52 protein-coding genes, 1 tRNA gene and 2 pseudogenes are annotated in these 53,337 nt (G+C 74.6%); 28 read left to right on the top strand and 27 right to left on the bottom strand.

Translation table 11 applies throughout. The features are described from left to right. Positions 1 to 210 precede the first annotated feature (210 nt). Complete coding sequence (locus tag AB0P35_RS31470; RefSeq protein ID WP_363517623.1) at positions 211 to 708, bottom strand: MarR family transcriptional regulator; 498 nt, start codon at positions 706 to 708, stop codon at positions 211 to 213. 45 nt (positions 709 to 753) lie between these two features. On the opposite strand from AB0P35_RS31470, the gene AB0P35_RS31465 reads away from it, so the two are divergent. Beyond that, positions 754 to 1,680 (top strand): EamA family transporter, encoded by a 927-nt coding sequence (locus AB0P35_RS31465; RefSeq protein ID WP_363517621.1) that lies wholly within the window; start codon positions 754 to 756, stop codon positions 1,678 to 1,680. Positions 1,681 to 1,699: 19 nt separating this feature from the next. Beyond that, positions 1,700 to 2,338 carry an NAD(P)H-binding protein gene (locus AB0P35_RS31460; protein WP_363517618.1) on the top strand — a complete coding sequence of 213 codons (639 nt, stop codon included), beginning with the start codon at positions 1,700 to 1,702 and terminating at the stop codon, positions 2,336 to 2,338. A gap of 61 nt (positions 2,339 to 2,399) precedes the next feature. Here AB0P35_RS31460 and AB0P35_RS31455 read toward each other — a convergent pair whose 3' ends face one another. Continuing rightward, positions 2,400 to 3,158, bottom strand: coding sequence for a dienelactone hydrolase family protein (locus AB0P35_RS31455; protein ID WP_363517616.1), 759 nt, complete (start codon positions 3,156 to 3,158; stop codon positions 2,400 to 2,402). Positions 3,159 to 3,218: 60 nt separating this feature from the next. Then, positions 3,219 to 3,647 carry a hypothetical protein gene (locus AB0P35_RS31450; RefSeq protein ID WP_363517613.1) on the bottom strand — a complete coding sequence of 143 codons (429 nt, stop codon included), beginning with the start codon at positions 3,645 to 3,647 and terminating at the stop codon, positions 3,219 to 3,221. A gap of 196 nt (positions 3,648 to 3,843) precedes the next feature. On the opposite strand from AB0P35_RS31450, the gene AB0P35_RS31445 reads away from it, so the two are divergent. Then, the gene (locus AB0P35_RS31445) at positions 3,844 to 4,335 is read left to right on the top strand and encodes a DUF1269 domain-containing protein (protein WP_095878461.1); all 492 of its coding nucleotides are present in this window, start codon (positions 3,844 to 3,846) and stop codon (positions 4,333 to 4,335) included. A 62-nt stretch (positions 4,336 to 4,397) separates the two neighbouring features. On the opposite strand, the gene AB0P35_RS31440 is transcribed toward AB0P35_RS31445, so the two are convergent. After that, the gene (locus tag AB0P35_RS31440; protein ID WP_363517608.1) at positions 4,398 to 5,771 is read right to left on the bottom strand and encodes a diaminopimelate decarboxylase; all 1,374 of its coding nucleotides are present in this window, start codon (positions 5,769 to 5,771) and stop codon (positions 4,398 to 4,400) included. Between the two features lie 339 nt (positions 5,772 to 6,110). Here AB0P35_RS31440 and AB0P35_RS31435 point away from each other — a divergent pair, with 339 nt between their 5' ends. After that, complete coding sequence (locus AB0P35_RS31435; RefSeq protein WP_363517605.1) at positions 6,111 to 6,923, top strand: class I SAM-dependent methyltransferase; 813 nt, start codon at positions 6,111 to 6,113, stop codon at positions 6,921 to 6,923. Between the two features lie 92 nt (positions 6,924 to 7,015). Further along, positions 7,016 to 7,528 (top strand): hypothetical protein, encoded by a 513-nt coding sequence (locus AB0P35_RS31430; protein WP_363517603.1) that lies wholly within the window; start codon positions 7,016 to 7,018, stop codon positions 7,526 to 7,528. Between the two features lie 41 nt (positions 7,529 to 7,569). Here AB0P35_RS31430 and AB0P35_RS31425 read toward each other — a convergent pair whose 3' ends face one another. Next, positions 7,570 to 7,974 (bottom strand): VOC family protein, encoded by a 405-nt coding sequence (locus AB0P35_RS31425; RefSeq protein ID WP_363517600.1) that lies wholly within the window; start codon positions 7,972 to 7,974, stop codon positions 7,570 to 7,572. Positions 7,975 to 8,358: 384 nt separating this feature from the next. Between AB0P35_RS31425 and AB0P35_RS31420 the strand changes: the two genes are divergently transcribed. Further along, positions 8,359 to 9,273 carry an SDR family oxidoreductase gene (locus AB0P35_RS31420; protein ID WP_363517597.1) on the top strand — a complete coding sequence of 305 codons (915 nt, stop codon included), beginning with the start codon at positions 8,359 to 8,361 and terminating at the stop codon, positions 9,271 to 9,273. A 346-nt stretch (positions 9,274 to 9,619) separates the two neighbouring features. Continuing rightward, the gene (locus AB0P35_RS31415) at positions 9,620 to 12,097 is read left to right on the top strand and encodes an RICIN domain-containing protein (protein ID WP_363517593.1); all 2,478 of its coding nucleotides are present in this window, start codon (positions 9,620 to 9,622) and stop codon (positions 12,095 to 12,097) included. Between the two features lie 91 nt (positions 12,098 to 12,188). Here AB0P35_RS31415 and AB0P35_RS31410 read toward each other — a convergent pair whose 3' ends face one another. After that, the gene (locus tag AB0P35_RS31410; RefSeq protein WP_363517590.1) at positions 12,189 to 12,815 is read right to left on the bottom strand and encodes a transcriptional regulator; all 627 of its coding nucleotides are present in this window, start codon (positions 12,813 to 12,815) and stop codon (positions 12,189 to 12,191) included. Positions 12,816 to 12,832: 17 nt separating this feature from the next. Here AB0P35_RS31410 and AB0P35_RS31405 point away from each other — a divergent pair, with 17 nt between their 5' ends. Continuing rightward, complete coding sequence (locus AB0P35_RS31405; protein ID WP_363517587.1) at positions 12,833 to 14,389, top strand: pyruvate, phosphate dikinase; 1,557 nt, start codon at positions 12,833 to 12,835, stop codon at positions 14,387 to 14,389. Between the two features lie 67 nt (positions 14,390 to 14,456). On the opposite strand, the pseudogene AB0P35_RS31400 reads toward AB0P35_RS31405, so the two are convergent. Beyond that, positions 14,457 to 15,185 (bottom strand): annotated as a pseudogene (locus AB0P35_RS31400) (putative Ig domain-containing protein); the annotation flags it as partial. Positions 15,186 to 15,386: 201 nt separating this feature from the next. After that, positions 15,387 to 15,824 (bottom strand): annotated as a pseudogene (locus AB0P35_RS31395) (serine protease); the annotation flags it as partial. 577 nt (positions 15,825 to 16,401) lie between these two features. On the opposite strand from AB0P35_RS31395, the gene AB0P35_RS31390 reads away from it, so the two are divergent. The 3 genes from AB0P35_RS31390 to AB0P35_RS31380 all read left to right on the top strand — a co-directional run bounded on the left by AB0P35_RS31390 (position 16,402) and on the right by AB0P35_RS31380 (position 18,556). Beyond that, complete coding sequence (locus AB0P35_RS31390) at positions 16,402 to 17,103, top strand: ribonuclease H (RefSeq protein ID WP_363517584.1); 702 nt, start codon at positions 16,402 to 16,404, stop codon at positions 17,101 to 17,103. A 100-nt stretch (positions 17,104 to 17,203) separates the two neighbouring features. After that, positions 17,204 to 17,395 carry a hypothetical protein gene (locus AB0P35_RS31385; RefSeq protein ID WP_095878200.1) on the top strand — a complete coding sequence of 64 codons (192 nt, stop codon included), beginning with the start codon at positions 17,204 to 17,206 and terminating at the stop codon, positions 17,393 to 17,395. 156 nt (positions 17,396 to 17,551) lie between these two features. Then, on the top strand, positions 17,552 to 18,556 hold the full coding sequence (locus AB0P35_RS31380; RefSeq protein ID WP_363517581.1) for a squalene/phytoene synthase family protein: 1,005 nt from the start codon (positions 17,552 to 17,554) through the stop codon (positions 18,554 to 18,556). An 87-nt stretch (positions 18,557 to 18,643) separates the two neighbouring features. Here AB0P35_RS31380 and AB0P35_RS31375 read toward each other — a convergent pair whose 3' ends face one another. After that, complete coding sequence (locus tag AB0P35_RS31375) at positions 18,644 to 20,059, bottom strand: geranylgeranyl reductase family protein (protein ID WP_363517578.1); 1,416 nt, start codon at positions 20,057 to 20,059, stop codon at positions 18,644 to 18,646. A 200-nt stretch (positions 20,060 to 20,259) separates the two neighbouring features. Here AB0P35_RS31375 and AB0P35_RS31370 point away from each other — a divergent pair, with 200 nt between their 5' ends. The 3 genes from AB0P35_RS31370 (at position 20,260) to AB0P35_RS31360 (ending at position 22,629) form a co-directional block, all read left to right on the top strand. Beyond that, a complete protein-coding gene (locus tag AB0P35_RS31370) occupies positions 20,260 to 21,096 on the top strand; it encodes an undecaprenyl-diphosphate phosphatase (protein WP_363517575.1) in 837 nt (278 codons plus the stop codon). 199 nt (positions 21,097 to 21,295) lie between these two features. Next, the gene (locus AB0P35_RS31365; RefSeq protein WP_095878196.1) at positions 21,296 to 21,682 is read left to right on the top strand and encodes a BlaI/MecI/CopY family transcriptional regulator; all 387 of its coding nucleotides are present in this window, start codon (positions 21,296 to 21,298) and stop codon (positions 21,680 to 21,682) included. Beyond that, positions 21,679 to 22,629 (top strand): M56 family metallopeptidase, encoded by a 951-nt coding sequence (locus AB0P35_RS31360; protein ID WP_363517572.1) that lies wholly within the window; start codon positions 21,679 to 21,681, stop codon positions 22,627 to 22,629. Before AB0P35_RS31365 ends, AB0P35_RS31360 begins: the two co-directional genes overlap by 4 nt. A 149-nt stretch (positions 22,630 to 22,778) precedes the next feature. Here the strand turns inward: AB0P35_RS31360 and AB0P35_RS31355 are convergent, their stop codons facing one another. The 4 genes from AB0P35_RS31355 to AB0P35_RS31340 form a co-directional block, all read right to left on the bottom strand. Then, the gene (locus AB0P35_RS31355; protein WP_363517569.1) at positions 22,779 to 23,201 is read right to left on the bottom strand and encodes a BrxA/BrxB family bacilliredoxin; all 423 of its coding nucleotides are present in this window, start codon (positions 23,199 to 23,201) and stop codon (positions 22,779 to 22,781) included. A gap of 69 nt (positions 23,202 to 23,270) precedes the next feature. After that, entirely contained in the window at positions 23,271 to 24,029 is a 759-nt protein-coding gene (locus tag AB0P35_RS31350) for a phosphatase PAP2 family protein (RefSeq protein WP_363517567.1), read from the bottom strand. Between the two features lie 5 nt (positions 24,030 to 24,034). Continuing rightward, positions 24,035 to 24,673 carry a DedA family protein gene (locus AB0P35_RS31345; protein WP_363517564.1) on the bottom strand — a complete coding sequence of 213 codons (639 nt, stop codon included), beginning with the start codon at positions 24,671 to 24,673 and terminating at the stop codon, positions 24,035 to 24,037. 106 nt (positions 24,674 to 24,779) lie between these two features. Continuing rightward, a complete protein-coding gene (locus AB0P35_RS31340; protein WP_363517561.1) occupies positions 24,780 to 26,843 on the bottom strand; it encodes a beta-galactosidase in 2,064 nt (687 codons plus the stop codon). A gap of 203 nt (positions 26,844 to 27,046) precedes the next feature. Here AB0P35_RS31340 and AB0P35_RS31335 point away from each other — a divergent pair, with 203 nt between their 5' ends. The 4 genes from AB0P35_RS31335 to AB0P35_RS31320 all read left to right on the top strand — a co-directional run bounded on the left by AB0P35_RS31335 (position 27,047) and on the right by AB0P35_RS31320 (position 31,511). Then, a complete protein-coding gene (locus tag AB0P35_RS31335; protein ID WP_363517558.1) occupies positions 27,047 to 28,360 on the top strand; it encodes an extracellular solute-binding protein in 1,314 nt (437 codons plus the stop codon). A 192-nt stretch (positions 28,361 to 28,552) separates the two neighbouring features. Next, a complete protein-coding gene (locus AB0P35_RS31330) occupies positions 28,553 to 29,470 on the top strand; it encodes a sugar ABC transporter permease (protein ID WP_363517555.1) in 918 nt (305 codons plus the stop codon). A gap of 1 nt (position 29,471) precedes the next feature. After that, complete coding sequence (locus tag AB0P35_RS31325; protein ID WP_363517552.1) at positions 29,472 to 30,380, top strand: carbohydrate ABC transporter permease; 909 nt, start codon at positions 29,472 to 29,474, stop codon at positions 30,378 to 30,380. Between the two features lie 84 nt (positions 30,381 to 30,464). Next, complete coding sequence (locus tag AB0P35_RS31320; protein ID WP_363517549.1) at positions 30,465 to 31,511, top strand: LacI family DNA-binding transcriptional regulator; 1,047 nt, start codon at positions 30,465 to 30,467, stop codon at positions 31,509 to 31,511. A 19-nt stretch (positions 31,512 to 31,530) separates the two neighbouring features. Here AB0P35_RS31320 and AB0P35_RS31315 read toward each other — a convergent pair whose 3' ends face one another. Continuing rightward, positions 31,531 to 31,905: a DoxX family protein gene (locus tag AB0P35_RS31315; RefSeq protein ID WP_363517546.1), complete on the bottom strand. Its 375-nt coding sequence runs from the start codon at positions 31,903 to 31,905 to the stop codon at positions 31,531 to 31,533. Between the two features lie 143 nt (positions 31,906 to 32,048). Here AB0P35_RS31315 and AB0P35_RS31310 point away from each other — a divergent pair, with 143 nt between their 5' ends. Together AB0P35_RS31310 and AB0P35_RS31305 are read left to right on the top strand one after the other, a co-directional pair. Then, entirely contained in the window at positions 32,049 to 32,540 is a 492-nt protein-coding gene (locus tag AB0P35_RS31310; RefSeq protein ID WP_363517543.1) for a MarR family transcriptional regulator, read from the top strand. A 59-nt stretch (positions 32,541 to 32,599) separates the two neighbouring features. After that, positions 32,600 to 33,325, top strand: coding sequence for a DUF2625 family protein (locus tag AB0P35_RS31305; RefSeq protein WP_363517540.1), 726 nt, complete (start codon positions 32,600 to 32,602; stop codon positions 33,323 to 33,325). A 24-nt stretch (positions 33,326 to 33,349) separates the two neighbouring features. Here the strand turns inward: AB0P35_RS31305 and AB0P35_RS31300 are convergent, their stop codons facing one another. After that, positions 33,350 to 34,243, bottom strand: coding sequence for a DUF1028 domain-containing protein (locus AB0P35_RS31300; protein ID WP_363517537.1), 894 nt, complete (start codon positions 34,241 to 34,243; stop codon positions 33,350 to 33,352). A 112-nt stretch (positions 34,244 to 34,355) separates the two neighbouring features. Between AB0P35_RS31300 and AB0P35_RS31295 the strand changes: the two genes are divergently transcribed. Further along, complete coding sequence (locus tag AB0P35_RS31295; RefSeq protein ID WP_363517534.1) at positions 34,356 to 34,934, top strand: MarR family transcriptional regulator; 579 nt, start codon at positions 34,356 to 34,358, stop codon at positions 34,932 to 34,934. A 5-nt stretch (positions 34,935 to 34,939) separates the two neighbouring features. On the opposite strand, the gene AB0P35_RS31290 is transcribed toward AB0P35_RS31295, so the two are convergent. From AB0P35_RS31290 to AB0P35_RS31280, 3 genes are all read right to left on the bottom strand, one after another. After that, a complete protein-coding gene (locus tag AB0P35_RS31290; protein WP_363517531.1) occupies positions 34,940 to 35,617 on the bottom strand; it encodes a formylglycine-generating enzyme family protein in 678 nt (225 codons plus the stop codon). Positions 35,618 to 35,698: 81 nt separating this feature from the next. Beyond that, positions 35,699 to 35,775 (bottom strand) — tRNA-Met (locus AB0P35_RS31285). A gap of 82 nt (positions 35,776 to 35,857) precedes the next feature. After that, positions 35,858 to 36,802, bottom strand: coding sequence for a beta-ketoacyl-ACP synthase III (locus AB0P35_RS31280; protein ID WP_363517528.1), 945 nt, complete (start codon positions 36,800 to 36,802; stop codon positions 35,858 to 35,860). A gap of 92 nt (positions 36,803 to 36,894) precedes the next feature. Here AB0P35_RS31280 and AB0P35_RS31275 point away from each other — a divergent pair, with 92 nt between their 5' ends. Together AB0P35_RS31275 and AB0P35_RS31270 are read left to right on the top strand one after the other, a co-directional pair. After that, positions 36,895 to 37,515, top strand: coding sequence for a TetR/AcrR family transcriptional regulator (locus tag AB0P35_RS31275; RefSeq protein WP_363517526.1), 621 nt, complete (start codon positions 36,895 to 36,897; stop codon positions 37,513 to 37,515). Between the two features lie 123 nt (positions 37,516 to 37,638). Then, positions 37,639 to 38,379, top strand: a complete 741-nt coding sequence (locus tag AB0P35_RS31270) for a helical backbone metal receptor (RefSeq protein WP_363517632.1) — start codon at positions 37,639 to 37,641, stop codon at positions 38,377 to 38,379. Positions 38,380 to 38,388: 9 nt separating this feature from the next. Here the strand turns inward: AB0P35_RS31270 and AB0P35_RS31265 are convergent, their stop codons facing one another. Continuing rightward, positions 38,389 to 39,051, bottom strand: a complete 663-nt coding sequence (locus tag AB0P35_RS31265) for a hypothetical protein (RefSeq protein ID WP_363517523.1) — start codon at positions 39,049 to 39,051, stop codon at positions 38,389 to 38,391. Next, entirely contained in the window at positions 39,048 to 39,821 is a 774-nt protein-coding gene (locus AB0P35_RS31260) for a (2Fe-2S)-binding protein (RefSeq protein ID WP_363517520.1), read from the bottom strand. Before AB0P35_RS31260 ends, AB0P35_RS31265 begins: the two co-directional genes overlap by 4 nt. Positions 39,822 to 39,984: 163 nt before the next feature. On the opposite strand from AB0P35_RS31260, the gene AB0P35_RS31255 reads away from it, so the two are divergent. Continuing rightward, complete coding sequence (locus tag AB0P35_RS31255) at positions 39,985 to 40,557, top strand: TetR/AcrR family transcriptional regulator (RefSeq protein WP_363517517.1); 573 nt, start codon at positions 39,985 to 39,987, stop codon at positions 40,555 to 40,557. A gap of 19 nt (positions 40,558 to 40,576) precedes the next feature. Here the strand turns inward: AB0P35_RS31255 and AB0P35_RS31250 are convergent, their stop codons facing one another. Further along, a complete protein-coding gene (locus tag AB0P35_RS31250; RefSeq protein ID WP_363517514.1) occupies positions 40,577 to 41,044 on the bottom strand; it encodes a nuclear transport factor 2 family protein in 468 nt (155 codons plus the stop codon). 291 nt (positions 41,045 to 41,335) lie between these two features. On the opposite strand from AB0P35_RS31250, the gene AB0P35_RS31245 reads away from it, so the two are divergent. Continuing rightward, positions 41,336 to 41,677: a carboxymuconolactone decarboxylase gene (locus AB0P35_RS31245; protein ID WP_363517511.1), complete on the top strand. Its 342-nt coding sequence runs from the start codon at positions 41,336 to 41,338 to the stop codon at positions 41,675 to 41,677. 99 nt (positions 41,678 to 41,776) lie between these two features. Here AB0P35_RS31245 and AB0P35_RS31240 read toward each other — a convergent pair whose 3' ends face one another. Continuing rightward, on the bottom strand, positions 41,777 to 42,967 hold the full coding sequence (locus AB0P35_RS31240; protein ID WP_363517508.1) for a UDP-N-acetylglucosamine--N-acetylmuramyl-(pentapeptide) pyrophosphoryl-undecaprenol N-acetylglucosamine transferase: 1,191 nt from the start codon (positions 42,965 to 42,967) through the stop codon (positions 41,777 to 41,779). Between the two features lie 244 nt (positions 42,968 to 43,211). Between AB0P35_RS31240 and AB0P35_RS31235 the strand changes: the two genes are divergently transcribed. Beyond that, a complete protein-coding gene (locus AB0P35_RS31235) occupies positions 43,212 to 44,180 on the top strand; it encodes an aldo/keto reductase (RefSeq protein WP_363517629.1) in 969 nt (322 codons plus the stop codon). A gap of 82 nt (positions 44,181 to 44,262) precedes the next feature. Here the strand turns inward: AB0P35_RS31235 and AB0P35_RS31230 are convergent, their stop codons facing one another. From AB0P35_RS31230 to AB0P35_RS31215, 4 genes are all read right to left on the bottom strand, one after another. Next, positions 44,263 to 45,666: an amidase gene (locus tag AB0P35_RS31230; RefSeq protein WP_363517505.1), complete on the bottom strand. Its 1,404-nt coding sequence runs from the start codon at positions 45,664 to 45,666 to the stop codon at positions 44,263 to 44,265. A gap of 143 nt (positions 45,667 to 45,809) precedes the next feature. Beyond that, positions 45,810 to 46,112: a hypothetical protein gene (locus tag AB0P35_RS31225; RefSeq protein WP_363517502.1), complete on the bottom strand. Its 303-nt coding sequence runs from the start codon at positions 46,110 to 46,112 to the stop codon at positions 45,810 to 45,812. Continuing rightward, complete coding sequence (locus AB0P35_RS31220) at positions 46,109 to 46,270, bottom strand: hypothetical protein (RefSeq protein WP_179419817.1); 162 nt, start codon at positions 46,268 to 46,270, stop codon at positions 46,109 to 46,111. The genes AB0P35_RS31225 and AB0P35_RS31220 overlap by 4 nt, the downstream gene beginning before the upstream one ends. A gap of 498 nt (positions 46,271 to 46,768) precedes the next feature. Beyond that, positions 46,769 to 48,406: a phosphonate degradation HD-domain oxygenase gene (locus tag AB0P35_RS31215; protein ID WP_363517499.1), complete on the bottom strand. Its 1,638-nt coding sequence runs from the start codon at positions 48,404 to 48,406 to the stop codon at positions 46,769 to 46,771. A gap of 296 nt (positions 48,407 to 48,702) precedes the next feature. Here AB0P35_RS31215 and pstS point away from each other — a divergent pair, with 296 nt between their 5' ends. Both pstS and AB0P35_RS31205 read left to right on the top strand, forming a co-directional pair. After that, positions 48,703 to 49,827 (top strand): phosphate ABC transporter substrate-binding protein PstS, encoded by a 1,125-nt coding sequence (gene pstS / locus AB0P35_RS31210; protein ID WP_363517496.1) that lies wholly within the window; start codon positions 48,703 to 48,705, stop codon positions 49,825 to 49,827. Positions 49,828 to 49,980: 153 nt separating this feature from the next. Next, the gene (locus AB0P35_RS31205) at positions 49,981 to 50,820 is read left to right on the top strand and encodes a patatin-like phospholipase family protein (protein ID WP_363517493.1); all 840 of its coding nucleotides are present in this window, start codon (positions 49,981 to 49,983) and stop codon (positions 50,818 to 50,820) included. A 32-nt stretch (positions 50,821 to 50,852) separates the two neighbouring features. On the opposite strand, the gene AB0P35_RS31200 is transcribed toward AB0P35_RS31205, so the two are convergent. After that, positions 50,853 to 52,892 carry a SpoIIE family protein phosphatase gene (locus AB0P35_RS31200; RefSeq protein WP_363517626.1) on the bottom strand — a complete coding sequence of 680 codons (2,040 nt, stop codon included), beginning with the start codon at positions 52,890 to 52,892 and terminating at the stop codon, positions 50,853 to 50,855. Positions 52,893 to 53,337 lie beyond the last annotated feature (445 nt).

The following is a 53,337-nucleotide window of genomic DNA, read 5'->3' as shown; positions in this document are numbered from 1 at the left end:
TTTTGGTTTTTTTTAGCCGGGTGGTGTGGGGGGGCCGGGGGCCGCAGGGGGGGGTGTCCCGGGTCGGCCCCCGGGGGGGGGCGCGGGGGGGGGTGGGGGCTGTACGCGCGGGGCCTGCCACAGCGCGGCCGCGACCGACGCGGCCGCGGCGGCGTCCACGAGGACGGGGGTGCTCTGCATGGCGGCCACTGTACGGACCCTGTCCGCCCGTCAGCGGTCGGGCTCCTCCAAGGTCTCCAGCAGCGTGCGCAGCACGGTGGCGAGGCCGTCCCGTTCGGCCGCGGAGAGGCCGCCGAGCAGGCGCTCCTCGGTGGCGAGGTGGTCGGGCAGGGCGCGTTCGACGAGGGCGAGGCCCTCCTCGGTGAGGGCGACCAGGACGACCCGGCCGTCGGTGGGGCTGGGGCTCCGGGTGACCAGGCCGTTGGCCTGCAGGCGGTCGAGGCGCTGGGTGATGGCGCCGGAGGTGACCATGGCGGAGCGCATGAGCTGGGCGGGGGTCAGCGGGTTGTCCGGGCCGTTGCGCCGCAGGGTGGCGAGGACGTCGAACGAGGCCGCGTCGAGCCCGTGGGCGGCGAAGGTGCGCCGCATCTCGGGTTCGAGGAGCAGGGCGACGCGCTTGAGCCGCCCGATCACGGCCATCGGTGAGACGTCCAGATCGGGGCGCTGCCGGGCCCACTGGGCGAGGACGGTGTCGACGTGGTCTGCCATGGGGACAGCCTAGCGAATCTCTTAGCACTGAGATACATTGTCTTAGTGCTAAGGAATCGACGCATCGCCGTCCTCGTGCTGACCGCGTTCGCCCCGGCCGTCTGGGGCTCCACCTACCTCGTGACCACCGAACTGCTGCCGCCCGGCCGGCCGCTCACCGCCGCCATGCTCCGCGCACTGCCCGCCGGCCTCCTGCTGGTGCTGCTCACCCGCCGTCTGCCGAGCGGCAGTTGGTGGTGGCGCTCGCTGGTGCTCGGCGCGCTCAACATCGGCGTCTTCCTCGCCCTGCTGTTCGTCGCCGCCTACCGGCTGCCCGGCGGACTCGCCGCCACCGTCGGCTCGGTGCAGCCGCTGCTGGTGCTGGGGCTCTCCGCCCTCCTGCTGGGTGAACGGCTCACCGCCCGGGCGGTGGCCGCCGCCTTCGGCGGCATCGCCGGCGTCACCCTCATGGTGCTGCGCGCCGAGGCCCGGCCGGACGCCGTCGGCATCGCCGCCGCCCTGGGCGGCGCCGCCGTCATGGCCACCGGCGTGGTGCTCAGCAAACGGTGGGCCCCGCCCGCCGGGCTGCTCGCCGTCACCGGCTGGCAGCTGGTCGCCGGCGGACTGCTGCTCCTCCCCGTATCGCTGCTCGTCGAGGGCCCGCCGCCCGCCGACCTCACCGCACGGAACCTCACCGGGTACGCCTACCTCGGGATCATCGGCGCCGCCGTCGCCTACGCCCTCTGGTTCCGCGGCATCCGTGCGCTCTCCCCCACCCACGTCACCTTCCTCGGCCTGCTCAGTCCGCTCGTCGCGACCGCGCTCGGCTGGCTGGTGCTCGGCCAGCGCCTCACCGTGCTCCAACTACTGGGCGCGGCACTCGCGATCGGCTCGGTCGTGCTCGCCCAGACCGGCCGGCGGCCCGCCTCCGCACCGGCCGCTCCCGCGCCCCGGGGCGCGGAACGCCCCCTCGTCCGCCCGTCCGTCGACTGACCCCCGGGAGCAACCCGCCATGCGCATCACCGTCCTCGGAGCCGCCGGAGCCACCGGCCGCCGCATCGTCGCCGAGGCCCTCGACCGCGGCCACCAGGTCACGGCCGTCGTCCGCCGCCCCGAGAGCCTGGCCGCCCTGCCGGCCGGCGCCCTGCCGCGGCTCGGCGACGCCCGCGACGCCGACACCGTCGCCGAGTTGAGCACCGGCCAGGACGTCCTGATCGGTGCCACCCGCCCCGCACCCGGCCGGGAGTCCGACCATGCCGTCACCACCGCCGCCCTGCTCGCCGGGCTCGCCCGCACCGGCGTCCGACTGCTGCTGGTCGGCGGCGCCGCCGGACTGCTGCTGCCCGACGGCAGCGGCCGCACCGTCCTCGACGACCCGCAGTTCCCGGCCGACTGGCGCCCCGTCGCCCTCGCCTGCAACGAACAACTCGCCCTCTGCCGCGCCGACTCCATCGTCGACTGGGCCTACCTCAGCCCGCCCGCCCTGCTCGTCCCCGGCCCGCGCACCGGCCGCTACCGCCTCGGCGCGGACGAACTGCTGGTCGACGCCGACGGCGTCTCCACCGTCTCCATGGAGGACCTCGCCGTGGCCCTCCTCGACGAGGCCGAACACCCCCGCCACCACCGCACCCGCTTCACCGTGGCACGCTGACGCCGGCCCCCGGCCGGGGGCAAGGGCCTCCGACCGGGTGACGCCGGCGGCGCGGGCCAGGCTAGCCGTGGCGGAGGTGGCGGGACAGGGCGGCGAGGGTGCGCTGCCAGGCGTCGGTGGCGGCCTTCTCGTCGTAGGTGTCGGGCCGCTCGTCGTTGAAGAAGCCGTGACCGACGCCCGGGTAGGTGACCTGCTCGTGCGGCACGCCCGCGGCGTGGAGGTGTTCGCCGACCCGGTGCCACTCGTCGAGGGACATCACGAAGTCGTCGGCACCGAAGAAGCCGAGCAGGAAGCCGGTGTGCGCGGCGATCGCCGAGCTGCGGGCGACCGGCGGCTCCGGGTCGGCCAGCGGGATACCGCCGTCGAGCAACCAGCCGCCGTAGTAGCTGACGACGAGGTCGAACGGGACGGCGGTGGCGCCGAGGACGGCGATGTGCCCGCCCAGGCTGAAGCCGAGGGCCGCGGTGCCGCCCCCGCCGCCGAACTCCCGGACCGCGGCGCGGGCCGAGGCGAGGTCGGCGAGGACCTCCTCGCGGCGCAGCGCGGTCATCTGCCGGCGCCCCGCGGCCCGGCCCTCCTCGTCGTACCCGAAGTCGCCGCGCGGTGCGTGGCGCCAGTAGAAGTCGGGCGCGAGCGCGGCGTAGCCCTCCGCGGCCAGCCGTTCGCAGATGCCCCGCAGGTGGGCGGTGACGCCGAAGAACTCACCGGCGACCACCACCGATCCGCGTGCGGTGCGCCCCTCGGGCAGGGCGAGGTACCCGTCCGGGCCCTCTCCCTCCCCCAGGCTGATCCACCGCGCCGAAGCCGTTCCGTCGGACATGGAGCCCCCTCTCGATGTGCCGTGCCGCGAGGAGTGTAACGCCGCACTCCTGAGGCACCGTCAGGCACCGCCCGGAGAGGCTCGGCCGGTGTGGTGGGGGACGGTGCAGATGCCCCAGATGACGACGCTGCAGGCGGCGATCACGACCAGGGACCACACCGGGTAGTACGGGACGGAGAGGAAGTTGGCGAGGATCAGCAGGGCGGCGACGACCACGCCGACGATCCGGGCCCAGAGGGCGAGACGGAAGAGGAAGACACCGGTGACGATCGAGAGCACGCCGAGCACGAGATCGATCCAGCCCCAGCTGGTCAGCGTGAACCGGAAGGTGTAGTGCGGGACGCCGACGAAGACGTCGTCCCCGGCGATGGACATGACCCCGCGCAGCAGGTTGAGCACGCCGGCGAGCAGCAGCAGGACGGCCGCGACGGCCACCACGCCGCTCGACGCCTTGCCGGTGTCGCGCCGGCCGTTCAGTGCGTTCGCCATCGTCGCCTCGATTCCGCCCGGTCGGACCTTCGTGCCGACCGGCCCCTGCCGATCCTCGCTCCGAGTCCTCCCCGGTTCACGGCCCCGACGTGCACCGACACGCCGACACTCACTCCTCCGGACGGTGTGTGTGGCGGCCGGGGCAGTCGGCGGCGACGATCGGGGCGAGGTGTGTCCGTCGAGATCGGAGCCGGTGATGGCAAGCCTGACCGTGTGGCGTTTCCCTACCGCGGAGGGGGCGCATGAGGCGCTGGAGACGCTGCAGGACCTGCAGCGCCAGGAGCTGATCACCGTACGGGACGGGGCGGTGGTGAGCTGGCCGGCGGGGGCGAAGAAGCCCAGGACCAAGCAGTTGAGCAACCTGACGGGCATGGGCGCGCTGGGCGGCACCTTCTGGGGCCTGCTGCTCGGCATGATCTTCTTCGTCCCCATCCTCGGCATGGCGATGGGTGCGGCGGCCGGTGCGGTCGCCGGGCACTTCACCCATGTCGGGATCGACGACGAGTTCATCGAGCAGGTGCGCGAGCGGGTCACGCCCGGCACCTCGGCGCTGTTCCTGCTGAGCTCGCACGCCGTGCTCGACAAGGTGGCGCCCGCGTTCGAGGGCCGGCACGCCGAGCTCATCCAGACGAACCTGTCCGCGGAGCAGGAGGCCGCGCTGCGGGAGACCTTCGCCGAGGACGAGTGACCGGGCCCGGCGGCCCGGGCGACGCAGCTCGGCGCCCGGGCGGATCCCGGTGCCGAGCGCGCTCACCGCTCGCCGCCCGGGCCGCCGCGGGCAAGTGAAGTCAGAGTGTCGGCGTGGGCGCCGCCCGCCTCGGCGGCGATCTCGGCGAGCGTCTGCTCGGTCCGGACGGTGGCGAACCGGACCTGGCCGCCGGCCGTAGTGAAGCCGTGCACGGCCGGCCTGGCGATGCTGTTGTAGGCCCAGGGGGCGGAGGTGTAGTAGCCGCCGGTGTCGTGCAGGACGACCAGGTCGCCGGGCTCGATCCGCGGCAGGGCGCGGCCGCGGGCGACCAGGTCGCCGGCGAAGCAGCACGGCCCGGCGACGTCCTGCACCTCCTCGGGGCCCCGGCGCGGTGTCCCGTCCGGGTGGTGCACGCCGACCCGCAGCGGCCAGGCGTCGGGCATGAACACCGTGCGGGTGGCGAGGTGGGCGCCGGCGTGGGTGAGGGCGATCCGGCGGCCGCCGACCTCCTTGGTGTACTCGACGCGGGCGGCGGTGAAGCCGTGCTTGGCGACGACGGACCGGCCGAACTCGGTGACCAGCGAGTAGTCGCCGCCGAACAGGCCGGGGACGGCGGCCCGCAGGTGTGCGGCGTACTCGGCGTGGGTCGGGCGGACCTCGTCGTCGTCGAAGTTGACGGGCAGTCCGCCGCCGAGGTCGACGGAGGTGACCTGACGGCGGCCCGCCCGGCGGTTGACCTCCTCGGCGAGCTCCCAGGTGGCGCGGACCCCGGCCGCGATCAGGTCGGGCCAGCAGCCCTGCGAACCGACGTGGACGTGCAGCCGGGTGAGCCACGGGTACCGGTCTAAGGCGTCCAGGACGCGCTCGCGGGCGCCCGGGTCGCGCAACGGCACACCGAACTTGGAGTGCTCGGAGGCGGTGCTCATCGCGCCGATCGTGCCCGCCCCCACCTGCGGGTTGACCCGCAGGCCCAGCACGGAGGCGCTGCGGCGGACGGCGAGCAGGGCAGCGGTCCGATCCAGCTCCTGGAGGTTGTCCGCGTTGACGGCCACGCCCAGGCCGAGCGCCTCGGCGAGTTCGGCGTCGGTCTTGGCCGGGGAGTCCAGGACGATCCGGTCGGCCGGGACGCCCGCGGCCCGGGCGAGCGCCAGTTCGCCGGGGCTCGCCACCTCGCAGCCCATCCCGGCGTCTGCGACCAGCCGCAGCACCGGCACAAGGGCGGCCGCCTTGACGGCGAAGGTGTGCAGCACCGGGACGTCCTGGCCGAAGGCGGCGTGCAGGTCGGCGACCGTCCGGCGTACCCCGTCGACGTCCAGGAAGCCCGCCGCCACGTGCCGCTCCCCCACCAGCCCGGCCGCTGCCGCCGCCCGGACGACGCGGTCGCGCCGATGGGCGTCGATCCGGCGAAGCCCTTCGTGCTCGTGTGCGCTCTCCACCGTGCCCGCTCCTCCCGGCCGAACGTGCCGAACCCTGTCGGGTCTGTCCCACCCTGTCGAGCCTGTCGCACCCTGTCCTGTCCAGCATCGGGAGCGGGCGGCCGGATGCCGTGGATCTGCCGGAGAACATCTCTGGGGTCGCCCGTGGCCGGCAGAACCACCGCTGCCGCACGTCAGAACGCGGGCGGTGCCGGCGCGATCGACCGAGCGTTGGCAGTGCCGTCCCTTCATGTGCATCCGGTCGGTTTCGAGAGCCGTTCGAGCCGCTGGTGGCCACCGGCTGGTTGGCGAGTCCGACAGCGTAGTAGGCCAGCCCGCCGCCGTGTATCGTCCCGATTCATGGGTGACCTGGCAGGGCGCTGGCGGGAGTTGAACAAGGCGTACTGGGACGAGCGGGTGCCCATTCATCTGGGCGCAGCCCTCTACGACATGGAGGAGTTCCGCGCCCGGCCCGATTCGCTGAAGGACTTCGAGACTGCCGAGGTGGGGGATGTCAGGGGCAAGCGCCTGATCCATCTGCAGTGCCACTTCGGCCGGGACACGCTGTCGTGGGCGGCCCGAGGAGCACAGGTCACCGGGCTGGACTTCTCTCCACCCGCGATCGAAGCGGCTTCACGACTCGCAACCGAACTCGGCATGGACGCACGCTTCCTGACCGCGGACGTCTACGACGCGGCCTCGGCGGTCGGGGGAGAGACCTTCGACATCGTCTACGCCAGCTTCGGGGCACTGAACTGGCTTCCCGACATCAGCCGCTGGGCGTCGGTGGTCGCTGAACTCCTCGCTCCCGCCGGGTTCCTGTACCTTGCCGAGTTCCATCCCTTCAGCTTCGTCCTCGACGACGAGACCGGAAGCACGGTCACGCACGACTACTTCGATGAAGGTCCGGAAGCCTCGGGAGGCCCCGGCACCTTCGCCGACGAGGCGGCAACGACCGAGAACAACGACACCGTCGAGTGGCGGCACAGTCTGTCGACCGTCGTCTCGGCGATCGCCGGAGCCGGGCTACGGATCCGGTTCCTCCACGAGCACGACCACACCTTCTACCTCCAACGCCAGTCGCTTGAGCCCCACGACGGCGACGTCTATCGGCATCCTGCGGGCGCTCCGCGCGTTCCCCTGACCTACTCGATCCGCGCCGAGAAGGCTTGAGCCACTCGATTCGGCGGGAGTGTCCCACGGTGGCCCGGACGGTCTTCGATTCTGCGGCCGGGACTGTCCGGGGGCGGAGGTAGCCTGCGCGCATGACCGCCGCCCCCTCCTCCCTCACCCCTGCTGACGCCCACTCCCGGGCTCGCGACGAACACCTGCGGGCCGTCGACGAGTTGCTCGGCGCGCCGCTCCCGGGGCAGCCGTGCCGGGCCGACGCCGGCTGGGGCGGCCCCGGGTACCGTGTGTGCATCCTGAGGGCGAGCCGCGATTTCTGGGACTGCGGGATGGGGGACCGCGAGGCGGCCGAGGAGGAGATGGCGGCGCACCTCGACGCGCTCTCCGCAGCCCTGACCGCCCGCTGGGGGGCGGGTCCGGACACCGTCGACCTGTGGGCGTGTCTGCAGGCCGGCTTCGACGGTGTCGAGGTGCCGGAACCGCTCGACTCGCTCTCGATGCTGGCGTGCAGCATGCAGGTGTGGCCGCTTCCGGAGTCCGGCCGGTGGCTCGCGCTCACCGTCGGCCAGGCCGACACGGAGTTCCCGCTCGAACTCATCGCGGTGGTCGGCGCCGCCGACCTCTCGGCGGCGCCGTACCAGCGGGACTGAGAGCGGCCGGTCGGGGGCGCCTGACAGGTCCACCGGGACGATCAGGGCCGGACGTACGGCCGGGTCATGATCTCCATGTTGTGGCCGTCCGGGTCCTCGAAGTAGGCGCCGCGCCCACCGAACCAGTCGTTGGTGTGGCCGGGGTCGGTGTGGTTCGGGTCGGCGTAGTAGGTGGTGCCGGCGGCCTCCAGCCGGGCGATCATGCCGTCGAACTCCCGGTCGGGGACGAGGAAGGCGTAGTGCTGGGACTGGATCGGCTCGTCGCGCTTCTCGTAGTAGTCGAGGGTGACGCCGCTGCCGAGGTCGACGGGCAGGAAGGGGCCGAACGGCCTGCCGACCTCCAGTCCGAGGATGCCGGCGAGGAATTCGGCGGACGCCCGCCGGTCGCGGGCGTAGACGGCGGTGTGGTTGAGCTGCACGGTGCTGATGGTGTGCTCGTCGGTCATAGTGGGTTCTCTCCGGGTCGTGGGGCCGCGGCGGCGGTGCGCCGCGGAGGGCGCTTGCAGCGAGGACGTGGAGAGAACGGCGGGGCCCTGCCCCGCCTCGTGCTCAAGCCGAGGCCGGGTGCCCGTCTCGTGTGTGGCCCATGGCCGACCCGGCAGTCACCCGACCGACAGTAGCGTCCGCCCGCGAGCGGGGCAACGCCGTTCCGGCGGGCCGGCTTGCCGGGTCCGGGCACGGGTCCGGGCACGCCCCACCCGCCGCCCACGGACGGATCGTCAGTCGGCGTACCTGCGGCTGCCGCGAGCCCCTCACGTCGCACGGCTGAACCGCGGTCGCCCACGCGCGGCGCACGGGACACCCGGGCGGCCGCTCCGTAGACTCCGGACATGGCCGGAGCACTGCAGGGCAGGGTCGCGCTCGTCGCCGGGGCGACCCGGGGCGCCGGTCGCGGAATCGCGGTGGAACTGGGCGCGGCGGGGGCGACGGTGTACGTCACCGGCCGGACCACGCGGGCGCGGCGCTCGGAGTACGACCGCCCCGAGACGATCGAGGACACCGCCGATCTGGTGACCGCGGCGGGCGGCCTCGGCATCGCCGTTCCCACCGACCATCTGGTGTCCGAGCAGGTCCGCGCGCTGGTCGACCGCATCGACGCCGAACAGGGCCGGCTGGACGTCCTGGTGAACGACATCTGGGGTGGCGAGCACCTGTTCGCCTGGGACACCCCGGTGTGGGAGCACGATCTCGACAAGGGGCTGCGGCTGCTCCGCCTCGCGGTGGAGACGCATGCGATCACGAGCCACCACGCGCTTCCCCTGCTGCTGCGGCACCCGGGCGGCCTGGTGGTCGAGGTCACCGACGGCACCGCCGAGTACAACCGGGACACCTACCGGGTCTCGTTCTTCTACGACCTCGCCAAGACCTCCGTCCTGCGGATGGGCTTCGCCCTCGGGAAGGAGCTGGGCCCGCGCGGCGCGACCGCCGTGGCGCTGACGCCAGGGTGGATGCGGTCGGAGATCATGCTGGACCACTTCGGCGTGACGGAGGAGACCTGGCGGGACGCGCTGGAGCTCCAGCCGCACTTCTGCATCTCCGAGACCCCGTTCTACGTCGGCCGGGCCGTCGCCGCCCTGGCCGCCGACCCCGAGGTGGGCCGCTGGAACGGGCAGTCCCTCTCCAGCGGCGGTCTCGCCCGGGTCTACGGCTTCACCGACCGCGACGGCAGCCGCCCGGACGCCTGGCGCTACCTCGTCGAGGTCCAGGACCCGGATCTGCCCGCGGACGCCACCGGCTACCGCTGAGCCGGGCGCGGGTCCTGGCGGGAGTCTGGCCCGGTCGGGGGGCGGTGTCAAAGGACAGCCGTGGGGCAGGACTTGGACTTTTGTCGCTGGTGGGGCGGGTTTCGGGGAGCCGTGCGGGGAGCGTGGGCGCACCCCTTGACACCCTCCGGCGGGCGCTGCCACGGTGTGCTCGAAGCTGCTTTCAACAAGCACTTTACGAGCAACTTCGCGCATGATCGTTGAGCAGCGTCGCGCATCACGCGCACTCGGCAGCACCGCGGGTGGGCCCCGGCGCTGCCCCGCACCGATCCCCCCACCGATCCACCCGCCGTTCCCCCACCCGTGCACCGCCACGGAAGGAGCCCTCGTGCCCGCTCCCCTGCGCAGCGCCTTCGCCGCCGGGCTGGCCGCCGCCGCCCTGGCATCGGCGACCGCCACCGCTCCCCCGTCCGCCGCCGCGCCGCCCGCCGGCACCACGTACACGGTCGGTGTCTCCGCGCCGGTCACGTACACCCATCCGACCGACACTCCGGCCGCGGTCTTCACCGACAAGGACGGCACCTTCTGGTTCCAGCAGTCGGCCGCGCTGTACGGCGCGAGCGACCCCCGCTACTGGGACTTCTTCACCGGCACGGACTTCGACACCGCCACCCGTTCGTCCGCGGTCAGCAACGCGGTGAACCCGGCCAACGCGAACGACCGGAACAACGACACCACCTGGCGCTGCAACAACAGCCCGACCGGCCTCACGGCCACCGCCGCGGCGGGCTCCACGGGTTACGCGCACAAGAACTACTGCGACCTCTCCGGCGTCTGGGTCGACCCGGACACCGGCGACTGGTACGGGCTGGTGCACAACGAGTTCACTCCGCAGCCGTTCGGGGACGGCCTGCACTTCGACGCCATCGACTACGCGGTCTCCACCGACCAGGGCCGGACCTGGTCGATCCGCGACCACGTCATCACCTCGCCGTACAGCACCGCCCGCGGCGACACCGCGCAGTTCCCCAACCAGACGTACTACTACGGCGACGGCGACCAGCGGCTGTTCGTCGACACCGCCTCGGGGTACTTCTACGTCTTCTACGGCTCGCGCGTGGTCGACAAGTCCGGCGGCTGGAAGGCCTTCCACGAACACGTGGCCCGCGCGCCGATCTCCGCGAAGATGGCGCCCGGCTCCTGGCAGAAGTGGTACGACGGCGCCTGGACACAGCCGGGCACGGGCGGCCGGGAGAGCAACATGGTGCCCGTCGACGCGTCGAGCACGACCGGCTACACCCCGACGACGGGCGAGTACGCCCCGGCGAACACCGGCACCTCCGCGCAGCAGATCGCGGCCGGCACGATGCCCGCGACCTCGCCGATGTTCGTCATGGACGTCACGTACAACGCCTACCTCGGTCTGTACATCGGTGAGCCGCAGGCGGTCGACCAGAGCGGCAACGCGCCGCAGCAGTTCTACGCCACCGACAACCTCGCCACCCAGAAGTGGTTCCTGCTGGGCGACACCGGCGGCTACCACACGGCCTCCTGGTACCGCTGGTTCCTCGACGGCGCGAACCGCACCAACTCCACCGTCGTCGGCCGGTCCTTCCGCTCCTACTGCGCGTTCGGCTGCTCGGGCGGCGCCTCCGGTCAGTACGTGAACGTCACCGTCGGCTCCTCGGCGCCGGCCGGGCCGCCCGTCGACCTGTCCAGGTCCTACCGGATCGCGAACGGCGCCGGCCGGGTCCTCGCGCAGGTCTCCGGCGGCTCCACCACCACCTCGGTCGCCTCCGCCACCGGCTCCGCCCTGGAGTCGTGGACCTTCGCGGCCAACGGCGACGGCTCCTACCGGATCGCCAACGCCTCCACCGGCCAGTTGCTCGGGGTGGACTCCGCCGCCGTCTCCGGCCGGGCCTGGGGCGCCCAGCCCACCGCCACCGCGGCGCCCGCGAACGGCCCTGCGGTCGGGCAGCAGTGGTGGGTGATCCCCGGCACCACCACCGCGGGGGCGGCCACCGGCGCCTTCAAGCTGGTCAACCGCTACAGCGGGCTGGTCCTCGGGCTGAGCTCGACGACCGGCCGGCTCGCCGAGACCACGCCCGTCCGGAGCTGGACGGACACCGCCGGCGGCCCGGTCGGCGGCGCCCGCACCGCAGCCGAGCAGACCCTGACACTGACGGCGACCGGCGCGGCGCCGGAGACCGTCACGGTCGGCAACCCCGGCAACCAGTCGACGAAGGTGAACACGGCGGTCTCGCTGCAGCTCACCGGCACCGACTCGGCGGGCAAGGCGCTCACCTTCTCCGCGACCGGCCTGCCCGCCGGCCTCGCCGTCAGCGCCTCCGGCCTGATCAGCGGCACGCCCACCACCGCCGGCTCCTCGACGGTGACGGTCACTGCCTCCTCGGGCACGGCCACCGGCACGACCGCCTTCAGCTGGGCGGTGAACCCGGCCCTCAACGGCAGCCACACTCTCACCGCCTCCGGCAAGGCGCTGGACGACCCGGGCCACTCCACCGTCCAGGGCACCCAGTTGGTCACCTGGGCGCCCAACGGCGGACCCAACCAGAGCTGGGTGTTCACCCAGCAGTCCGACGGCAGCTACCAGGTCGTCAACGGCGAGTCCAACCTCTGCATGGACGTCAAGGACGGCTCCACCGCGGCCGGCGCCCGGGTGATCCAGTGGGCCTGCACCGGCGGCACCAACCAGCGCTGGGTGGTCACCGCCGTCACCGGCGGCTACCGGATCACCTCGCAGAAGAGCGGCCTGCTGCTGACCACCGCCTCCACCGCCGACGGCGCCGCGGTGACCCAGCAGGCGGACACCGGCTCGGCGCTGCAGCGCTGGACCATCGGCTGACACCGCGTCGGCGGAACGGCCACGGGCAGGGCCCCGCGGGGCGGTCGACCGCGGGGCCCTGCCGCACGTCCGTGGCGGCGGGCGCCCGCGTTCAGTCCCGCGGGATGCCGAGGGTGGTGAGCAGGTCCTCGTGGAGCTGGAACCAGACGGCGTGGTACGAGTCGGTGGTCTCCGTCACGGCGGCGAGCTCCCCGGTCTGCGCGCGGGCGAGGGCGTCGGCCAGGCGGTGGCGGTAGCGCCCGAAACGCTCCAGCGCGGCGGACAGCTCGGCGCACACCTCGGTGGCGCGGCGGTCGAGGTCGGTGAGCCGGGCCAGGACGAGCGTGTCGTAGGCGGAGTCCGCGTGGTCGTTGAGGGCCATCGCGCCGTCGACCGGGCGGGTCTGCCAGGCCGTGCAGAGGTCGAGCAGCTCCGGGTTGAGGACGAGGAAGCGCTCGTAGGCCTGCTCGACCGCCGGCCGGGTGCCGGCGGACGCGAGTTCGGCCGCGATCCGTTCGGCGTCGGCCTCCCGGCCCGCCTCGGTCGGACCCCAGCCGCCGAAGGCGCCGGAGATCCGGGTGACCAGGCCGGCCACCGCGAGGTCGATCAGCTCCGATTCGGCGTCGGCCTCCGGGAGACCGGCGGCCGCCGCCACCCGGGCCAGTTCGGCGAATCCGGTGCAGCGCAGGGTGTGGAGTACCAGCAGGTCGGGGCTGGTCCGGTGGGGCAGATCGGGCACGCCCGTATGCTACAGCCGTGACCTGGATCCACCCGCTGTCGGCGGATCTCGCGGAGTCGGCGGAGGTCCTGGGCGGCAAGGCGCACGGCCTGGTGGCGCTGCGGCGGCTCGGGCTGCCGGTGCCGCCGGGTTTCGTGATCGGTACGGCGGCCTGCCGGGCCTTCCTGCGTGAGGGGCGTCTGCCCGACGGCCTCGCCGCCGAACTCGCGGCCGCGGTGGCCGGCCTGGAGGCGGCGACCGGGCGGCGCTTCGGCGGGCCGGAGCGTCCGCTGCTGGTGGCCGTCCGCTCGGGGGCCGAGGTCCCGATGCCCGGCATGATGGCGACGGTGCTGAACGTCGGGCTCACCGAGGACGCCGCGGCGGGGCTGGCCGCCGAGACCGGCGAGCCTGGCTTCGTCCGCGACTGCGGGCAGCGGCTGCTCACCGGACTCTCGGCCGTGCTGGCCGGCCGGGCCGCGGACGCCGGGCCCGCCGTCGACGGCACCGGCACCGGCGCGGTGCCGGCGGACGCGCGGGAGCAGCTGCTGCGGGCGGTCGGGGCCGTGTTCCGGTCCTGGGACTCGCCACGGGCCCGGACGTACCGCGCGCTGAACGGTGTCCCGGAGGGCCTCGGCACCGCCGTCACCGTCCAGGCGATGGTGTTCGGCAACCGCGACGGGCGCAGCGGCACCGGCGTGGCGTTCAGCAGGGATCCGCGCAACGGCGAACCGGGGCCCTGCGGCGACGTCCTGCTGGGCGGTCAGGGCGAGGACGTCGTCTCCGGGGGCGCCGCGGTCCGGCCGCTGGCCGACCTGGCGGGGAGGGAGCCGCGGGTCCTGGCGGAGCTGCGGGGGGCGTTGGAGCGAATCGAGCGGCACTGCCGGGACGCCTGCTACCTGGAGTTCACCTTCGAGTCGGGCCGGCTGTGGCTGTTGCAGATGCGGCCCGGGCGCTTCGCCGGCGCGGCGGGGGTGCGGGTCGCGGTGGACCTCGCCGACCGCGGGGTGATCGGGCGGTCGGAGGCCCTGCTCAGGGTCGCACCCGGGCAGCTGCGGGCTGCCGGTGCGCCGCGGATGGCGCCCGTCGGCGGCGGGGGGCTGCTGGCCCGCGGTCTGGGTGCGTCCCCGGGTGTGGCGGCGGGGCGGGTGGCGGTGACGGCAGACGCGGCCGTCCGGATGGCGGCGGACGGGCCGGTCGTGCTGGTGCGTCCGCAGACCTCGCCGCTGGACCTGCACGGCCTGGCGGCCGCCGCGGGTGTGGTGACGGCCCTCGGCGGGCCGGCGAGCCATGCCGCGGTGGTGGCACGGTCGATGGGCCGGCCGGCCGTGGTGGGTGTGGCCGGGCTGGTGGTCGACGTGCCGGGCGGTCGCCTGCGGGTCGGCGGGCGGACGGTCGCGGAGGGCGCGGTGGTCACCGTGGACGGCACCGGTGGCGAGGTCGCGCTCGGTGCCCGGCCGGTCGTGGCGGCCGCGGAGGACCCGTATCTGCGGCGCTTTCTCGGCTGGGCCGACGAGGTCTCCGGCGGTGGCTCGGCGCACGGGGGTGCGGTGGAGCGTCTCGCCGCGGCGCACGCCGTCCTGCGTCCCGGGATGTGACGGCCGGGGGGGACGGGAACGGGCCCGGCCGCGGGTGCGGCCGGGCCCGTCCTGTTCGACGTGCCTGTCAGCTGGTCTGGATGGCGGTGTCGTCGATCACGAAGCTGGTCTGCAGCGAGGAGTCCTCGACGCCGTTGAACTTCAGGGTGACGGACTGGCCGGCGTAGGCCGACAGGTCGACGGTCTTCTGGCTGTAGCCGGTCGCCTTGTTGAGGTTCGACCAGGTGGCGACGGTGGTGCCGTTGACGGTGACGGTCAGCTTGTCGTACGCGGTGGAGGTGGTGGTCTCCGCCGTGTCGACGTGCAGCCAGTAGCTGAGCGTGGCCTTGCAGCCGGCCGGGATCGTGACGGTCTGCGCGGCGCTGTCCGTGTGGCTGGAGCCGTAGCCGTTCAGCCAGGCCTTCCAGGAGCCGGAGTGGGCGGCCTGGGAGGCGGAGTTGTCGACGACGCCGCTGCTGGTCGTCCAGGGGGCGGCGGTGCCGGTCTCGAAGCCGGCGTTGCCGAGCAGTTGGGCCGGGGTGCAGGTGCCGCCGGTGGTGGTGACCGTCCAGGTGAAGCTGGTGGTGCCGGTCTTGTTGGCGGCGTCCTTGGCGGTGACGGTCACGTTGTAGGTGCCGGCGGCGGTCGCGGTGCCGGTGATCTTGCCGGAGCTGCTGATGGACAGTCCGGTCGGCAGGCCGGTGGCGCTGAAGGTGAGCGGGGCGGTGCCGCCGGAGGCCGAGATCTGCAGGTTGGCGGTGCCGTTGACCACCGTGCTCTGATTGCCCGGGTTGGTCACCGTGACGGCGCCGCTGCCGGCGGGCTTGGTGAGCAGGCAGCCGGCGACGTTGAGGTCGATCGCCCGTCCCGTGCCGAGGCAGGTGGTGAACCAGTAGGTCTCCTCACCGTAGCTCTGGCCCTTGGTGGCGGTGGTGGTGCCGTCGGCGGCCACCTCGCACGGGTTGTTGAGGGTGCACATGGCGCCGTCGTCGTTGCCGGTGTTGTTGATGCCGACGACCTTCTTGGAGGCGGCGTCGACGATCGGCGAACCGGAGGTGCCGTGCGTGGTGTTGCAGCCTGCGCTGTAGCGGAGCGAGTCGTGCCAGGTCCACTCGTCCTCGCGCAGGGTGGCGACGAAGCCGTTGATGGAGCAGTTCCAGGTCTGCTTCCAGTACGAGGACGGTATGAACATCGACGAGCCGTCGACCGGGTGGGTGTCGCTGATGGTCAGCGCGGTGACGCCGTACTTGCTGCCGATCGAGGAGAAGGTGTCGGTCAGCTGGTAGAGCGCCACGTCGGTGCCGGTCATGGTGGCGTACAGCACCTTGTCGGCCTGGACGGTGCCGAGCGAGGAGCCGGTGCCGCTGAGCAGGGTGCCGCTGCGACTGGCGGTCTGGTTCTGGATGACCACGCCCGAGGCGGGCATGGTGGGCAGGCAGTGGCCGTTGGTGAGCATCATCGCGCGGTCGGTGTCGACCGATGTGGGGTACCGGACGAGCGAGGCGGAGCAGTTGCTCAGCGCGATGGTGGCCGTCAGATCGCCCGCCTGGACGGCGTGGGCGGGCGCGGCTGCCGCGGTCAGGGTGCCGGCGGCGACCGCGACCGCGCCGATTCCGGCGGCGAGTCCCTTGAACATGGGGTCTCCTTGTGGGGGATGTGCCGAACGCGCGACCGGTTGCGCACGCGGGCCGCACGAACCTGCCATGGCCGCTTCAAGAGGGTCAACCACCCGGGCGGAAAAGGCCGTTCGGCGGGGCCACCGGGCCGCGCCGAGCTGCGCGAAGTGGCCACGCCCATATCCGGACGACTCCCGCCCAGCCCGCCGCATCCGGACGCCCGCCGCCGGACCGCAACCGCCCGGACGGGCCGGAGCGGCGCGGTCTTCGCCCTGCTCGGCCCCGTCCGGCGGGCCCGCAGAGGTCCAGACCCCGGCCCGCACGGCAAGATTGGCCGGAAATCGATCTCGTGCGCGGAACGTGCCGACGCCGCGGTGGTGGTGCCGAGCACCGCCCGGCCGATGAAAGGATCGGGGCATGGTCGAACGAGTCATTGCAGCCTGCGACGGTGCCGCCAAGGGGAATCCCGGTCCTGCCGGATGGGCCTGGGTCCTGGCCGACACTGAGGGCGCCCCGCAGCGCTGGCAGTCCGGCGCGCTCGGGCGCAGCACCAACAACATCGGTGAACTGACCGCCCTGGAGCGGCTGTTGTCCGCCACCGACCCGGCGGTCCCGTTGGAGGTGCGGCTGGACAGCACGTACACCAGGGACGCCGTGACCAAGTGGCTGCCGGGCTGGAAGCGCAACGGCTGGCGGACGGCCTCGGGCTCCCCGGTGGCCAACAAGGAGCTGATCCAGCGGATCGACGCGCTGCTCGCCGACCGGGACGTCGCCTTCGTGCACGTGGCCGCGCACCAGGTGGACGGCGACCCGCTGAACGCCGTCGCCGACAAGGCCGCCAGTGACGCCGCGCGCACCCAGCAGGGCGCCGAGGGCACCGCGGCCGACCTGCCGGAGCCCGATCCGGTGGCGGAGCGGCCGGCCCGCGCCCCGCGCCGGCCCCGGACCTCCCGTCCGGCCGCGTCCGCGGGGACGGGCGCCGGCTCCGCGCCGGCCGGCTCGGGCCGCCGCACGCTGGCCGCGCGCTTCGCCGGCACCTGCCCGTGCGGTCGCGGGTACGGGCGGGGCGAGACCATCACCCGGGTCGGCGAGAGCTGGGGGCACCCGGACTGCGCGTGAGCGCCGGGCGGCGACCGCGGGGCGGTCATCCGCCCGCGGGCAGCGGCGCGGGCGCGGCGTAGCATCGGGAGCACCGGGACCAGCAGGGGCGGAGAGTCCGATGAGTACCAATCCCGCAGAACACCGGCCGGCCGACGCGGACCCCGAGTCCGCCTTCGAGGCCTCGCCTGTCCACCACCGCCCGTCCGCGCACAAGCCGGCGGACGACCTGTACGGCGGCGACGACGACCTCGTCGGCCCGTCGTCCACGGTCTACCCGCACCCGCCGACCAAGGACGACGAACCGGACTGAGCCGGGGGCGCCGCTCCCGCGCCGCCTGCGCGGGGGCTCGGTGCAGCGTGCCCGGACGGGCCGGAAACCGCAGGTGGGGAGGCCCGGTGCGACCCGGCCGCGGGGCGTCACCGATCATGGGGGGCGTTCCTGTGCGGCGGGTGGAGAGGTGTCCGGGTGTATTCGTGGCGGCGGTGTCTGGTCGAGGCCGGGGTGGACGGTGTCGGGCGTCCCGCCGACGTGGCCGGTGTCGGGCGTCCCGTCGACGGTGCGGGCGGTGCGGCGCACGCCCGGGACTACGCGGCGGCCGCCCGGTTCCTGCGCCGCCGGGAGCCCGCCCTGTTCGCGGCGGTCCGGCTGCTGGGCGTCCCGGCGTACCAGCCGCACGCCGTCGCCGGCTACGCCTTCGCCTGCTGGACGGACGACCTCTGCGACCGGGGCGCGCCCGAGGTCCGCGCCGAGCGCTTCGCCCGGTGGCGGGAGCAGGTCCGCGCGGCGACGGCCGGTGGGGCGTGCTCGCAGCCGCTGGCCCGCGCCTTCGCGCACTCCGCGCGGCTGCGCCGGCTGCCCGGGCACTGGATCGAGGACTACCTGGCCGGTGCCGGGGCGGACCTGGTGTTCACCGGCTTCGCCGGCGAGGCGGACCACCAGGACTACATCGACCGGCTCTCCTGGCCGTTCACGATGCTCACCGCCGGACTGGTGCACGTCGGCGGCGGGGACGAGCGGTACACCGCGGCCGGACGGGCGCTCGCCGACGCCTGGCAGCGGCTGGACTTCCTCATCGACCTCGCCGAGGACCTGCACGGGGGCCGGCTGTACCTGCCCGAGCAGACCCTGCGGGACCACGGGGTGACCCGGGCGGAGCTGGCGGCCGGGCGGCGCACCGACGGCGTGGAGCAGCTGGTGGCGCACCTCGCGGACCTCGCGGAGAAGGCGCTGCTGCAGGCCGACGCGATCCTGGAGGTGCCCGCGGAGTACCGGCCGCTGAGCCGGATGGCGCTGCGGCTGGCGCGCCGGCGGCTGGCGGCGGTCCGCCGGGCCGGGGCGGGCATCGTGGAGGGCCCGGTGCGGGACTCGGCGTGGGGGCTGCTGGGCCTGCTGGCCGCGGCCCGGCGCCCGGACGACCGGGAGCTCGAGCACGACCGGCTGGCCGGCCGTCCGACGCCGGGTCGGGACTGACCGCGCCCTCGGCCGCCCTCCTCGGCCGCCGCCGCCCGGCACGGACGGCGGCGACCCCGGGGCGGCGAGACCGGTCCCGGCCTGGGCTCAGCGGCGGCGGCGGTGCAGCGGCACGGCCCGGACCAGGGCGTTCAGGACGTGGTCCGCGGTGTCGCGCGGCGGCTCCTCCATCAGATGGGTGAGCAGCCGGGCGAGCGAGGCGATGAGGCCGGGCCGGGCCATCACGTACTGGTTGAGGATCGGCCGGTAGCCGAAGCGGCTGAACACGAGGTCGCCGGCGGTGTTGCCGAGCCGGTAGTACCGGCCCCAGCGGCGCCGCATCTCGGCCGGGTAGCGGTGCAGGGCCTGCTCGCGCCGGTATCCGTCCGGGCGGGTGAGGGCCAGCACGACGGTGTCGGCGGCGACCTCGGCGGCCTCCATGGCCTGGGCGATGCCCTCGCCGCTCCAGGGGCTGATCATGCCGGCGCTGTCGCCGACCAGCAGCAGGCCGCGGCTGTACTGGGGGTGGCGGTTGAAGCCCATGGGCAGGGCGGCGCTGCGCAGCGGCGAGTCGGCGCTCTGCTCGTTGAGGTCCCACTGGCGGGGCAGCCGGGCGAGCCACTGGTCGAGGGTGGCGCGCAGGTCGGTGCCGGTGCCGTCGCGGTGCGGCAGGGCGCCGAGACCGACGTTGACCCGGCCGTCGCCCAGCGGGAAGATCCAGCCGTAGCCGGGCAGGTCGCGGCCGGTGCGGGCGCAGCGGAGGTCGGCCCACAGCTCCAGGTACTCGTCCTTGGAGAGCTCGTCGTTCAGGTAGTAGCGGCGGGCGGCGGTGGCGAGCGGGCGGCCCGCGTCGCGTTCGAGGCCCATGGCGAGGGCGGTGCGGGCGGAGGCGCCTTCGGCGGCGATGACGAGCGGGGCGCGGTAGGTCACCGGTCTGCCGTCGGGGCCGGTGGCGGTGACGCCGGTGATCCGTCCGGCCCGGTCGGTGAGCGGGCCGGTGGCCTTGACGCCGAGGCGCAGCCGGGCGCCGGAGGCCTCGGCGTGCCGGGCGAGGATGTCGTCGAAGTCGTGGCGGCTGCGGGTGAGGCCGAAGTCGGGGTAGCGGCCGAGGTCGGGCCAGTCGATGGTGACCTGGCGGCCGCCGCAGACCCAGCGCATGCCGCGCGAGCGGGTCCAGCCGGGTGCGTCGATGTCGAGGCCCATGCGGAGGAGCTGGTGGACGCCGCGCGGGGTCAGGCCGTCGCCGCAGACCTTGTCGCGCGGGAACTGGCTCTTCTCCAGCAGCAGGACGTCCACGCCGGCGCGGGCCAGGTGCACGGCGGTGGACGATCCGGCGGGCCCGGCGCCCACCACGATCACCTGGGCGTCCTCGGCGGCGGGCGGCTCGTGGGACGCGGGGGCGGTGTCCGCGGCGGTGGTCTTCCGGGTGTCGAGGGGCTTCCGGGTGGCAGGGGTCTGCGGCGTGTCGGGGGTCTGCGGGGTGGCGGGGTTCTGCGGCGTCGGCGGGTTCTGCGCCGGTGGCATCACTGTCTCCTCCTGAGTGCGCCTGTGCACCGTGCGAATGCCTCATCCCTACCCACCGGAGCGGCGCACCGCGCGCAACCCCGCCGGGCCGTGCGGGTGACACGCCGACCCGGGTGGACCTGCGCCGCCCAGGACGTCTACATTCTCGTAGACGTGCGGGCGGAGGCCCGCCCGCAGGGAAAGATCCGGGAAGGGTCCACGTGAGCGTGATCACCGTCGGTCAAGCCGTCGTCCTCGGCGTGGTGGAGGGAGTGACGGAGTTCCTGCCGATCTCCTCCACGGGCCATCTGAAGATCACCGAGGGCCTGATGGGCATCCCGGTGGACGACAAGTCGGTGGTCGGCTTCACCGCCGTCATCCAGGTCGGCGCGATCGCGGCCGTGCTGCTGTACTTCCTCAAGGACATCACCCGGATCGTCGGCGCCTGGGGCCGCGGCCTGGTGAACAAGGAGGAGCGGTACCACCACGACTACAAGTTCGCCTGGTGGGTGATCTACGCGACGATCCCGATCGTGGTCGTCGGCCTCGCCGCCAAGCCGCTGATCGAGGGCCCGCTCGCCTCCCTGTGGGTGGTCGCCGGCTCGCTGATCGTCGGCAGCGCCGTCATGTGGGCGGCCGACCAGATGAGCCGCCTCAAGCGCGGCGAGGACGACACCGGCCTCAAGGACGCGATGATCGTCGGCTCGGCCCAGATCCTCGCCCTGCTCTTCCCCGGCTTCTCCCGCTCCGGCGCCACCATGTCGGCCGGCCTGATGCTCGACCTCGAGCGGGTCGCCGCCACCCGGCTCTCCTTCTTCCTCGGCATCCCGGCCCTCACCGGCGCCGGCCTGTACGAGCTCAAGGACGCGCTCGGCGCCGGCGTCGACCCGCTGCCGCTCGTCGTCGGCACCGCGGTCTCCTTCGTCGTCGCCTACGCCTCGATCGCCTGGCTGCTCAAGTACGTCGCCAAGCACTCCTTCAACGCCTTCGTGGCGTACCGGATCGTCATCGGCGTCCTGCTCTTCGGCCTGCTCGGCACCGGCGTCCTCAGCGCCTGAGCCGTCCGCCGCACGGGCGGCCGCCCACCAGTGGGGCGGCCGCCCGCACCATGTCCGCACCGCACCACCGTCGGGCACCGCACCGACACCGCCACCGGCCGTCGCCGCGCCCGGCCGCGCGCGGCGACACGTAGCCTGGAGACCGGAGCCGCCGCCACGGCCCCGGGCGCGGCCGAACGGGGAGAGGGGAACACCGGGAATGTCCGACGCCGCAGCGAGCAGGCGCCCGCACGGGCAGCTCGAGTCCGACGTACTGGCCGTCCTCTGGGCGACCGACGCGCCGCTCAGCCCGGGCGAGGTCAACGACGCCCTGGGCGGGGCACTCGCCCGCACCACCGTCACCACCATCCTCACCCGGCTGTACGAGAAGGACCTCGTCCGCCGGGAGCGGGCCGGCCGCGGCTACGTCTACGCCGCCGCCCAGGACGCCTCGGGCATCGTCGCCACCCGGATGCACACCGAACTCAGCAAGGGCGCCGACCGCGACAGCGTGCTGCGGCACTTCGTCTCCACCCTCAGCCCCGGCGACGAGGCCCTGCTGCGCAGCCTCCTCGCCGACGCCGGCGGCGCCCCGGAGCGGACGTGAACACGCCCGCGCTGGCCGCGCTCGTGCTGCCGTGGCTCGCCGCGCCGGCCGTCCGCGCCCTCGCCGCCCGGCTCACGCCGCGCTGGGCCGCGCTCGCCGTCGCCGGCTGCGCCGCGCTGCTCGCCGCGGGCACCGCGGTCGGCCTGTCCGTGCTCGTCCTCGCCGGGCTGCTGCACCTGCCCTGGCTGGCCGCCGCCGGACGCCTGCCGGCCGCCTGGCTGGCCGCCACCTCCCCCGCCGCCGTGCCGACGGCCGCCGCGGCCGGACTCCTGCTGGCCGCCGTCACGGTCTCGGCAACCCGTGCCCTGGCCGCCCAGCGCGGCCAGCTGGCCGCCGCCCGCCGCGCCGTGGCCGGCCTCGCCGCCGAGGGTGACACCGTCGTGGTGCCCGATCCGGCCGCCGAGGCCTTCGCCCTGCCCGGCCGGCCCGGCCTGGTCGTGGTCACCTCGGGCATGCTCGCCGCGCTGGACGAGCGGGAGCGGCGCGTCCTGATCGCCCACGAGCGCGCCCACCTGGCCGGCCGCCACCACCTGTTCTCCCGCGCGGTGCACGTGGCCGCCGCCGTCCACCCCGCGCTGCGCGGGCTGCGAGCGCCGCTCGACCTCCACCTCGAACGCTGCGCCGACGAGGACGCCGCCCGCACGGTCGGCGACCGCCCGCTCGCCGCCCGCGCCGTCGCCCGCGGCGCCCTCGCCGCCGCCGACCGCCGCCGGACCGCCCCGCGCGGGGCCGCCCTCCCCGCCGCCGACGCCGGCCCCGTGCCACTGCGGGTCGCCGCCCTGCTCGCCCCCGCCCCGCGGTCCCCCCGCGGCCGCCTGCTGCACCTGATCGTGGCCGGCCTGCTCACCGTCGTCGGCGTGACCGCCGCCGCGGGCCTGGGCTCCGCCTACGACCTCCACGAGTACGTCGAACAGGGCCAGGCCACCACGGCCACGGCCAACCGCTGACCGCACCGGACGCCGGCGCCGAAAACCGGGTGCTGCTGCCGGTGATGCCCTCTATGATGCCCTATGAGCGCGGCCGCGCCGCACCGCTGCCCGCGGGCACCCGCCCTCCGGTGCGTCCAGCGGGAACCGTGGCGCAGGGACGGCTGTGCCTACTGGCAGAACTCCTCGAACGCGGCCGTGAGGTCGGCGGCCAGCTGCTGAGCGTCGCGGCCCTCGATCCGGTGGCGCGGGACGAAGTGGACGAGCTCGCCGTCCTTGAACAGGGCGAACGAGGGATCGGACGGCGGGATGTCGGGGAAGTAGCCGCGCATCTTCGCGGTGGCCTCCAGGTCCTGCTCCGCGAACACCGTGAACAGCCGGTCCGGGCGCTTCTCGCCCTCCAGGGCGATGCGGACCCCGGGGCGGGCCATGCCCGCCGCACAGCCGGTCACGCTGTTGACGGCCACCAGCGTCACGCCGGTGTTCGCCTCGTCCATCGCGGCGTCGACCTCGTCCGCGGTCAACAGCTCCTTGAACCCGATCGAGGTCAGCTCTTCCCTCATCGGCCTGACCAGCAGCGCCGAGTACGGCATCACGGCTCCTCACTGAGCGGGATCGTTTGACCACCGAGCGTATCCGTCGCCGCGCAGCCGCCCCCGCATTCACGGCTGCCGCGCGGCGGGCCGAATCCTGTGCTCCCGGTCCGATCCCCGGTGGGGCCACCACGGCGCCCGGCGGGCGAGGAGTGCGCCGAGGGCGAGCCAGCCGGCGGCGAGCAGCCAGCCGCCGAGGACGTCCAGGGGCCAGTGCACGGAGAGGTAGACCCGACTCAGGCCGACGAGGGCGGCGAGGCCGAGGAGGGCCGCGGCCCACCCCCGGCGTGCCGTCGGCAGCCGGTACAGGGCCCAGGCGAGCAGCCCGAAGGCGGTGGCGGAGGTGAAGGTGTGCCCGGACGGGAAGGAGAAGCCGCTCGCGGTGACGGCCCAGCCCTCGGCGGGCGGCCGGGGCCGGCCGGTGGCGTGCATGATCAGGGCCCGCAGCAGCTGCCCGGTGGCCAGCCAGCCGAGCGGGGCGAGGGCGACGAGCAGTCGGCGCGGTCCGGCCGGCACTCGGCGGGCCGTCAGCAGCCCGGCGGCGAGCACGGCCGCGTAGGGGACGACGGCGCTGCCGAACGAGGTCAGGAAGGCGGCGGCGGAGCGGGCCGGGCCGGGCCGGTGGCCGCCGGCCCATCGTTCGGCGTGCTGCTCCCAGCCGAACGGTGCCATGCCGTGGGCGGCGAGCACCGCGGCCAGGACGGCGAAGCCGGTCCAGGCCCCGACCAGGACCGCCGCGGCCGCGGCATGGGGCCGGGCCGGCCGCGGGGTCTTCGTCGGCGGCGGCTCCTCGTGCTCGGGCAGGGCCGACCGGTCGGCGTCGGCCATCGGCGTCACCGGCCGCTCCGGGCAGCCCGGCGCGATCTGAGGACTTCGACCAGCAGCGGGGTCAGCGAGACCAGGACGACCGCGGCGACCATCGGCAGCAGGTAGCGGTCGACGTTCGGCACCGAGGAGCCGAGCGCGTAACCGGCGAGCACCAGGCCGACCGTCCAGACCAGGCCGCCGACGGTCTGCCAGAGGGTGAAGGTGCGGGTGCCGACGCCGAGTGCGCCGGCCACCGGGTTCAGCACCGTCCGCACGACGGGCACGAAGCGGGCGAGCACGACCGCCTTGCCGTGTCCGTAGCGGGCGAGCAGCCGTTCGGCGCGTTCGGCGCCCTCGTGCAGCTTGCGGCTCCGGGAGCGCTGCAGCAGCGCCCGGCCGCCGCGCCGGCCGATGAGGAAGCCGGTCTGGGCGCCGAGGAGGGCGCCGGCGACCGCGGCGGCGAGCACCTGGCCGAGGTCGAGCCGGACGGTCCCGCCGGCGCCGGGGGCGGCGAGCAGGCCGGCGGTGAACAGCAGGGAGTCGCCGGGCAGGAAGAACCCGACCAGCAGCCCGGTCTCGGCGAACAGCACGACGGCGATGCCCAGCGCGCCGAAGGCGCCGAGCAGGGAGCCGGCGTCCAACACGTTGACGGCAAGGGACGACATTCAGGCCACGCCTCTCCGGGAGCATGCCGCGGGACGGCCCACCGCCGCACTCTGTCTACATCAATGTAGACGATCGGGGCGGCGGGCCGCAGCCCGGGGCGGCGCGTCAGAGGTGGACCACCCGGACGGCACCCGCCGGCACCTCCAACTCGCCGTCGACCAGCAGCCCGGTGAGCAGTTCCATGCCCGCGCCCGGCAACGGCACGCGGGCGTCGGCCGCGCCGTGGTTGATCGCGAAGAGGTAGCGGCCGAGCTCGCCGATCCGTTCCACCACCTCGACCTCGTGGGGCAGCCTCCGCTCCGGCAGGCCGGCGTCGGCGCAGACCCGGGCCAGCACGGCGTCCAGCCCGGCGGCGTCGAGGCGGGTGGAGAGGTACCAGGCGCTGCCCCGGCCGAGGGCGTGGCGGGTGATCGCGGGCCCGCCGGCGGCCGGCCCGCCGCCGTAGCTCCACTGCGTCTCGGCGCCGCGCGGCACGACGAACTCCGACCAGGAGCCGGCGGACAGCGTGCCGGCCGGCCCGTCCAGGCGGACCGTCCGCCCCTCGGGCAACGGCGCGAACTCCTCGACGGTCAGGCCGAGGACCTCGCGCAGCGCGCCCGGGTACGGGCCGGGGTGGACGGTGTCGTGCTCGTCCACGATGCCGGAGAAGTGGCCGACGGCGAGGGTGCCGCCGCCCTCGACGTAGCGCCGCAGGTTCGCGCCGGCGGCACCCGTCATCAGGTAGAGCGCCGGGACGAGGACCAGCGGGTACCCGGAGAGGTCGGCCTCGGGGTGGGCGAAGTCGACGGTGAGGTGGCGGTCCCAGGCGGCGGCGTACCAGGCGTCGGCCTGGGCGCGGGCGTCGAGTTCGACGCTGGGCCGCCATTCGAGCCGCTGCGCCCACCAGGACTGCCAGTCCCAGAGGATCGCGGCGTCGGAGACCACCCGGCTGTCGCGGACACTGCCGAGCGAGCCGATGGCGGCGCCGAGGGCGACCACCTCGCGCCAGATCCGGCTGTCGGTTCCGGCGTGCGGCAGCATCGCGGAGTGGAACTTCTCGGCGCCGTACCGGGAGGCCCGCCACTGGAAGAACATGGCGCCCTCGGAGCCGCGGGCGATGTGCGCGAGGCTGTTGCGGGCCATCTCGCCGGGATGCTTGGGGAGGTTGCGGGGCTGCCAGTTGACGGCGCCGGTGGAGTGCTCCAGCAGCAGCCACGGGCGGCCGCCGGCGACCGAGCGGGTGAGGTCGGCGGACATCGCCAGGTTGACGTGGTTCCGGGGCGCCTCGGCGACCAGGTAGTGGTCGTTGGCGACGATGTCCACCTCGCGGCCCCACGCCCAGTAGTCCAGGGACTCGCACTGGGAGAGCGCGGTCATGAAGTTGGTGGTGACCGGGATGCCGGGGGCGAGGCGGTGCAGGATGTCCCGTTCGCGCCGGAAGTTGTCCAGCAGGGTGTCGCTGGTGAACCGCGCCCAGTCGAGCTGCTGGGCGGGGTTGCCCGCGGTGGGGGTGAGCCGGGGCGGCCGGATCTCCTCCCAGGCGCCGTAGCGCTGGCCCCAGAAGGCGGTGCCCCAGGCCGCGTTGAGCTCGCCGAGGCCGGTGTAGCGCTCGCGCAGCCAGCGGCGGAAGTCCTCGGCGGAGGTGTCGCAGTAGCAGGCACCGACCGGCACGCCGTACTCGTTGTGGACGTGCCAGAGGGCGAGCGCCGGGTGGTCGGCGTAGCGCAGCGCGATTTGCTCGGTGATCGCGGCCGCGGCCTGCCGGTAGGCGGGTGAGCTGTGGCAGATGGCGCCGCGGGAGCCGATCTCCAGGCGGACGCCCTCGCGGGTGACGGGCAGCGCATCGGGGTGCGCGCGGTAGAACCAGGCCGGGGGCACCACGGTGGGGGTGCCGAGGTCGACCCGGATGCCGGCGGAGTGCAGCAGGTCGAGGAGGCGGTCTAGCCAGCCGAAGTCGTACCGGCCGGGCCCGGGCTCCAGCAGGGCCCAGGAGAAGATCCCGACGCTGACCATGGTGACGCCGGCCTCGCGCATCAGCCGGACGTCCTCCTCCCAGACCTCCTCGGGCCACTGCTCGGGGTTGTAGTCGCCGCCGTAGGCGAGGGCGGGCAGCCCGACCGGCCGGCGGCGCCGTTCGGCGGGGGCGGCGGCCGCGGCCGGAATGGTGTCGCGGGTCAGCGGGTGGTCCATCGGAACTCCATGAGCGCTTGTTGTGCACGTACACAGCATCCTGGGCGCTGTGTTTCGGCAAGATAACCGTACGAGGTGAGGGATTGACAAGTGTCGTCCGGGTTTCCGTACTGTGAACGTGCACAGCGGCGGTCCAGGCAGCTCAGGAGCCCGGCGCCGCTCCTGCGTCCCCCACCCCGCACCCGTGATCCCCAGGAGGATCCATGCACCGTCGGCTTGCCCTCGCCTCGGCCGCCGCGCTCTGCGGCACCCTCGTCCTGACCGCCTGCGGCAGCAGCGGCGACTCCGGTGACACCGAGGCCGCCGCCGGGCCGGTGAAGCTGACCTTCTGGTCCTGGACGCCCAACATGGACAAGGTCGCGGCGCTCTGGAACACCTCCCACCCGGACATCCAGGTGTCCGTGCAGAAGCAGGCCTCCGGCGACGACCTGGTGACCAAGACCATCACCGCGGCCAAGGCCGGCAACGCCCCGGACCTCGTCCAGGTCGAGTACCAGGCGCTGCCCACCCTCGTCAGCAACGACGTGCTGGCCGACATCGCCAAGCGGGCCGGCTCGGCCGAGGGGCAGTTCGCGGCGGGTGTCTGGCAGCAGGTCACCCTCGGCTCGGACGCCGTCTACGCGATCCCCGAGGACACCGCCCCGCTCGCCTTCTACTACCGCACCGACCTGTTCGACCGGTACGGCCTGAAGGTGCCCGCGACCTGGGCGGAGTTCGCCGACGCGGCCCGGCAGTTGAAGCAGAAGGACCCGTCGAAGTCACTGACCACCTTCTCCGCCAACGACCCCGGCCTGTTCGCCGGCCTCGCCCAGCAGGCCGGCGCCAAGTGGTGGACGGCCTCCGGCGACGCCTGGAAGGTCGCGATCGACGACGACGCCACCAAGAAGGTCGCCGACTTCTGGGGCGGCCTGGTCGCCGAGGGCGCGGTCGACAACCAGCCGATGTACACCCCGGCCTGGAGCAAGGCCCTCAACGACGGCAGCCAGATCGCCTGGGTCTCCGCGGTCTGGGCACCCGGCGTCTTCACCTCCTCCGCGCCGGACACCAAGGGCAAGTGGGCGATCGCCCCGCTGCCGCAGTGGACGGCCGGCAACTCGGTCACCGGCAGCTGGGGCGGCTCCAGCACCGGCGTCACCACCGGCGCCGAGAAGGCCGGCCACGCCGACGCCGCAGCGCAGTTCGCCACCTGGCTGAACACCGACCCGCAGGCGGTCACCGCCCTGGTCAAGGAGGCCGGCATCTACCCGGCCGCCACCGCCGCACAGACCGGCGGCGCGCTGGCGAGCGCCCCCGAGTTCTTCGCCGACCAGCCCGACTTCTACCCCAGGGCCGCCGAGATCGCGAAGAACACCGCGCCCGCCGCCTGGGGCCCGAACGTGAACGTCGCCTACTCGGCCTTCAAGGACGCCTTCGGCAAGGCCGCACAGAGCAGGTCCGGTTTCCCCGCCGCACTCACCGCCATCCAGCAGGCCACCGTCGCCGACCTGAAGAAGAACGGCTTCACGACCCAGGGCTGAGGCGCGGCGTCCCACAAGGGGCGCGGGGAACCGCGCAGTCCGGGAGTGGCTGCACCGACAGACCGGGCCGACCCCTGGCTCGTACGGTCGCCCGCATCCGAATCGCGCAGTTCCCCGCGCCCCTGGGTGACTCCCCGTCCGCCTCCAAGAACAGCTCCGTGCCCACCGCCCCCGCACACCCCTAGGACCGCCATGGCGTCCCCCTCCGCTGCCCGTCCCACCCGGCGCCTCGCGCCGTACGTCTTCCTCACCCCCGCCGTCGTGCTGTTCGCGCTGTTCTTCGCGCTGCCGATCGGCTACGCCCTCCACCTGAGCCTGCGCGCCGTCAAGGTCAAGGGGCTCGGCCTCGGTTCGCACGCCCGCACCGAGGTCTGGGCCGGGCTGTCCAACTACACCTCGGCCCTCACCGACCCGGAGCTGCTGGCCGGCACCGGACGCACCCTGCTGTACGGCGCCCTGCTGGTCCCCGCCATGCTCGGCGCGGCGCTGCTCCTCGCCCTGCTGCTGGACACCCCGCGGGTACGGCTCGGTGCCTTCTCCCGCCTCGCGATCTTCCTGCCGTACGCGGTACCCGGCATCGTCGCCTCGCTGCTGTGGGGCTTCCTCTACCTGCCGACCGTCAGCCCCGGCTACTTCCTGCTGGACCGGGCGGGCATCGGCGGCCCGGACCTGCTGCACGGCAACGGCCTGTTCGTGGCGCTGGCCAACATCGCGGTCTGGGGCGGCACCGGCTTCAACATGATCGTCATCTACACCTCGCTGCGGGCGATCCCCGCCGAGCTGTACGAGGCGGCCCGGCTGGACGGCGCCTCCGAGCTGCAGATAGCGCTGCGGGTGAAGATCCCGATGGTGGCGCCCTCGCTGGTGCTGACCTTCTTCTTCTCGATGATCGCCACCCTGCAGGTGTTCAGCGAGCCGATGACCCTCAAGCCGCTCACCAACTCGATGAGCTCCACCTGGAGCCCGCTGATGAAGGTCTACCGCGACGCCTTCGTCCAGGGCGACGTCCACTCCGCCGCGGCCACCTCGACGATCGTCGCGCTGGCAACCCTCGTCCTGTCCTTCGGCTTCCTCACACTGGTCAACAAGCGCTCCACGGGGGGCAACTGATATGAGCACCGCCCTGACCGAAGGCCGCCGCACCGCCCCCGCCCCCGGCACGACCCCGGGCAACCCGGTCGCCCCGCCGCGCCGCCGCCCGGCCTGGGGCCCGACCCTGGTGCTGCTGCTCGGCGCCGTCTACTGCCTGGTCCCGATCCTCTGGGTGGTCATGGCGGCCACCAAGAGCAGCAGCGAACTCTTCACCACCTTCACCCTCTCCCCCGGCAGCGGCCTGCTCGGCAACCTCGCCGACCTGTCCGCCTACCGGGACGGCGTCTACTGGCAGTGGATGGCCAACTCCGCGCTCTACGCGGGCGCCGGCGCGCTGCTGTCGGCCGCGCTCTCCGGCGCCACCGGCTACGCGCTCGCCAAGTACCGCTTCCGCGGCCGGACGGCCGTCTTCAACACCCTGCTGGCGGGCGTCCTGATGCCGCCGATCACCCTCGCCGTCCCGCAGTACCTGCTGATGGCCAAGGCCGGCCTGGCCGACAGCTACTGGTCGGTGCTGCTGCCGAGCGTCCTCAGCCCGTACGGCATCTACCTGGCCCGGATCTACGCGGCCGCCGCGATCCCCGACGAGGTCGTCGAGGCGGCCCGGGTCGACGGGGCGCGGGAGTGGCGGCTGTTCCGCAGTGTGGCGCTGCCGATGATGGTGCCGGGCCTGGTCACCGTCTTCCTGTTCCAGTTCGTGGCGATCTGGAACAACTTCCTGCTGCCCTACATCATGCTCGGCGACGACCGGAAGTTCCCGGTCACCGTCGGCCTGTACTCGCTGCTCCAGCAGGGCGCCAACGCGCCGGCGCTGTACACCCTGGTGGTGACCGGCGCGCTGCTGTCGATCCTGCCGCTGATCGCGCTCTTCCTCGGACTCCAGCGGTACTGGCGCATCGATCTGCTCTCCGGGGCCGTAAAGTCCTGACCGTCCGCCAGTCCGCCCGTCCACCCGCGCCGGCGCCCGCCCGAGGCCGCCGGCGCCCGGCCCCGCAAGGAAGCGCCCAGCCCCATGACGGAACCAGAGCCCCATGGCCGGTCGGCCGGCAAGCCCCGCCGGCCGCCGACCATCCACGACGTCGCCGCGGTCGCCGGTGTCTCCCGGGGCACCGTCTCCCGGGTGCTGCAGGGCGGCCACAACGTCAGCCCGGCCTCCCGGGAGGCCGTCGAGGCGGCGATCGACAAGCTCGGGTACGTGGTCAACCGCGCCGCCCGCAGCCTGGTGACGCAGCGTTCCGGATCCGTGGCCTTCCTGCTCACCGAGCCGCAGGAGCGGTTCTTCGAGGACCCGAACTTCACCACCCTGCTGCGCGGCTGCACCCAGGCGCTGGCGGCGCACGACATCCCGCTGCTGCTGATGACCGCCGGCGACGAGGCGGAGCGCCGCCGGGTGACCCGCTACCTGGCGGCCGGGCACGTCGACGGCGTGCTGCTGGTCTCCTCGCACCGCGGCAACCCGATGATCGAACACCTGCGGGAGGCCGGGATCCCGATGGTCTGCTGCGGCAAGCCGCTCGGCCAGCGCGGCCGGGTCAGCTACGTCGCCGCGGACGACCGCGAGGGCGCCAAGGACATGGTCCGCCACCTCGCCGAGTCGGGCCGTACCCGGATCGCCACCGTCGCCGGACCGCAGGACACCCCCGGCGGCGTCGAGCGGCTGCTCGGCTACCGGGAGGTCCTCGACGAGTACGGCCTCCGCCACGACGAGCGCCTGGTGGCGTACGGCGACTACACCCGGGCCGGGGGCGAGGCGGCCACCGCGGCGCTGCTCGACGCCGCGCCCGACCTGGACGCGCTGTTCGTCGCCTCGGACCTGATGGCCGACGGCGCGCTGACCGCCCTGGACCGGGCCGGGCGCACCGTCCCCGAGGACGTCGCGGTGGGCGGCTTCGACGACTCCCCCGCCGCGCTGACCACCCGCCCGCCGCTCACCACCGTCCGCCAGCCCTGGGACCGGATCAGCAGCGAGATGGTCCGCCTGCTGCTCGCCCAGATCGCCGGCGAGACCGCGCCGACGGTGATCCTGCCGACCGAGCTGGTGGTCCGCGGCTCGGCGTAGGGCCGTCCTCAAGGCCTGATCAGAAAGCCTGGGGGCCGAAGCGTCCCCAGGCCACTGCGGCCGCCAGCACCAGCAGCACCAGGTTGACGGCGATGCCCGGGTACTCCTTGCGGCGCGCGTGGACGGCGGCCGCACCCACCATGGTCAGCGCCAGGCCGAGGGCCGCCCAGGCGGTCAGGACGGGGGCGACGCCGAGGGCGGCCGGCAGCACCAGGCCGATGCCGCCGAGCACCTCGGCGGCGCCTATCGCCTTGACCGCACCCGCCGGCCAGTCCCCCGCCCAGGCCATGCCCGCGGCGACGAGCTTCTCCCGCGGCTGGGTCGTCTTCATCGCGCCGGCGGCGGCGAAGGCGGCGGCGAGCAGGATCGCAATGATCCACAGGACAGTGTTCATCTGGGGCTTCCTCCCGGAATTGACTTGAACCTTCAACCGAAAGATAGGAAGTAATGACTTGAAGAGTCAAGTGAGTGGCGGTGCAGAACCGGAGGTGGGAAGCGGCCCCGGGGCGCCTGCCCGGCCACGCTAGGGTGGTGACCATGGACGCAGACGAGCCGCACTGGCTGAGCGAGGAGGAGAAGGAGTCCTGGCTCGCCCTGGGCAGCATGCTGATCCGGCTGCCTGCCGCTCTGGACGCCCAGCTCCAACGGGACGCGGGCATCAGCCACTTCGAGTACCAGGTGATGGCCGGCCTCTCCATGTCGCCCGAACACACCCTGCGGATGAGCGAACTCGCCGTGCTCGCCGACGGTTCGCTCTCCCGCCTCTCCCACGTGGTCAAGCGCCTGGAGCAGCGCGGTTGGGTCCGGCGCACCCCCGACCCCGAGGACGGCCGCTACACGCTGGCCGTCCTCACCCCGGCCGGCTGGGAGAAGGTGGTCGCCACCGCCCCCGGCCACGTCGCCGAGGTCCGCCGCCTGGTCTTCGACCCCCTCACCCAGGTCCAGCAGCGCCAGCTCCGCGAGATCGGACGCCGCGTCACCACCGCCATCGACCCGACCGGCAGCTGCCCCGGGCCCGGCCCGGCCTGACGCCGCGGCAGTTCCCGCCCCGCCCGCACGTCGCCGCGGCCGGCTGCGATCATGCTCGGATGCGAGAGATCGATCAGCTGGTCCAGGTGGACGACCCGGCCTGGCCGGGCATCGAGGCGGGGTGCGCGGCGAGCGGCGTGCCCGTACAGGTGCTGCCCGTCGACCCCGAGGAGGGTCGCCGATGCCTGGTGCAGATGCAGGTCACCGCGCGGTCGACGCTCGGCGCGCTGGCGCTGAACTGCGGCGGACTGGTCCTGGACGACGGCTGGGTGCGGGTGTACGGCGGCGGCTCAAGGGCGGCCGGCGGCCTGCCGAGCCTGGGGCAGGTCAACCGGTTTCCCGCCGCCTTCGATCCCGCGTGGCACCCCGCGACCGGCCTGGTCGTCGGGCACGACGTCCTGGGCGGGGTGTTCGCGCTGAACGGCCACGACCCGGCCGGTGCGGGACGGCCTGGCATGCCGGGGCAGATGACCTGGTTCGCTCCCGACACGCTGGAGTGGGAGGCGCTGGAGATCGGTCACTCCGCGTGGGTCGCCTGGCTGCTGTCGGACGGCCCGGAGGCGCTCTACGAGGGGCTGCGGTGGCCGGGCTGGCGCGAGGAGAGCACGGCACTGGCCCCCTCGCAGGGGATCGCCGTCTACCCGTTCCTCTGGTCCGAGCAGGCCCGTGCCGACCTGGCCGCGACCAGCCGGAAGGCCGTGCCGATGCGCGAAGTCCTAGGCGTGGCCGCCGATTTCGCCCGGCAGACGGGCCCGGCCGATCCGGGGTTCCTCGGCGACGTGTGAGTCGGCCCGCGCAGTCGGCCGGGCTCACTCCAGCAGGTCGTCGAGCGTGACACCGGGCGGCAGCGGGATCAGGCCCTTGGCGGCGAAGCCGCGCAGGACGGTCTCCCAGCCGGGGTGGTCGCGGAGCAGGGCGTGGAGTTCGTCGGCGGCGGCCGCGGCCTCGCCGCCGGCCATCAGGGCGCCGGCCCGCAGGAAGCGCAGGCTCTGTTCGCCGGGCAGGCCGGTGAGGCCGGTGTCGACGGCCTGGAGGGCGGTGTCCGGGTCGCCCGCGTACAGCGCCGTCACGGCCTCGTCGAACGCGCGGTAGGCGTCGGCGGCGACGAGCAGCCGGCCGAGGTCGCCGAGCGGGTCGGCGGAGCGGTCGGTCCGCAGGTCCACCAGGCGCCCCTGCCAGGGTTCGCCGCGGGTACCGGCGACCACCAGCAGCGCGGCGGACATGCGGCCGCGGGCGTCACCGCCGGCGGTCTCGGCGGCGCGCAGCGCGGTGAGCAGGCGGTGCGGGAAGGAGCCGCGGGTGGCGGTGTACGCCTCCGCCATGGCGGGCCAGACCCGGTCGGCGGCCGCCATGTTGGCCTGCACGGCGAAGCTGTCGCCCACCAGGTGACCGGCCTGGTCGACGCAGAGGGTGCCGGTGCGGGCGGCGAGGGTGCCGTCGGCGGCGGCGACGGCGACCTGCCGCATCTCGGCGGCCGGGTCGGTGAGCAGCGCGTCGGCGAGGGTGTCCGGGGCGGACATCCCGGCGGCGAGGCCGTCCAGACAGCGCGGACCGTAGGAGGTCTCGGCGAAGCCCTGGGTGGCGACCGCCCCGATGCCGGGCCGGGCCCACGGCACCTGGGTGCCCACCGCGAGCACCGCCGACTGCACGGCCACGCCCAGTGCGCCGGACTCCGGGTCGCGCGCCACGATCGAGTACGTCATGTCGGCCTCCCGCCCCCGGGTTGCGCCCCTCGGCTTCAGATCCTCCGCCTCCCGGGGTGAACCCACCAGCGGGCCTTCCGCGCGCCCGCCGCGGCAATTAGAGTAGCGCTTCATGATGAAGCACGTACATAATTCTCGGGGGCTGTCGTCCGACGCCGACGGCCGGATCTACGACGAGGGTGTCCGGGCCGCCATGGCGGCCTTCGCGGTGGACGGCGACACCCTGGCGCTGGAGGCGGCCGCCGCGCTGCGCTCGGCCACCCAGGCGGTGGACCGGCTGCGGGCGCTCGGTGCCGGCGGCCGCGGGCTGAGCACGGGGGCGCTCGACGTCCTGGTCCGTCTGGCCGCCGCGGACGAGGAGGGCCTGACCATCGGGGAGCTCGCCCGGGCCGGCGGGGTCAGTTCGCGCAATGTCACGGGCCTGGTCGACACGCTGGAGGGCGACACGCTGGTGCGGCGGGTCCGGGACGGCGCGGACCGCCGCTCCGTCCGGGTGGTCGTGACGCCGGAGGGCCGGGCCTGGCTGGAGGCCTTCCGCGCACCGACGCAGCGCGCGATGGCGGCCGTCTTCCGCGGCTTCACGCCGGACGATCTCACCCTCTTCCGCCACCTGTGCCTGCGCCTGGTCGACAACCAGCGCCGCCTGGAGGAGCACCTGGCCGGGACCGATCCGGCGCCGCCGGCCACCTGAACCGCTCATCGGGCCGGCAGGGAGCGGGCCAGGCGGAATCCGACGTCGTCCACGGTGAAGGTGGGGTGGCTGCGGCGCCGGGCGGAGGCGCGGCAGCTCCAGTGCTCGTCGAACCATCCGCCGCCGCGGAGCACCCGGTAGCCGCCGTAGACCTCGGCGTCGTAGACGTCCCAGCACCAGTCCCAGACGTTGCCGAGCATGTCGTGGAAACCCCAGGCGTTGGGACGCTTGCCGCCGACCTCGTGCGGGCTCTCCCCGGAATTGCCGCGGTACCAGGCGATGTCGTCCAGCGGCCCGTAGCGGGGCCCGTCGGTGCCGGCGCGGCACGCGTACTCCCACTCGGCCTCGGTGGGCAGCCGGTAGCCGTCGGCGGTGGCGTCCAGGTCCACGCCATCGCCGTCGCCGTGCGGCAGGTAGGCGGCCCGCAGCCCGGCCCGGAGCGAGAGCGCGTTGCAGAACCGGACGGCGTCCCACCAGGAGACGCCCTCGACGGGCAGCCGGTCGCCGCCGGCCGACCCGGGCCGCTGACCGGTGACCTCGGCGTACAGCCCCCGGGTGACCGGCACGTCGGCGAGCTCGTACGCCGCCAGCGCCACCGGCCAACTCCGCTGCGTCCGCCGGTCGGTGAGGGTGACCTCGCCCGCCGGGACGGTGATCATCGTGTGGTGCGCACTGAGATCCATGATCACGCCATGGTAGCGGCCGACGCCCCGTCAGGACGATGCGCCGAGGGCCCGGCAGGGTCTCTGCCGGGCCCTCGGACCTGGTGGCCGGAGTCGGATTCGAACCGACGACCTCTGGGTTATGAGCCCAGTGAGCTGCCTAGCTGCTCCATCCGGCGATGTGTGTTCACCGTACCGACGGGCCGGAGCTGACGGAAACTCATTTTCCGCGGGATGCGCGGGCCGGGTGCGCGGGGCGGCTCACGGGCAGGTGACGACCTGGCCGGCCCAGGAGAGGCCGCCGCCGAAGGCGAGGAGCAGGACGCGGGCGCCCGGGGCCAGTTCACCGCGCTCCGTGAGCTTGGAGAGGGCGAGCGGCACGGAGGCCGCGGAGGTGTTGCCGGACTCCACGACGTCCTGGGCGATCAGGGTGTGCGCCGGGAGGTCGAGCTGGCGGACGAGGGCCTCGATGATCCGCAGGTTGGCCTGGTGGGTGACGACACCGGCGAGCTCGGACGGGGCGATGCCGGCGTTGGCGCAGGCCTGCCGGGCGATGGCGGGCAGTTCGCCGGTGACCCAGCGGAACACCGCCTGGCCCTCCTGGGCGAACCGCGGCTGCCAGTCGTCGACGAGCCGGACGGCGCCGCCGCGGGTCGGGTCGGAGCCCCAGGCGACGGGGCCGATCCCGGCGGTGTCGGCGGCGCTGAGCACGGCCGCGCCCGCGCCGTCACCGAGCAGGACGCAGGTGCTGCGGTCGGTCCAGTCGGTGACGTCGGACATCTTCTCGGCGCCGATGACCAGGGCGTGCCGTGCGGCGCCGGCCCGCAGGCTGTGGTCGGCGCAGGCGAGTGCGGTGCAGAAGCCGGCGCAGCCGTTGTTGAGGTCGAAGGCGACGGCGGCGGGGATGGCGAGCCGGGCTGCGACCTGGGCGGCGGTGGAGGGGCAGCGGTCGATCGCGCTGCAGGTGGCGACGGTGATCAGGCCGATGTCGGAGGGCTCCAGGCCGGCCGCGGCGAGGGCCTTCTCAGCCGCGGCGGCGGCCATGTCGGCGACGGTCTCCTCGGGGGCGGCGATCCGGCGGGTGGCGATGCCGGTGCGGCGGCGGATCCACTCGTCGTTGGTGTCGACCATCGCGGCGAGGTCGTCGTTGGTCAGGACGCGGGCGGGCTGGTAGTGGCCAAGTGCGGTGATGCGACTTCCCTGCATGCGGTCTCTCCTCGGCTCGGCGACGGTTGCCCGGGAATATAGCAACCGATCGGTCGGACGCTAAACGGGTGGCGGCTCGCTACGATGACGGCATGAGTCCACGCAAGTCCGTAGCCGAGGCCCGAAGAACCCGGGAGCGCATCCTGGAGCACGGGATCGCCCTCGCCTCGGTCGACGGACTGGACGGGCTGACCATCGGCCGGCTCGCCACCGACCTGGGCATGAGCAAGGCCGGTGTGCTCGGCCATTTCGGCACCAAGGAGGCGCTGCAGCTCGCCGCCCTGGACGGCGCGGCGGCGATCTTCTCCCGGACGGTGTGGGCCCCCGCGGAGCACGAGCCGCCCGGCCTGCCGCGGCTGAGGGCGGTCTGCGCGGCCTGGATCACCTACCTGGAAACGGAGCGCGACGCCTTCCCCGGCGGCTGCCTGTTCACCACCGCCGCGGTGGAGTTCGACGCCCGCACCGGCCCGGTGCGCGACGCGGTGGGCCGGCTGCTGCGGGTCTGGCGCCGGCGGCTGGCCGGCGAGGTCCGTACCGCCGTGGCGGCGGGCGACCTGCCGGCCGACACCGACCCGGATCAGCTCGTCCACGAGCTGGGCGGCCTCTACCTGGCCCTGAACCAGGAACTCCAGCTGTTCGGCGCCCCCGGCGCCGCCGACCGCACCCGCCGCGGCCTGGACCGCCTGCTCGGCCCGGCTCCCGCCGTGCGCTGACCCTGCTCGTCGCGCGCTTCAACCGCCGGGACGGCGTGCCGGGCCGGCGGCGCGCCCCGCTACCGTGGCCCCATGGGCCCCTCCTCCGCCGAACGCACCGTCAGCGACGACCTGGGCACGCCGATGCGGATCGGCGCGGTCGGCCGGGTCGTCTCGCTGGTGCCCTCGCTCACCGAGGCGATCGCCGTCACCCGCCCCGGGCTGCTGGTCGGCGCCACCGACTGGTGCACCCACCCCGCCGGCCTGGACGTCGTGCGGATCGGCGGCACCAAGAACCCCGACACCGCCCGGATCGCCGCCCTGCGGCCGGACCTGGTGGTCGCCAACGAGGAGGAGAACCGCGCCCCCGACCTGGCCGCCCTGCGGGCCGCCGGAATCCCCGTCTGGGTCACCGGGATCCGCACCCTCGACCAGGCCTTCACCTCGCTCGACCGTCTGCTCACCGCGGCCTGCGGCCTGCCCCGGCCGACCTGGCTGGACGAGGCGCAGCGCGCCTGGCGGGCAGTCCCCGTGCCGGCCGGCCCGCCGCGGCGGGCCGTGGTGCCGATCTGGCGGCGGCCGTGGATGGTGCTCGGCCGCGACACCTTCGCCGGCGACCTGCTGCGCCGCCTCGGCGTCCAGCAGCTCTACGCCGACCACGCCGACCGCTACCCGGCCGTACCGATCGACGAACTGCGTGCCGCCGCACCCGACCTGGTCGTCCTGCCGGACGAGCCCTACCGCTTCACCGCCACCGACGGCCCCGAGGCCTTCCCCGGCATCCCCGCCGCGCTGCTGAGCGGCCGTCACCTCACCTGGTACGGCCCCTCCCTGACCGAGGCCCCCACCCTCCTCGCCACCCAGCTCGCGGCCGCCCCGGCCTGAGCCGGGCCATCACCTTCCCGTGGCGCGGCGCCACCACGGGCGGCGGCGGTCGCGGTCGGCCGGCGGCGGCGGTTCGGTGGTGGGCCGACCGACGCGATCGCTCCACTCGACGACGGCGGCCGCGAACCAGGTGACCGGCTTGGTGTCGGTCCGGGCGTTCGCCCATGCGGCCACCGCCTCGGCCTCGGCTCGCTCGCGCAGCAGGCCTCGCTCGCCGGCTGCCACCGCCAACTCCGTTACGGCGTCGCGGTAGAGGTCGTTGCACAGCCAGCTGTGCAGCAGCCCGAGGTCGTAACCGAGCACCTCCCAGCCGGCCGGGGCCGCGCCCGCGGCGAGCGGTTGCGGCGCCGTCAGGTTGTCGGCCAGGACCTGGTCGTCCTCCACCTGGGCCGCGCGCACCTCGGCCGCCAGCCGGGGTGCGGCGGAGGCCGGAACGAGGAGGGCCAGTACGCGGGTCTCCGCCGGGCAGGGCAGTTCGGCGCAGGCCGCCAGCGCCTCCGCCCGGGAGCCGAACCAGGCCCCCTCGTGGGGCAGGCGGTCCGCCAGGCAGTCGCTGACGGTCAGCAGCACGGGTACCGGCGGCAGGCTCGCGTCCCGCTCCAGCGGTTCGGGGACGACGACCAGGTGGCCGGCGACCACGCAGTCGTCCCCGGGCGGGGTGGGGGCGTTCACGGGCGCCGTCCGGGCGGGCGGTCGAAGACGCAGTCGCCGCACACGCCGCCGCCCGGCACGCGGTAGTAGAGGCAGCACGAGCTGCGCCGGAGGGCGAGCGGGCGGTCGGCGGCGGTGATGCGGCCGGTGCCGTGCAGCGGCGGGGTGTCGAGCAGGGCGCGGACGAGCGCCTCGGCCCGGTCGGCGGCGCCGGTGTGCCGGGCGGTCGGGTCCGCGGCCAGCACCCGCCCGGCGCCGACCAGGGCGGAGGCCGCGTTGCCGTCCAGCAGGCGTTCCGCGACGGGCGCGACCGAGCGGACGGCCGCGGCCAGCGGGGCCAGGTTGTCGACCGCGACCGCCTGCCGGAGGCCCTCGACGAGGGACCCGCCGGCCGGAGCGGTGTCGTACGGCAGCCACAGGTCGAGCGGCCCCTGCGCGGGCATCGACCAGTGGACGCGGTCCGGGTGGAGGTCCGGGACGATCCCGCCGAGCGCCGCCGCACCGAGGGCGACGGACCAGAGCCTGGCGGCGAGACCGAGGTGCACCACCGAGGCGGCGACCCGCGGCTCCCGCGTGCCCAGCTGCCGCGCAGCCTGCCCGATCCGTACGCCGAGGGGGCTGGCCGGGCCCTCGCCGTAGAACTCCCTCATCGGCCGGAATCCGGCCGGCGGTTCCGCACCCGCCGGGCCGGTGCGGACGGCGAAGTACGGCCCGACCCGGCTGACCGACGCCCACACCGCGGCCTGCTCCCACGAACCGGTCACGGCCGGGCCGCGTTCGGGCACTCCCATCGCGTCAGACCCCTCCCGGCCTCGACACCTGCCCCGGACGGACGTCCGGGCGCCCACGAGCATGCCAGGTCCGAGATCGCCCCCGGTCCTGCCCGGCCCGCCGGCGGTGCTCGCACACCGGCGCGGACGGCGCGTAAGCTCGGTGGAGAGCGAACGTTCTCCGATGGTGCTGGGGGAAACCATGGATCAGGCCGAGGCCCGGACACGGCTGCTGGACGCGGCCGAGCAGCTGTTCTACGAGCGCGGCATCCAGGCGGTCGGTGTGGACCAGATCCGCGCCGCATCGGGTGTCTCCCTCAAGCGGCTGTACCAGGTCTTCCCGTCCAAGGCCGATCTGGTGCTGGCCTATCTGCGGCGGCGGGACACCCGTTGGCTGGCTTCGCTGGCGGATTTCGCCCACGCCCGTCCGGCGGGTGACGAGCGGATCCTGGCGGTCTTCGACTGGCTGCACGCCTGGTTCGCCGAGCCTGACTTCCGCGGCTGCGCCTTCATCAACGCGTTCGGCGAGATCGGCGCGAGCGACCCGGCTGCGGCGGAGGTCGTCCGGGCGCACAAGGCGGCGCTGCGCGACTACCTCGCCGGGCTGCTGCGGCAGGCCGGGCGGCCGGACGGGCTGCTCGACCCGCTGTTCCTGATCGCCGAGGGCGCCATCACGACCGCGGCGATCACGGGCTCGCCCGAGGTGGCCCTGCGGGCCCGCGAGGCGGCGGCCGCCCTGCTGGCGACCGCCGCCTGACTGCCCCGGGCCCGCCGGCTCAGAGGCCCAGCTCGCTCAGCCCCGGGTGGCCGTCGGGCCGGCGGCCGAGCGGCCAGTGGTACCGGCGGTCGGTCTCGGCGATCGGCAGGTCGTTGATGCTGGCGTGGCGCTCCCGCATCAGCCCGTCGTCGTCGAACTCCCAGTTCTCGTTGCCGTACGAGCGGTACCACTGGCCCGAGTCGTCGTGCCACTCGTAGGCGAACCGCACCGCGATGCGCCGCTCGCCGTACGCCCACAGCTCCTTGACGAGGCGGTACTCGTGTTCGCGGGCCCACTTGCGGGTCAGGAAGGCGACGATCTGCTCGCGGCCGGTGGCGAACTCGGCGCGGTTCCGCCAGCGCGAGTCGACGGTGTAGGCGAGCGCGACCCGCTCCGGGTCGCGGGTGTTCCAGCCGTCCTCGGCGAGGCGGACCTTCTCGACGGCGCTCTGCTCGGTGAACGGCGGCAGGGGCGGACGCTTGCTCATGGGAATCCTCCGGCACACGGGCTCTTCCAAGGGGAGAACGGCCGTTCTCCTGATGCTCCCCACCCTAGGAGAACGATCGCTCTCCCGCAAACGCGGCATGGATCGCACCCCGATGGATGTGCAGGTGCGGGGCCCGGACCGTGCGCGCCCGCCGGTGGGGACCACCCCGATGCCGGATACCCGGACGGCGCGATCCGCCCGGCTGGCCTAGGGTCGGACTGCAAGCGGCCGGACGGGTGCGCCGCGCCCTGCGGGCCGTTCCGCTCCCCACTCTTCGGAAGGCAGTCGACCATGCCTACGACGTCCGACACTCCCGTCCTCGACACCCTCGCCGCGATGACGTTCGACTCGATCGAGCGGTGCGGGATGAGCGAGGACATGCTCATCCTGACCCGGATCGCCGCGCTCGCCGCCATGGACGCGCCGACGATCTCCTACCTCGCCCACATCGGTCCGGCCGTCGAGGCCCATGTGACCGCGAGCCAGCTCCAGGACGTCCTGGTGGCGATCGCCCCGATCGTGGGGACGGCCCGGGTGATGTCCGCGGCCGGACACATCACCGAGGCCCTCGGCATCGCCATCGCCGTCGCCGACGCCGAGATCCAGGCCCAGGTCCAGGGCAACGGCCAGTAGCCCGCACGCCCCGGAACGACGCCGACCGGCGCTCCCCCGCACAGGGGGCGCCGGTCGGCGGTCGTTCGCGCCGGGTGCATACGGCCCGGACAGAGCGGCCTACTTGGCCGCGGCGGCCTCCAGCAGGACGTCCACCAGACGGTCGGCCGCGTCGGGGCGGCCCTGCGAGCGGGCCCGGTGGGCCATGTCGGCACGGCGCGCCGGGTCGGCGAGCAGCGGGGCGACGGCCTGGCGCAGCGCGTCCGCGGTGACCTCGCCGAGCAGGGCGACGGCGGCGCCGGTGTTCTGCAGGTGGCCGGCGTTGTGGGCCTGCTCGTTGCCGGCGGAGGAGGCGAGCGGGACGAGCACGGAGGCCTTGCCGAGGGCGGTCAGTTCGGCGATCGTGCCGGCGCCGCTGCGGGAGACGACCACGTCGGCCAGGGCCAGCACGTCGGGCAGTTCGGGCCCGACGAAGGCGGTGACGAGGTAGCGCGAGGCGAGGTGGGCGGGCAGCGCGGCGGCCCGCGCCTTCAGGCCGTCGGCGTGCGCGGCACCGCACTGGTGGACGACGTTGGCGCCGGACAGCAGCCAGGGCAGCACCTCCTCGACCAGGCCGTTGATCTGCAGCGAGCCCTGGGCGCCGCCGGTGACGTACACGGTGGGCAGCTGCGGGTCGAAGCCGTACAGGCCGAGCGCCTCGACGGCCTTGGCGGGGGTGCCGTGGAACACCTCCGGGCGGACCGGGTTGCCCGTCACCACGGCCCGGGCGCGGGCGCCTTCGGGCAGCAGCGGCACGGTGGACTCCGAGGAGACCGCGAAGCGGGCGGCGATCCGGGCGAGCATCCGGTTGGCGAGGCCGAGGCGGACGGTCTGCTCGTGGACGACCAGCGGGGCTCCGCAGCGGCCGGCCGCCCGGCCGACCGGGACGGCCACGTAGCCGCCGGTGGCGAGCACCACGTCGGGCGCGAAGTCGGCGACCACCTTGCGGGCCTGCACGATGCCGCGCAGAACACGGAACATGTCGCGGATGTTGGCGGGCGAGGCGAGCTTCAGCGGATTGGCGGAGCGGCGGATCTTGCCGGTGGCCACCGTGGCGAACGGGATCGCCTCGCTCGCGGCCACCCGGGCCTCCAGGCCCTCGGCGGTGCCGACCCAGAGCACCTCCAGCCCCTGCCCGGCGGCGCCGAGTCGGGCCCGCAGCGTCCGCACGGCGGTCAGCGCCGGGTAGGTGTGCCCGCCGGTGCCGCCTCCGGTGACGAGCAGTCGGAACGGCCGCGCTGCGGCGTGCTGGGCATGGTCGGCGCGGTTCACTGGCGCTCCCGGGTGACGGCGTTCGGCCCGGACTCGACCGTGCCGGAGGGCAGTTGGATAATCAGGACGATATCAGCCCAATCACCGCAGGTCCCGGCCGGGACCCCGGGTACGGGGACGCCGCCGGCGGCGCCCATGGTTCCACGGACCGGAATCCGCTGTCGGCCCCGGGCCCACGAGCCTAGGGTCGGTGTCGCGGACGGGAGCGGCCCGCCGCCGAGTGGACCGGGACGTGGAGGTCGGCGTGCGCTACCGCGCGTTGGGACGCAGTGGACTGTCGGTGTCGGAGATCGGCTACGGCGCCTGGGGCATCGGGGCATCGAACTGGGTGGGGGCCACCGAGGACGAGTCGGTGCGCGCGCTGCACCGCGCGATCGACCTGGGGGTGAACCTCGTCGACACCGCCCGCGGGTACGGCGAGAGCGAGCGGATCGTCGGCCGGGTGGTCCGCGAACGGGCCGGCGAGCAGGTGTACGTGGCGACCAAGGTGCCGCCGAGGAACGGGATCTGGCCGGCGCCCGGCGGGCTGGACCCGGCGGAGGCCTTCCCCGGCGCGCACATCCGCAACAGCCTGGAGACCAGCCTGCGGGCGAGCGGCCTGGACGCCTTCGACGTGCTGCAGTTCCACGTGTGGAGCGACGAGTGGGTCGGCCGCGGCGACTGGCTGGAGACCGTCGCCGATCTCAAACGGCGTGGCCTCGTCCGGCTGTTCGGGGTGTCGGTCAACGACCACGAGCCGGCGAACGCGCTGGAGCTCGTCCGGAGCGGTGTGGTGGACACCGTGCAGGTGATCTACAACGTCTTCGACCAGTCCCCCGCCGACGAACTGTTCCCCGCGTGCGAGGAGCACGGCGTGGGGGTGATCGTCCGGGTGGCGCTGGACGAGGGCGGCCTGACGGGGCGGATCACCGCCGGATCGACCTTCCCCGAGGGCGACTTCCGCACGCGGTACTTCCGCGGCGACCGGCCGGCGCAGGTCGAGCGGCGGGTGGCCGCTATCACCGCCGACCTGGGCATCGACGCCGAGGAGATGGCGGAGACCGCGCTGCGCTTCGTACTGAGCGCGCCCGCCGTCTCCACCGTCATCCCGGGCATGCGCAGCGTGCGGAACGTGGAGCGGAACACGGCGGTGAGCGACGGCCGGGCGCTCTCGGCCGACCGGCTGGCCGTGCTGGCGAAGCATCGCTGGCAGCGCAACTTCTACTCCGCCTGAACCCCCGCCGGGTCTGCGAAGTCCCCTGTCGGGCAGGGGGCTTCGCGGTCCGGCGGTCCGGTCCGGCGGTTCCGTCCGGCGGTCAGTCCTGGATCCGCCGCCAGGGCCGGTCCGCCTCCAGGGCGAACGCCAGCTCCAGCAGGACGCGTTCCTGCCCGTGGGCGGCGGAGAGGTGGACGCCGATCGGCAGGCCGTCCTCGGTGCTGCCGGTGGGCAGGGCGATCCCGGGCGCGCCGGTCACGTTGTTGACCGGCGTGAAGGCCACGTACCGCGTCAGACGGTCCATCAGCTGCTCGAACGGCACGTTGGGGCTGAGGTGGCCGATCGGCGGGGCGGTGTGCGCGAGCACCGGGGAGAGCACCGCGTCGTGGTGGCGGAACATCCCGGCGTAGGTGTGCTCGGCCCGGCGCAGCCGGCGCAGGGCGCCGGGGATGCGGGTGAACTCCCGGTGGAAGCTGCGGCGCAGGCCGGAGGTGAGGCCGTCGAGCCGGGCGGTGCGGAAGCTGCGGTCCAGCATCAGCCGGCCGGTGGCGGCGATGAGGAAGGCGATGTAGCCCCAGTAGAGGGTGAAGTCGCGGGAGAACTCTTCGCCGAAGGGCAGTTCGGCCGGTTCGACGCGGTGCCCGAGGGCCTCCAGGCGGGCCGCGGTCTCCTCGACGGCGCGTCGGGTGGCCTCGTCGGTGGGGGCGAGCGGCGAGTCGAGGACGAGGCCGATCCGCAGCGGGCGGTCGCCCGGCCCCTCGACCAGGCCGAGCGGGGGCAGCACCGGGTTGCGGTGGTGGCGTTCGGCGGCGGCGAAGAAGGCGGCGGTGTCCCGGACGGTGCGGGTGAGCACGCCGTCGGTGACCAGGTCGATCGGCAGCCGGCGGCCCTGGTCGTTGGGCACCAGGCGGCCGCGGGTCGGCTTGAGGCCGACGAGTCCGCAGCAGGCCGCGGGGATGCGGATCGAGCCGCCGCCGTCGTTGGCGTGGGCGATCGGGACGACGCCGGCCGCGACGAGGGCGGCCGAGCCGCCGGAGGAGGCGCCCGGTGAGTGCGAGGGCTTCCACGGGTTGCGCACGGGTTCGGCGGCGGCGTACTCGGTGGAGGCGTTGAGGCCGAACTCGGGGAGCCGCGACTTGCCGAGCACCGCCACGCCGGTGGCGAGGAACTGGTCGGCGAAGCCGGCCGTGCGGCGCGCGGGCCGGGCGTGGAAGGCGGCGCTGCCCTGACCGGTGGGCATGCCGCGGAGGTCCACGTTGTCCTTGAGGTAGGTGGGCACGCCGAAGAGCGGCGCCTCGCGGTCCTCGGCGGTCCGGCGCGGCGCGGTGTAGGCCGCGAAGGCGACGGGCTCGAGGGCGGAGTCGATCCGCCGGGCGCGCGCCGAGGCCGCCGCGGCGAGCTCTTCGGGGCTCGCCTCGCCGGCCCGTACCAGCGCGGCGAGCGCCACCGCGTCGTGGTCGCCGAGCACATCGTCACCGAATGCGTGGACCCGTTCGTCCGTCATGCAGACCCCCCACTCCTACCGACCGGTAATTCCGTTTCGCGGGCCGCATTCTAGGGGCGTGTACCGGTGCAGTACACGCCCCCTTTCGGCGGGTCGCCGGAGGGTCGGCCGCACGGAGCAGCCGGGGCGGGGCCGAACGGGCGTCAGCCGAGCCTGGTCCGGGTGCTGCCCGGACCGGAGCCGGAGCGGCGGGTGAGGGCCGGCCGGGAGGGCCGGACGTCCGGGCCCCGGCGCGCGGCGGCCGGCGGCCGGGCCTCGCGTTCGGCGGCGCGGGCGGCGAGCAGGGCGACCGCCCGGGCCGCGGCCGGCTCGGCGACCCCCAGCGCGGCGGCGCGCCGCTGGCAGATCGAGCACCAGACCGGGCTGGCCGGGCCGTCGCTGTACGCGAGCGACTCGGGCGGCAGGTAGCTGAGCGAGCACTCCCGGCAGACGAACACCGACCTCATCCGTACACCACCCCCGCGCCGCTGCACCGTCCGCAGGGCGACCAGTACCGGTGCTCGCGGTGCACCTGGTTGTCGCCGCCGTCCGTCTCCACCGTGTGCTGCACCTTCTCGGTGCCGCGCTGCCCGGCGCATCCGGGGCACACCTGGGGTTCCGCCACAACACCACCTCCTGTGATCAGACGGTAGCGCGCCGCAGTCATGATCGGTGGCGCATCGTCAGTCCGGCTCGCTGCGCGGCGAATTGGCGTCGGCTGGAGCGTCGAGGAGTCAGGTGTGTCGGGCGGGTCGGGCGGGCCGGGTCGCGCCGCCGGGCCGCCGCGCCGTCGCGCCGGGGAGTGGCGCCGCGGGTGCGGGACGAGTGCCCGGCCGCATCCCAGCCGCCGGGCACCCGCGGTGCCGCCCGTGTGCGCGAGCGGCCCGACACAGCGAAGCGTGCGGCACCTGTTCCACCAGGTGACAGCCCGCCTCCCCAGGAGCGGACACTGTCCCACGCCCGCCGGCTCGCTGGGAAGGGCTGCACCCGAAGCATTTCGCCGCCCGCCCTGAAGGGCCGTCGGCGCCTCGCCGGGCCCCTGAAACGGCGGGGCGGCACCGTCCCCGGGGAGCCGCCCACGGGACGGCGCAGCGCGCAGTCCTCTCGGTCCCGGCGGTGGGTCCTAGACGGGCTCGCCGGGGGCGGTGGCGAGGAGGCGGGCGAGAAGGGGTCGGAAGTGGTCGAAGCCGGGGGTCCGGGTGTCGGCGGTCTTCGCCCGGTCGTCCCAGCGTCGGACGGTGACGGCGTCGGCCGCGCCGGGGAGGGCGGCGAAGGCGGCCGCCTCCTCGGCGCCCATCGGCCCGCCCTGCACCTGCAGGGTGTGTTCGGAGGCCGGTGAGAGGGCGGCCCGGTACTCCGGCTCCACGGTGCAGAGGTAGCGCTTGGCGGCGACGTGCAGCCGGACCGGCTCGGTGACCTCCGGTCCGAACCACCGGGCGAGCAGGTCGGCGCCGGTGTGGCTGTGCCGGTTGTCGGTGCCTGCCATCAGCTGGGCGCCGGTGACCGCGCCGTGGAAGTGGCCGACGTCGTGCAGCAGGGCGGCCGCGACCAGGTGGGCGGGGGCGCCGTCCCGCTCGGCGAGGGCGGCGGCCTGCAGCATGTGCTCGGCCTGGGTCACGGCCTCGCCGAGGTACTCGCGGGCGCCTTCGCCCTCGAACAGGTCCTGGAGGGTGTCGAGGGCCTCTGTGTGGCGGTCGAGGACGGCGAGGGTGGAGGCGAGCGAGTCGAGGTCGGCGTAGCAGCCCTGGAGGTGGCGGCGGCCGTCGCCGTCGAAGGCGGTGCGGGCGTGCAGCAGCCGGGTGTTGTCGAAGATCAGGCAATCCCCGGGGTCGAGGCGGAAGGCCAGCTGCAGTTCCGGGCGGAGGGTGATCGCCGCGAAGCGGCGGTAGGCGGCGTAGAAGGCGTCGAGGTCGGCGGCGGGCAGGCGCAGGGTGCCGATCGAGCGGTTGTTGAACCGGATCTCGCGGATCCGGCCGAGGGCGTCGGTCTCGATCAGCGGCCGTTCGGCGCGCAGTTCGGTGCTGCGGTCGCGGAAGGCGAACGGGACCGGGGTCCGGGTGAGGAGCGCGAAGTCCTCGGGTGCCTCGGTGCGCAGCAGGTCGGCGGCGGCGAAGCCGTCGACCAGTCCGGAGTCGCCGCCCTCGGCGGCGTTCTCCAGGCAGTGCAGCAGTTGCAGGGTGGGCACCGGGTCGCGGTAGGGGTTGTCGGTGTGCGGGGTGATGGCGGCGCTGGTGAAGGCGAGGTTGTTGGGGTCGGGTTCGACACGGACGTCGAAGAGTTCGCCGTAGTTGGTGACCCGGACGTGGCCGAAGGTGCGGGCGACGGCGAGCACCTGGCGGTCCTCGGTGGGGACGCCGCGCAGCACGGCGAAGCCGAGGTGGCGGACGGCGCGCAGCACGGCGGCGCGTTCGGCGGGGTCGGCGAGGTGGGCGTCCCAGTGGGCTTCGGGGATGCCGGCGGCGAAGTCGGCGGCGCGCCAGAGCCGCTTGCCGGCCTCGGTGCGGTGGTCGCCGGGACGGTCGCGGGGGTGGTCGCGGTCGGCGGTCGCACCGGCGAGCCAGGTGAGCGGGTAGCGGGAGCGGTGGCCGTCGGTCCAGCGCACCTCCAGGTGGCCGTCCCGCTCGGTGGTCTCCTGGACGGCGAGGTCGGCGGGCAGGTCGGTGATCTGGAAGAGCTTCTGGCCGTTGCCGGGGTCGCGGCAGTCCGCGCACGGGCAGTTGTCGCGCAGCCAGTAGCCGGACAGGGCACGGGGTTCGGACATGCGGGGTCCTTCGGAAGGGAGGCCTTCTCAGGCCGACTCAGGCGGACTCAGGCAGATTGCAGGCCAAGTTGTACAGTCAACTCGCTCTCTCCGAGTGACCCTGCCGAAGGCCGGTGACCGGCCCTGGGCGGCCAGGTTACGAACGGGGAAACGGCAGGCCACGGGCAGGTTCTCGGTCGCGGCAGTCTCACTCGTTCGGGCGAACGGGCGGCATGTCGGCCGTGCGGTGGCGGCGCACAGCGGCCGACGATGGGCCCGACCGCCGTCCGCGTCCGTCAGCCGCCCTGGAGATCCCCATGACCCGTCGGACCATGTCCACCGCCCGCCTGCTGGCCGGCGCCACCGCGTTCGCGGCCGCCCTCGCCACCACGGCCGGCTGCGGCTCCGATCCGGCACCCACCGGAGCCGCGCCGTCCAGTGCGGCGAGCGGCGCCTCGATCGCCTGCAACGGCTCCGGGCAGCTGCTCGGCGCGGGCTCCACGGCCCAGTCGAACGCCATCGACATCTGGAAGGTCGCGTTCGGCACCGCCTGCCCCGACATCACCGTCACCTACGGCGGCGGCGGTTCGGGCGCGGGCGTGCAGCAGTTCAACCAGGGCAAGGTGACCTTCGCCGGCTCGGACGCACCGCTGAAGCCGGAGGAAGTCCAGGCCTCCAAGCAGGTCTGCACCGGAGGACAGGGCATCGACCTGCCGATGGTCGCCGGCCTGATCTCGATCGTCTACAACGTCGACGGGGTCGACGACCTCGTCCTCGACGCGCCGACCATCGCCGAGATCTTCAACGGTCAGATCACCACGTGGAACGACCCGGCGATCGCCGCACTCAACCCGGACGCGAAGCTGCCCGACGCACCCGTGCAGAGCTTCCACCGCGGCGACGACTCGGGCACCACCGCGAACCTCACCGCCTACCTCGCCGCCGCGGGCAACGGCGCCTGGCCGTACCCGCCGAGCAAGACCTGGGCGGGCAAGGGCGGCCAGTCCGCCAACGGTTCGGCCGGCGTGTCCGCCCAGGTCAAGCAGGTCGAGAACTCGATCGGCTACGTCGAGCTGTCCTTCGCCCAGACCAACAGCCTGAAGAGCGCGGCGATCAGCACCGGCGCGCCGCAGCCGGTGGCGGCCACCGCCGCCAACGCCGCCACCACCTTCGCCAAGGCCACCGTGGCCGGCACCGGCAGCGACCTCGCCCTCAACCTCGACTACGCCACCCAGGAGCCCGGCGCCTACCCGATCGTCCTGGTCACCTACGAGATCGTCTGCGACAAGGGCAACAAGGCGGGCACGCTCGACGCCCTCAAGTCCTTCCTGACGTACACCATCAGCGATCCCGCGCAGCAGTCGATCGGCACCAAGGGCTACGTCCCGCTGCCGCAGGAGGTGGCCTCCAAGGTCCAGGCGGTCATCCCGACCCTGTCCTGACCCGCTCCCCCACCGAGCCCGCCCCCGCCGGGGGCGGGCTCTCGCGTGCGCCCCGGACGGCGTGCCCTCCGGGGAGTGCTCCTCGGATCTGGTGCTACTGTCGGACCATCAAACGGGGAGCACTCCCCGTTTACGGCTCGGAGGGGCGGGGCGATGACGGACACGGCACTGGTGCTCGGCGGCGGCGGGACGCTGGGCGGCGCGTGGGAGATCGGCGTGCTCGCCGGGCTGGCCGAGGCCGGGGTCGACCCGGCCGGGACGGACACGGTGATCGGCACCTCGGCGGGCGCCGTACTGGGCGCCCGGCTCACCGCAGGCGTCGCGCCGCGGGAGCTGTTCGCGGGCGAGCTCGCCGGCACCCCGGCGGTGCGGGTCGCGGTGACTGCGGCTCAGACCGCGTGCTTCCTGTGGGCCGCCCTCGCCGCCCGGGACCCCGAGCGCTCGGTGAAGCGGCTGGCCCGGGCGGCGCTCGCCGCCCGCACGGTGCCCGAGGCGGAGGTCTTCGCGGCGATCGACACCCTCCTCGACGGCGTCCGCGACTGGCCCGGCCGCGACCTTCGGCTGACCGCCGTCGACGTGCGCACGGGCGCCCTGGAGGTGTTCACCGCGGACGACGGGGTGCCACTGCCGCTGGCGGTGGCCGCGAGTTGCGCCGTCCCGGTGGTGTGGCCGCCGGTGTCGGTGGCGGGGCGGCGCTGGATGGACGGCGGCAGCCGCTCGACCACCAATGTCCACCTGGCGCGGGGGCACCGGCGCGTGCTCGCCCTCTCCCCCGTGCCCCGGGCCGTCGGGCCGCACCCGGGCGCCGCGGCGCAGGGCGCGGACCTCGCCGCCGACGGCGCCGAGGTGCTCGTCCTCACCCCGGACCGCGCCGCCCGTCGCGCGATCGGCCGCAACCTGCTCGACGCCTCGCGGCGCACGGCCGCCGCCGAGGCCGGACGTCGGCAGGGCACCGCCTGCGCCGAGGCCGTGGCCGCCCTGCTCGGCGGCTGACGCCGTGTCCGCGGGTGGCCCCGCGGCCGCGGTCAGCCCGCGCGGCGGGTGGCCTGCAGCAGCAGGAGGGCGATGTCGTCGGTGTGCTGTCCGGCGGGCCAACCCACCTGCACCAGTTCGTCGATGAGCCGGTCGAGGACGCCGCCCGCCCGGTCGGACGCCTGGTCGGCGCGGAGGTCGGCGAGATGGTCGGCGGTGTGCCGGCTGAGGTGGTCGGTGAGGGCGGCGGTGACGCTGTCCGCGTCGGTGCCCGGGACCTCCACCAGGCCGTCGGTGTACAGGACGAGCAGGGTGCCCTCCGGCAGCGGCAGGGTGGTGAGCGGGTACCCGGCCGCCACCTCGATGCCCAGCAGCGGTCCGGGTTCCAGATCGAGGACGTGGGCGCGGCCGCCGGGGCGGCGCAGCAGCGGCGGCGGGTGGCCGGCGGAGGCGAGGGTGACCTGGCGGCGGGTGAGGTCGAGGTGGGCGTAGAGGCAGGAGACCAGGAGGTCGGGTTCGAGGTCGACCAGCAGCCGGTTGGTGCGGGCGAGCACCTGGTCGGGGGCGGCGCCCGCTGCGGCGTGTGCGTGCACGGCGGTGCGGACCTGGCCCATGAGCGCGGCGGCGGCCACGTTGTGGCCCTGGACGTCGCCGATGACGGCGGCGGCGGTGCGGTCGTCGAGGCGGATCAGGTCGTAGAAGTCGCCGCCGATGTCCTGCCCGCGGCCGGCCGGCAGGTAGCGGGCGGCGAAGTCCAGGCCGTCGATCCGGGGAAGGGTGCGGGGCAGCAGCGCGGACTGCAGGCCGTGCGCGAGGTCGTTCTTGGCGTCGAAGAGGCGGGCCCGGTCCAGGGCCTGGGCGATCAGCCCGGCGAGGGAGGTCAGGACGGCGCGTTCGTCCGCGGTGAAGGCGTGGGGCCGGGTGTACGAGAGCACGCAGACGCCCACGGGGCGGGCCGAGACGATCAGCGGGAGCACCGCCCAGGCCTTCTTGCCGCTGATGCGCGGTGCCTCGGGGTAGCTCCGGGCGATCTCCTCCGGCCTGGCGAAGAAGGACGGGGTGCCGTCGGCGAGGGCCCGTCCGGCGGGGGTCAGATCGGTGTCCAGGGGCAGGCCGTCCAGCCGTTCGAGGACCTCGGCGGAGTACCCCCGGTGGCCGATGATCTTCAGCCTGCCGGCATCGGCGGCGGAGAGGACGAGGGCGTCCGCGCCGAAGACCGGCAGGATCTGGTCGGCGACCATGTCGACGACGTCGCTCACCCCGACGGCCTCGGTCAACGCGGCGGCGAGGTGCATCAGTTGCTGCAGCCGTCCGGCCGACGGCGCGGTCGGCGCGGTCTGCGCGGACCCGGGGACGGCGGTGGCCGGCGCGGCAGCGGCGCTGCGGCCGCTCGGGCTGATCCGGACGCTGATGCCGCCGGCGTCCGGGAACAGCTGGAAGTCCAGCCAGTGGTCGGGCGGGCGCAGCGCGGTGAAGGCGGTCGGCTCGCGGCTGATCACGGCGGTGCGGTAGCGCTCCTCGTGGGCGGGGTCGTCGAGCCAGGGCAGCGCGCTCCACGGCACTGCGCCGAGCAGCCGGTCGGCGGGGCGGCCGAGCAGGCGGGCCGCGGTGCTGCTGAGGAAGGTGATCCGGCCGTGGAGGTCCAGGGCGAGGGCGCCCTCGGGGAGGCGCTCGGCGTACGCGACGGCGGCCCTGCCGTCCTGCTCGGGGTGCGGCCGGACGAGCTCGTCGGGGACGATCCACGGCCGCTCCGGGAAGTCGGGCGGTCCGCCGGCGGCGTCCAGCACCCGGGCCACCCGCCGGGCGCCGGCGGCGGCGTTCTCGCAGTCGCGGCGACTGGCGTGCGGGGGGTGGTCGGCGGGCCACAGCAGTTGGAGGGCGCCCCACCCGCGGTGTTCCCCGGCGATGGGGGCGGCGGCGAGGGAGAACCGGTACGGCAGGGCGGCGGCCACCCGGGGATAGCGGCGGACCATGTCCTCCTGGTTGCCGACCCAGACGAGCCGCTGCTCGCGCACGGCGGCGGCGACCGGGGTGGGGCTGCTCAGCGGCAGCCGCAGCCATGGCGCGACGAAGTCCGGCGGCACGCCGTGCATCACCACCAGGCGCAGCACCGGCTCGTCCGGTTCGCAGAGGAAGATGCCGCCGATACTGGCGTCGGCCTGGCGGACGGCGGCGGCGAGCGCCTCGCCGAGGGCGTCGGCCTGGCGGACGGCGGCAGCGAGCGCCTCGCCGAGGGCGCCGCCCGGTGGTCGTGGGCCGTGCGGCGCCTCAGCGGACACCGCCGGCTCCTTCCCCCGGGGCCACGGCCGGGCCGGCGCCCGGGCGGCCTGCGGGCGCGGCCCGCCTGCGCCCCCGCGGCCGGGCGCGCGGCAGTGCCCCGCGGCGGGGGGACGGCGCCGCGCCCCAAACCCCGACGGGACGCCCCGCCCCGGGCGGGGGGCCCCCCCCCGCCCCGGCACACCGCGGATGGGCCCCCCCACCCCGCCCGCGGGGCGGGTGGGGGCGGCCCCGTGCGCTTGCCCTCCCGCGACCCCGTCT

The organism is Kitasatospora sp. NPDC085879 (assembly GCF_040686255.1).
Taxonomy (GTDB): Bacteria; Actinomycetota; Actinomycetes; order Streptomycetales; family Streptomycetaceae; genus Kitasatospora.
This window is presented reverse-complemented; position numbering and strand designations above follow the sequence as displayed.

Excerpts from the sequence above, each read along its gene's own strand:
- AB0P35_RS31470 (WP_363517623.1), bottom strand. The coding sequence starts at position 708 with ATGGCAGACCACGTCGACACCGTCCTCGCCCAGTGGGCCCGGCAGCGC.
- AB0P35_RS31460 (WP_363517618.1), top strand. The coding sequence starts at position 1,700 with ATGCGCATCACCGTCCTCGGAGCCGCCGGAGCCACCGGCCGCCGCATC.
- AB0P35_RS31455 (WP_363517616.1), bottom strand. The coding sequence starts at position 3,158 with ATGTCCGACGGAACGGCTTCGGCGCGGTGGATCAGCCTGGGGGAGGGA.
- AB0P35_RS31450 (WP_363517613.1), bottom strand. The coding sequence starts at position 3,647 with ATGGCGAACGCACTGAACGGCCGGCGCGACACCGGCAAGGCGTCGAGC.
- AB0P35_RS31445 (WP_095878461.1), top strand. The coding sequence starts at position 3,844 with ATGGCAAGCCTGACCGTGTGGCGTTTCCCTACCGCGGAGGGGGCGCAT.
- AB0P35_RS31435 (WP_363517605.1), top strand. The coding sequence starts at position 6,111 with ATGGGTGACCTGGCAGGGCGCTGGCGGGAGTTGAACAAGGCGTACTGG.
- AB0P35_RS31430 (WP_363517603.1), top strand. The coding sequence starts at position 7,016 with ATGACCGCCGCCCCCTCCTCCCTCACCCCTGCTGACGCCCACTCCCGG.
- AB0P35_RS31425 (WP_363517600.1), bottom strand. The coding sequence starts at position 7,974 with ATGACCGACGAGCACACCATCAGCACCGTGCAGCTCAACCACACCGCC.
- AB0P35_RS31420 (WP_363517597.1), top strand. The coding sequence starts at position 8,359 with ATGGCCGGAGCACTGCAGGGCAGGGTCGCGCTCGTCGCCGGGGCGACC.
- AB0P35_RS31390 (WP_363517584.1), top strand. The coding sequence starts at position 16,402 with ATGGTCGAACGAGTCATTGCAGCCTGCGACGGTGCCGCCAAGGGGAAT.
- AB0P35_RS31385 (WP_095878200.1), top strand. The coding sequence starts at position 17,204 with ATGAGTACCAATCCCGCAGAACACCGGCCGGCCGACGCGGACCCCGAG.
- AB0P35_RS31375 (WP_363517578.1), bottom strand. The coding sequence starts at position 20,059 with ATGCCACCGGCGCAGAACCCGCCGACGCCGCAGAACCCCGCCACCCCG.
- AB0P35_RS31365 (WP_095878196.1), top strand. The coding sequence starts at position 21,296 with ATGTCCGACGCCGCAGCGAGCAGGCGCCCGCACGGGCAGCTCGAGTCC.
- AB0P35_RS31355 (WP_363517569.1), bottom strand. The coding sequence starts at position 23,201 with ATGCCGTACTCGGCGCTGCTGGTCAGGCCGATGAGGGAAGAGCTGACC.
- AB0P35_RS31350 (WP_363517567.1), bottom strand. The coding sequence starts at position 24,029 with ATGGCCGACGCCGACCGGTCGGCCCTGCCCGAGCACGAGGAGCCGCCG.
- AB0P35_RS31345 (WP_363517564.1), bottom strand. The coding sequence starts at position 24,673 with ATGTCGTCCCTTGCCGTCAACGTGTTGGACGCCGGCTCCCTGCTCGGC.
- AB0P35_RS31340 (WP_363517561.1), bottom strand. The coding sequence starts at position 26,843 with ATGGACCACCCGCTGACCCGCGACACCATTCCGGCCGCGGCCGCCGCC.
- AB0P35_RS31335 (WP_363517558.1), top strand. The coding sequence starts at position 27,047 with ATGCACCGTCGGCTTGCCCTCGCCTCGGCCGCCGCGCTCTGCGGCACC.
- AB0P35_RS31330 (WP_363517555.1), top strand. The coding sequence starts at position 28,553 with ATGGCGTCCCCCTCCGCTGCCCGTCCCACCCGGCGCCTCGCGCCGTAC.
- AB0P35_RS31325 (WP_363517552.1), top strand. The coding sequence starts at position 29,472 with ATGAGCACCGCCCTGACCGAAGGCCGCCGCACCGCCCCCGCCCCCGGC.
- AB0P35_RS31320 (WP_363517549.1), top strand. The coding sequence starts at position 30,465 with ATGACGGAACCAGAGCCCCATGGCCGGTCGGCCGGCAAGCCCCGCCGG.
- AB0P35_RS31315 (WP_363517546.1), bottom strand. The coding sequence starts at position 31,905 with ATGAACACTGTCCTGTGGATCATTGCGATCCTGCTCGCCGCCGCCTTC.
- AB0P35_RS31310 (WP_363517543.1), top strand. The coding sequence starts at position 32,049 with ATGGACGCAGACGAGCCGCACTGGCTGAGCGAGGAGGAGAAGGAGTCC.
- AB0P35_RS31305 (WP_363517540.1), top strand. The coding sequence starts at position 32,600 with ATGCGAGAGATCGATCAGCTGGTCCAGGTGGACGACCCGGCCTGGCCG.
- AB0P35_RS31300 (WP_363517537.1), bottom strand. The coding sequence starts at position 34,243 with ATGACGTACTCGATCGTGGCGCGCGACCCGGAGTCCGGCGCACTGGGC.
- AB0P35_RS31295 (WP_363517534.1), top strand. The coding sequence starts at position 34,356 with ATGATGAAGCACGTACATAATTCTCGGGGGCTGTCGTCCGACGCCGAC.
- AB0P35_RS31290 (WP_363517531.1), bottom strand. The coding sequence starts at position 35,617 with ATGGATCTCAGTGCGCACCACACGATGATCACCGTCCCGGCGGGCGAG.
- AB0P35_RS31280 (WP_363517528.1), bottom strand. The coding sequence starts at position 36,802 with ATGCAGGGAAGTCGCATCACCGCACTTGGCCACTACCAGCCCGCCCGC.
- AB0P35_RS31275 (WP_363517526.1), top strand. The coding sequence starts at position 36,895 with ATGAGTCCACGCAAGTCCGTAGCCGAGGCCCGAAGAACCCGGGAGCGC.
- AB0P35_RS31270 (WP_363517632.1), top strand. The coding sequence starts at position 37,639 with ATGCGGATCGGCGCGGTCGGCCGGGTCGTCTCGCTGGTGCCCTCGCTC.
- AB0P35_RS31260 (WP_363517520.1), bottom strand. The coding sequence starts at position 39,821 with ATGGGAGTGCCCGAACGCGGCCCGGCCGTGACCGGTTCGTGGGAGCAG.
- AB0P35_RS31255 (WP_363517517.1), top strand. The coding sequence starts at position 39,985 with ATGGTGCTGGGGGAAACCATGGATCAGGCCGAGGCCCGGACACGGCTG.
- AB0P35_RS31250 (WP_363517514.1), bottom strand. The coding sequence starts at position 41,044 with ATGAGCAAGCGTCCGCCCCTGCCGCCGTTCACCGAGCAGAGCGCCGTC.
- AB0P35_RS31245 (WP_363517511.1), top strand. The coding sequence starts at position 41,336 with ATGCCTACGACGTCCGACACTCCCGTCCTCGACACCCTCGCCGCGATG.
- AB0P35_RS31230 (WP_363517505.1), bottom strand. The coding sequence starts at position 45,666 with ATGACGGACGAACGGGTCCACGCATTCGGTGACGATGTGCTCGGCGAC.
- AB0P35_RS31225 (WP_363517502.1), bottom strand. The coding sequence starts at position 46,112 with ATGAGGTCGGTGTTCGTCTGCCGGGAGTGCTCGCTCAGCTACCTGCCG.
- AB0P35_RS31215 (WP_363517499.1), bottom strand. The coding sequence starts at position 48,406 with ATGTCCGAACCCCGTGCCCTGTCCGGCTACTGGCTGCGCGACAACTGC.
- pstS (WP_363517496.1), top strand. The coding sequence starts at position 48,703 with ATGACCCGTCGGACCATGTCCACCGCCCGCCTGCTGGCCGGCGCCACC.
- AB0P35_RS31205 (WP_363517493.1), top strand. The coding sequence starts at position 49,981 with ATGACGGACACGGCACTGGTGCTCGGCGGCGGCGGGACGCTGGGCGGC.
- AB0P35_RS31200 (WP_363517626.1), bottom strand. The coding sequence starts at position 52,892 with ATGCACGGCGTGCCGCCGGACTTCGTCGCGCCATGGCTGCGGCTGCCG.